The 54509-nt window shown below is 72.1% G+C and carries 56 protein-coding genes and 3 pseudogenes (1 of these 59 running past the window's edge); 38 read left to right on the forward strand and 21 right to left on the reverse strand.

From position 1 onward, the window contains the following. Positions 1-136: 136 nt before the first annotated feature. Both ACWG52_RS35075 and ACWG52_RS35080 read left to right on the forward strand, forming a co-directional pair. Positions 137-397: pseudogene (locus tag ACWG52_RS35075) on the forward strand (hypothetical protein); the annotation flags it as partial. 1371 nt (positions 398-1768) lie between these two features. Further along, positions 1769-2404, forward strand: a complete 636-nt coding sequence (locus tag ACWG52_RS35080; RefSeq protein WP_453126974.1) for an ABC transporter permease — start codon at positions 1769-1771, stop codon at positions 2402-2404. A 19-nt stretch (positions 2405-2423) separates the two neighbouring features. On the opposite strand, the gene ACWG52_RS35085 is transcribed toward ACWG52_RS35080, so the two are convergent. After that, a complete protein-coding gene (locus ACWG52_RS35085; RefSeq protein WP_390137195.1) occupies positions 2424-3029 on the reverse strand; it encodes a hypothetical protein in 606 nt (201 codons plus the stop codon). 554 nt (positions 3030-3583) lie between these two features. Here ACWG52_RS35085 and ACWG52_RS35090 point away from each other — a divergent pair. The 7 genes from ACWG52_RS35090 (at position 3584) to ACWG52_RS35120 (ending at position 8335) form a co-directional block, all read left to right on the forward strand. Further along, positions 3584-3874 carry a hypothetical protein gene (locus ACWG52_RS35090; RefSeq protein ID WP_389806876.1) on the forward strand — a complete coding sequence of 97 codons (291 nt, stop codon included), beginning with the start codon at positions 3584-3586 and terminating at the stop codon, positions 3872-3874. A gap of 61 nt (positions 3875-3935) precedes the next feature. Continuing rightward, complete coding sequence (locus ACWG52_RS35095; protein WP_453126978.1) at positions 3936-4163, forward strand: hypothetical protein; 228 nt, start codon at positions 3936-3938, stop codon at positions 4161-4163. A 400-nt stretch (positions 4164-4563) separates the two neighbouring features. Next, positions 4564-5112 (forward strand): hypothetical protein, encoded by a 549-nt coding sequence (locus tag ACWG52_RS35100; protein ID WP_390137201.1) that lies wholly within the window; start codon positions 4564-4566, stop codon positions 5110-5112. Between the two features lie 141 nt (positions 5113-5253). Continuing rightward, complete coding sequence (locus ACWG52_RS35105) at positions 5254-5559, forward strand: cupin domain-containing protein (RefSeq protein WP_389806873.1); 306 nt, start codon at positions 5254-5256, stop codon at positions 5557-5559. A 69-nt stretch (positions 5560-5628) separates the two neighbouring features. After that, positions 5629-6276, forward strand: a complete 648-nt coding sequence (locus ACWG52_RS35110) for a hypothetical protein (protein ID WP_389806872.1) — start codon at positions 5629-5631, stop codon at positions 6274-6276. A gap of 134 nt (positions 6277-6410) precedes the next feature. Then, positions 6411-6734, forward strand: a complete 324-nt coding sequence (locus ACWG52_RS35115; protein WP_389806871.1) for a hypothetical protein — start codon at positions 6411-6413, stop codon at positions 6732-6734. Positions 6735-7375: 641 nt separating this feature from the next. Further along, the gene (locus ACWG52_RS35120) at positions 7376-8335 is read left to right on the forward strand and encodes a nucleoside hydrolase (protein ID WP_389806868.1); all 960 of its coding nucleotides are present in this window, start codon (positions 7376-7378) and stop codon (positions 8333-8335) included. A gap of 180 nt (positions 8336-8515) precedes the next feature. On the opposite strand, the gene ACWG52_RS35125 is transcribed toward ACWG52_RS35120, so the two are convergent. Next, positions 8516-9463, reverse strand: coding sequence for a DUF2218 domain-containing protein (locus tag ACWG52_RS35125; RefSeq protein ID WP_389806867.1), 948 nt, complete (start codon positions 9461-9463; stop codon positions 8516-8518). A 120-nt stretch (positions 9464-9583) separates the two neighbouring features. On the opposite strand from ACWG52_RS35125, the gene ACWG52_RS35130 reads away from it, so the two are divergent. From ACWG52_RS35130 to ACWG52_RS35140, 3 genes are read left to right on the forward strand one after another with little or no spacing between them, the layout of a single operon-like run. Continuing rightward, a complete protein-coding gene (locus ACWG52_RS35130; RefSeq protein ID WP_389806866.1) occupies positions 9584-10195 on the forward strand; it encodes an ArsR/SmtB family transcription factor in 612 nt (203 codons plus the stop codon). A 56-nt stretch (positions 10196-10251) separates the two neighbouring features. Next, positions 10252-11025 (forward strand): SDR family NAD(P)-dependent oxidoreductase, encoded by a 774-nt coding sequence (locus tag ACWG52_RS35135; protein ID WP_390168101.1) that lies wholly within the window; start codon positions 10252-10254, stop codon positions 11023-11025. A 27-nt stretch (positions 11026-11052) separates the two neighbouring features. Further along, complete coding sequence (locus ACWG52_RS35140; protein WP_389806913.1) at positions 11053-11424, forward strand: MerR family transcriptional regulator; 372 nt, start codon at positions 11053-11055, stop codon at positions 11422-11424. Positions 11425-11538: 114 nt separating this feature from the next. Here ACWG52_RS35140 and ACWG52_RS35145 read toward each other — a convergent pair whose 3' ends face one another. Further along, positions 11539-12165: a hypothetical protein gene (locus ACWG52_RS35145; RefSeq protein ID WP_453126981.1), complete on the reverse strand. Its 627-nt coding sequence runs from the start codon at positions 12163-12165 to the stop codon at positions 11539-11541. A 317-nt stretch (positions 12166-12482) separates the two neighbouring features. Here ACWG52_RS35145 and ACWG52_RS35150 point away from each other — a divergent pair, with 317 nt between their 5' ends. Next, on the forward strand, positions 12483-12740 hold the full coding sequence (locus ACWG52_RS35150; protein WP_161296730.1) for a hypothetical protein: 258 nt from the start codon (positions 12483-12485) through the stop codon (positions 12738-12740). Between the two features lie 130 nt (positions 12741-12870). Continuing rightward, the gene (locus ACWG52_RS35155; protein ID WP_390168105.1) at positions 12871-14517 is read left to right on the forward strand and encodes a HEAT repeat domain-containing protein; all 1647 of its coding nucleotides are present in this window, start codon (positions 12871-12873) and stop codon (positions 14515-14517) included. Here ACWG52_RS35155 and ACWG52_RS35160 read toward each other — a convergent pair whose 3' ends face one another. Beyond that, positions 14518-14886, reverse strand: coding sequence for a hypothetical protein (locus ACWG52_RS35160; protein ID WP_390137214.1), 369 nt, complete (start codon positions 14884-14886; stop codon positions 14518-14520). Between the two features lie 225 nt (positions 14887-15111). On the opposite strand from ACWG52_RS35160, the gene ACWG52_RS35165 reads away from it, so the two are divergent. Beyond that, entirely contained in the window at positions 15112-15858 is a 747-nt protein-coding gene (locus ACWG52_RS35165; RefSeq protein WP_453126984.1) for a helix-turn-helix domain-containing protein, read from the forward strand. Here the strand turns inward: ACWG52_RS35165 and ACWG52_RS35170 are convergent. Together ACWG52_RS35170 and ACWG52_RS35175 are read right to left on the reverse strand one after the other, a co-directional pair. Then, entirely contained in the window at positions 15805-16545 is a 741-nt protein-coding gene (locus ACWG52_RS35170; protein ID WP_390137219.1) for a class I SAM-dependent methyltransferase, read from the reverse strand. The genes ACWG52_RS35165 and ACWG52_RS35170 overlap by 54 nt on opposite strands. A 129-nt stretch (positions 16546-16674) precedes the next feature. Further along, positions 16675-17340, reverse strand: a complete 666-nt coding sequence (locus tag ACWG52_RS35175; RefSeq protein WP_033221277.1) for a deoxynucleoside kinase — start codon at positions 17338-17340, stop codon at positions 16675-16677. Positions 17341-17753: 413 nt separating this feature from the next. Here ACWG52_RS35175 and ACWG52_RS35180 point away from each other — a divergent pair, with 413 nt between their 5' ends. Both ACWG52_RS35180 and ACWG52_RS35185 read left to right on the forward strand, forming a co-directional pair. Beyond that, a complete protein-coding gene (locus ACWG52_RS35180; protein ID WP_453126986.1) occupies positions 17754-19040 on the forward strand; it encodes a UDP-glucose dehydrogenase family protein in 1287 nt (428 codons plus the stop codon). A gap of 149 nt (positions 19041-19189) precedes the next feature. After that, entirely contained in the window at positions 19190-19831 is a 642-nt protein-coding gene (locus ACWG52_RS35185; RefSeq protein ID WP_389806859.1) for a GNAT family N-acetyltransferase, read from the forward strand. Between the two features lie 21 nt (positions 19832-19852). Here the strand turns inward: ACWG52_RS35185 and ACWG52_RS35190 are convergent, their stop codons facing one another. From ACWG52_RS35190 to ACWG52_RS35210, 5 genes are all read right to left on the reverse strand, one after another. After that, complete coding sequence (locus ACWG52_RS35190; protein ID WP_453126988.1) at positions 19853-20770, reverse strand: immunity 49 family protein; 918 nt, start codon at positions 20768-20770, stop codon at positions 19853-19855. 114 nt (positions 20771-20884) lie between these two features. Then, on the reverse strand, positions 20885-22738 hold the full coding sequence (locus ACWG52_RS35195) for a serine/threonine-protein kinase (RefSeq protein WP_389806857.1): 1854 nt from the start codon (positions 22736-22738) through the stop codon (positions 20885-20887). Between the two features lie 164 nt (positions 22739-22902). After that, a complete protein-coding gene (locus ACWG52_RS35200) occupies positions 22903-23154 on the reverse strand; it encodes an EF-hand domain-containing protein (protein ID WP_030764319.1) in 252 nt (83 codons plus the stop codon). Positions 23155-23275: 121 nt separating this feature from the next. After that, positions 23276-23827, reverse strand: coding sequence for a rhodanese-like domain-containing protein (locus tag ACWG52_RS35205; protein WP_389806856.1), 552 nt, complete (start codon positions 23825-23827; stop codon positions 23276-23278). 206 nt (positions 23828-24033) lie between these two features. After that, positions 24034-25260, reverse strand: a complete 1227-nt coding sequence (locus ACWG52_RS35210; RefSeq protein WP_389806855.1) for a cytochrome P450 — start codon at positions 25258-25260, stop codon at positions 24034-24036. 313 nt (positions 25261-25573) lie between these two features. Between ACWG52_RS35210 and gdhA the strand changes: the two genes are divergently transcribed. Then, the gene (gene gdhA, locus ACWG52_RS35215; RefSeq protein ID WP_453126990.1) at positions 25574-26977 is read left to right on the forward strand and encodes an NADP-specific glutamate dehydrogenase; all 1404 of its coding nucleotides are present in this window, start codon (positions 25574-25576) and stop codon (positions 26975-26977) included. A 104-nt stretch (positions 26978-27081) separates the two neighbouring features. Here the strand turns inward: gdhA and ACWG52_RS35220 are convergent, their stop codons facing one another. Continuing rightward, complete coding sequence (locus ACWG52_RS35220) at positions 27082-27468, reverse strand: hypothetical protein (protein WP_389806853.1); 387 nt, start codon at positions 27466-27468, stop codon at positions 27082-27084. Between the two features lie 377 nt (positions 27469-27845). Here ACWG52_RS35220 and ACWG52_RS35225 point away from each other — a divergent pair, with 377 nt between their 5' ends. From ACWG52_RS35225 to ACWG52_RS35245, 5 genes and pseudogenes are all read left to right on the forward strand, one after another. Then, complete coding sequence (locus ACWG52_RS35225) at positions 27846-28724, forward strand: MetQ/NlpA family ABC transporter substrate-binding protein (RefSeq protein ID WP_390168113.1); 879 nt, start codon at positions 27846-27848, stop codon at positions 28722-28724. Beyond that, positions 28721-29737 carry a methionine ABC transporter ATP-binding protein gene (locus ACWG52_RS35230; protein WP_389806911.1) on the forward strand — a complete coding sequence of 339 codons (1017 nt, stop codon included), beginning with the start codon at positions 28721-28723 and terminating at the stop codon, positions 29735-29737. The genes ACWG52_RS35225 and ACWG52_RS35230 overlap by 4 nt, the downstream gene beginning before the upstream one ends. Beyond that, entirely contained in the window at positions 29734-30396 is a 663-nt protein-coding gene (locus tag ACWG52_RS35235; RefSeq protein ID WP_390137233.1) for a methionine ABC transporter permease, read from the forward strand. The genes ACWG52_RS35230 and ACWG52_RS35235 overlap by 4 nt, the downstream gene beginning before the upstream one ends. 138 nt (positions 30397-30534) lie before the next feature. Further along, on the forward strand, positions 30535-30831 hold the full coding sequence (locus ACWG52_RS35240; protein ID WP_033221258.1) for a hypothetical protein: 297 nt from the start codon (positions 30535-30537) through the stop codon (positions 30829-30831). Between the two features lie 25 nt (positions 30832-30856). After that, positions 30857-31447 (forward strand): annotated as a pseudogene (locus ACWG52_RS35245) (alpha/beta fold hydrolase); the annotation flags it as partial. A gap of 18 nt (positions 31448-31465) precedes the next feature. Here ACWG52_RS35245 and ACWG52_RS35250 read toward each other — a convergent pair. Next, positions 31466-31702 carry a hypothetical protein gene (locus ACWG52_RS35250; RefSeq protein WP_389806850.1) on the reverse strand — a complete coding sequence of 79 codons (237 nt, stop codon included), beginning with the start codon at positions 31700-31702 and terminating at the stop codon, positions 31466-31468. A 129-nt stretch (positions 31703-31831) separates the two neighbouring features. Here ACWG52_RS35250 and ACWG52_RS35255 point away from each other — a divergent pair, with 129 nt between their 5' ends. The 8 genes from ACWG52_RS35255 (at position 31832) to ACWG52_RS35290 (ending at position 38996) form a co-directional block, all read left to right on the forward strand. Beyond that, entirely contained in the window at positions 31832-32302 is a 471-nt protein-coding gene (locus tag ACWG52_RS35255) for a Dps family protein (protein WP_030728194.1), read from the forward strand. A gap of 303 nt (positions 32303-32605) precedes the next feature. Further along, positions 32606-33271, forward strand: coding sequence for a molybdopterin-dependent oxidoreductase (locus ACWG52_RS35260; RefSeq protein ID WP_390137788.1), 666 nt, complete (start codon positions 32606-32608; stop codon positions 33269-33271). Further along, positions 33213-33923 (forward strand): cytochrome b/b6 domain-containing protein, encoded by a 711-nt coding sequence (locus tag ACWG52_RS35265; RefSeq protein WP_453126993.1) that lies wholly within the window; start codon positions 33213-33215, stop codon positions 33921-33923. Before ACWG52_RS35260 ends, ACWG52_RS35265 begins: the two co-directional genes overlap by 59 nt. Before the next feature lie 107 nt (positions 33924-34030). Next, positions 34031-34420, forward strand: a complete 390-nt coding sequence (locus tag ACWG52_RS35270) for a GntR family transcriptional regulator (RefSeq protein WP_389806847.1) — start codon at positions 34031-34033, stop codon at positions 34418-34420. Then, positions 34417-35340: an ABC transporter ATP-binding protein gene (locus tag ACWG52_RS35275; protein ID WP_453126995.1), complete on the forward strand. Its 924-nt coding sequence runs from the start codon at positions 34417-34419 to the stop codon at positions 35338-35340. The genes ACWG52_RS35270 and ACWG52_RS35275 overlap by 4 nt, the downstream gene beginning before the upstream one ends. Next, positions 35337-36269, forward strand: a complete 933-nt coding sequence (locus ACWG52_RS35280) for an ABC transporter permease (protein ID WP_453126997.1) — start codon at positions 35337-35339, stop codon at positions 36267-36269. Before ACWG52_RS35275 ends, ACWG52_RS35280 begins: the two co-directional genes overlap by 4 nt. Positions 36270-36381: 112 nt before the next feature. After that, positions 36382-37704: an MFS transporter gene (locus ACWG52_RS35285; protein WP_453126999.1), complete on the forward strand. Its 1323-nt coding sequence runs from the start codon at positions 36382-36384 to the stop codon at positions 37702-37704. A 5-nt stretch (positions 37705-37709) separates the two neighbouring features. Further along, on the forward strand, positions 37710-38996 hold the full coding sequence (locus tag ACWG52_RS35290; protein ID WP_389806910.1) for an anhydro-N-acetylmuramic acid kinase: 1287 nt from the start codon (positions 37710-37712) through the stop codon (positions 38994-38996). A 49-nt stretch (positions 38997-39045) separates the two neighbouring features. Here ACWG52_RS35290 and ACWG52_RS35295 read toward each other — a convergent pair whose 3' ends face one another. The 3 genes from ACWG52_RS35295 to ACWG52_RS35305 all read right to left on the reverse strand — a co-directional run bounded on the left by ACWG52_RS35295 (position 39046) and on the right by ACWG52_RS35305 (position 41035). Further along, positions 39046-39600 (reverse strand): YceI family protein, encoded by a 555-nt coding sequence (locus tag ACWG52_RS35295; RefSeq protein WP_266446602.1) that lies wholly within the window; start codon positions 39598-39600, stop codon positions 39046-39048. Positions 39601-39816: 216 nt separating this feature from the next. After that, positions 39817-40506 (reverse strand): 2-phosphosulfolactate phosphatase, encoded by a 690-nt coding sequence (locus ACWG52_RS35300; RefSeq protein WP_389806843.1) that lies wholly within the window; start codon positions 40504-40506, stop codon positions 39817-39819. A gap of 160 nt (positions 40507-40666) precedes the next feature. Next, positions 40667-41035, reverse strand: coding sequence for a DUF1963 domain-containing protein (locus ACWG52_RS35305; RefSeq protein ID WP_389806842.1), 369 nt, complete (start codon positions 41033-41035; stop codon positions 40667-40669). Positions 41036-41330: 295 nt separating this feature from the next. On the opposite strand from ACWG52_RS35305, the gene ACWG52_RS35310 reads away from it, so the two are divergent. From ACWG52_RS35310 to ACWG52_RS35320, 3 genes are all read left to right on the forward strand, one after another. Next, on the forward strand, positions 41331-42536 hold the full coding sequence (locus ACWG52_RS35310) for a serine hydrolase domain-containing protein (RefSeq protein WP_389806841.1): 1206 nt from the start codon (positions 41331-41333) through the stop codon (positions 42534-42536). 117 nt (positions 42537-42653) lie between these two features. Next, complete coding sequence (locus ACWG52_RS35315) at positions 42654-43640, forward strand: MsnO8 family LLM class oxidoreductase (protein ID WP_453127002.1); 987 nt, start codon at positions 42654-42656, stop codon at positions 43638-43640. Positions 43641-43880: 240 nt separating this feature from the next. Beyond that, positions 43881-44729, forward strand: a complete 849-nt coding sequence (locus tag ACWG52_RS35320; RefSeq protein ID WP_389806839.1) for a polysaccharide deacetylase family protein — start codon at positions 43881-43883, stop codon at positions 44727-44729. A gap of 16 nt (positions 44730-44745) precedes the next feature. Here the strand turns inward: ACWG52_RS35320 and ACWG52_RS35325 are convergent, their stop codons facing one another. Next, positions 44746-45951 (reverse strand): FAD-dependent oxidoreductase, encoded by a 1206-nt coding sequence (locus tag ACWG52_RS35325; RefSeq protein ID WP_390137244.1) that lies wholly within the window; start codon positions 45949-45951, stop codon positions 44746-44748. A gap of 77 nt (positions 45952-46028) precedes the next feature. Beyond that, positions 46029-46994: an EamA family transporter gene (locus ACWG52_RS35330; RefSeq protein ID WP_389806837.1), complete on the reverse strand. Its 966-nt coding sequence runs from the start codon at positions 46992-46994 to the stop codon at positions 46029-46031. A gap of 19 nt (positions 46995-47013) precedes the next feature. On the opposite strand from ACWG52_RS35330, the gene ACWG52_RS35335 reads away from it, so the two are divergent. The 3 genes from ACWG52_RS35335 (at position 47014) to ACWG52_RS35345 (ending at position 49569) form a co-directional block, all read left to right on the forward strand. After that, positions 47014-47547, forward strand: a complete 534-nt coding sequence (locus ACWG52_RS35335) for a MarR family winged helix-turn-helix transcriptional regulator (RefSeq protein ID WP_389806836.1) — start codon at positions 47014-47016, stop codon at positions 47545-47547. A gap of 85 nt (positions 47548-47632) precedes the next feature. Continuing rightward, the gene (locus ACWG52_RS35340; protein WP_389806835.1) at positions 47633-48424 is read left to right on the forward strand and encodes a rhomboid-like protein; all 792 of its coding nucleotides are present in this window, start codon (positions 47633-47635) and stop codon (positions 48422-48424) included. Positions 48425-48690: 266 nt separating this feature from the next. After that, positions 48691-49569 (forward strand): GNAT family N-acetyltransferase, encoded by an 879-nt coding sequence (locus tag ACWG52_RS35345; protein WP_390137252.1) that lies wholly within the window; start codon positions 48691-48693, stop codon positions 49567-49569. An 82-nt stretch (positions 49570-49651) separates the two neighbouring features. Here ACWG52_RS35345 and ACWG52_RS35350 read toward each other — a convergent pair whose 3' ends face one another. Both ACWG52_RS35350 and rph read right to left on the reverse strand, forming a co-directional pair. After that, positions 49652-50713, reverse strand: a complete 1062-nt coding sequence (locus ACWG52_RS35350; protein WP_390168118.1) for a hypothetical protein — start codon at positions 50711-50713, stop codon at positions 49652-49654. Between the two features lie 140 nt (positions 50714-50853). Then, a complete protein-coding gene (gene rph / locus ACWG52_RS35355) occupies positions 50854-53463 on the reverse strand; it encodes a rifamycin-inactivating phosphotransferase (protein WP_453127005.1) in 2610 nt (869 codons plus the stop codon). Positions 53464-53823: 360 nt separating this feature from the next. Between rph and ACWG52_RS35360 the strand changes: the two are divergent. After that, a pseudogene (locus ACWG52_RS35360) lies at positions 53824-54175 on the forward strand (iron-containing redox enzyme family protein); the annotation flags it as partial. A gap of 83 nt (positions 54176-54258) precedes the next feature. Here ACWG52_RS35360 and ACWG52_RS35365 read toward each other — a convergent pair. Then, positions 54259-54509, reverse strand: the 3' portion of a protein-coding gene (locus ACWG52_RS35365) for a hypothetical protein (RefSeq protein WP_389806831.1). It continues 106 nt past the right edge of the window; 251 of the gene's 357 nt are visible here — the last part of the coding sequence; its start codon lies off the right edge, out of view — the gene reads right to left on this strand; the stop codon is at positions 54259-54261.

Genomic DNA, 54509 nt, shown 5'->3' on the forward strand with positions numbered 1-54509 from the left:
TCAGGGGGGCAACGTCCATCGGATCGAGGAGTGTCGAGTGTCCAGAAAACGGACCATGAGTCTCAAGAAGAAGTTCGTGCTCTCTGCCGTCGCGGGAGCCCTGGTGATCGGCGGGGTCGCTGCCACGGTGGCGATCGGCAATGCGGCAGAACCCGACGTCGTGTGTCAGGGGTCGACGGTGACGTTGTCGGGTGAGGCGGGTGCGCCGGCTGCGTCGAGTGGCACGTTCCCGGTGGGGACGAAGTTGAAGGTGACGAACCTGGACAACGGCCAGGCGACGACGGTGACGGTGAACGGCCCGTCGGGTAGTTGTGTCCTGCTGAACAATGCGGCGTTCGAGAAGGTGCGGGAGCCGGGGAAGAATCTGATTCGGCGGGCGCGTATCGAGCGGGTGGGTGGTGGCGGTGACGCTGCGGCTCCCGCGGCGCCTGCGGCGGGTGCGTCAGGTGCGGCGGGTGCGACGGGTGGGGCGGCTGTGCAGGTGCCGCCGGCCACCGGTGAGGTGGTGTGTCAGGGGTCGACGGTGACGTTGTCGGGTGAGGCGGGTGCGCCGGCCGCGTCGAGCGGGACGTTCCCGGTGGGGACGAAGTTGAAGGTGACGAACCTGGACAACGGCCAGGCGACGACGGTGACGGTGAACGGCCCGTCGGGTAGTTGTGTCCTGCTGAACAATGCGGCGTTCGAGAAGGTGCGGGAGCCGGGGAAGAATCTGATTCGGCGGGCGCGTATCGAGCGGGTGGGTGGTGGCGGTGACGCTGCGGCTCCCGCGGCGCCTGCGGCGGGTGCGTCAGGTGCGGCGGGTGCGACGGGTGGAGCGGCTGTGCAGGTGCCGCCGGCCACCGGTGAGGTGGTGTGTCAGGGGTCGACGGTGACGTTGTCGGGTGAGGCGGGTGCGCCGGCCGCGTCGAGCGGGACGTTCCCGGTGGGGACGAAGCTGAAGGTGACGAACCTGGACAACGGCCAGGCGACGACGGTGACGGTGAACGGCCCGTCGGGCAGTTGTGTCCTGCTGAACAACGCCGCCTTCGACACGGTGCGCGAGCCGGGCAAGAACCTGATCCGGCGGGCACGCATCGAACGCGTGGGCTGAGCGACCGGCGTGACGGCGGGGACGGCACGGAGCGTGCCGTCCCCGCCGTCACGCCGTCCCCGCCCCGTGACACGGGGCCGAGTGGACAGGGACGGACAGGACTGGACGGTCATCGCCTCTTCAGGGCATGGATAGTGGACACCGCCCACGCCGAGGCTGTGCGCCATGAACCTCGGACGCACGAAGGGCGGGCCCGCCGCCGCACCTAGGCCGTCTCTTTCGGATCTTGCCGGGCCCGGCCCGCCCGGCACGGCACCTCATCCCCCAGACTCCGTCCGGGGGGACCCCCAGGTTGTCGGGGCACACGAGTACGTCCGGTACACGAGCGCCCCTCCGCCTTGCGAGGCACCGCACCGGACGACCCGGGCTCGACCGACAAGATCCGAAAGAGACGACCTGGCCCGGGTCCGCACGCGCGGCCCCGGTCGCCGCGCGGCCCCCCGCGACGCCGGCCACCTCGCTCGTGAACGCGGCGCTGCCGCAGATCCGTTCCGGAGCGGGCCTGTCGGACGGCGGCACCACCTGGGTGGTCAACGCCTACGGCCCGGCTCGACCGTCGCAAGGCGCCTGCTGAGCAGCCGCTCCGAGGCCCCGGTGGGCGTTCGTCGGCCATCGCCGTGCGGCGCGCTCCACCCCCGTCACCCCGTCACCCTGCCGTCCTCCATGGAGGTCTCCACCGTGTCCAGCTCCGCAACCATGTCGCCGTCCGTCGTCCGTGCCCGCCCCGGCAGACGTCCGCATGAGGTCGACAACCGCGCGGCCTACCTCAGCTTCGGGCTCGCCTACGTACTCGGCCACGGCACCGCCGCGGCTTCCCAGGGCGCCGACCCCTTGCTCCCCCTGCCCGACTGGCTGCCCACGACGCTCCTCGGCGGCGGGCTCGTGGTCGGCATCGTGCTGGCCACCCTGGCCGGCCTGCGGGCCCAGGTCGGAGCCACGGCACAGGAGATCCTGTCCGGCCGGCTGCTCGGCGCAGCCTGGATCGCCGCTTTCACCGCCCTGTTCCTCGCCATCACCGGCCTCACCTCCGTACTGGAACAGCCGGAACTCCAGAACGTCCTCTGGCCCGCCGGCTCCGGTCTGATCGTCGGCCTGCTCTACCTCGCGGAAGGCGCCGTCCGCCGCGACCTGCTGCACTACGGCCTCGGCGTCTGGCTCGCCCTGACCTCCACCGCGGCACTCTGGTTCGCCGCTCCCGGCCTGTACTGGGTCCTCGCTGTCGCGGGTGGCGGCGCCTACGTCCTCGCCGCGGCCCTCGGGCACCGCCGCCTCCACCTCCACCTCCTCTCCCGCACGGAACGCCCCTGCGACTGACGGCCGGCCCCTCCGCCCGTCAGGGCCGCAGGCCGGCCCGCCTGAGCGCGATCTCCGAGAGATCGGCGATGACCCGCTGGTCCCCGCGCCGCCAGGCGTCGGCGAGACCGCCCTCGGGCGTGGGGAGTGCGGCGAGATCGCTGAGCCGGCCGGTGAGGGCGCGCAGGGCGAGCAGGTCCGCGCCTCCGGGCGCATCGAGGAGGCGCCGCATGATCACGCTGCGCCGGATCCAGCGCAGCCGGGCAGGGAGCCACAGCAACAGGACGACGGCCACCGGGACGACGATCAGCGCCAGTGTGGTCAGGGTGGCCACCTGGCTCACGGCGTCCTGGAGCGACTGTCCGGCGTTGGCGATCCCGGTACTGGCGTCGGCAGCGGACTGCAGCGGCTTCTGCAGGAGATCGCCGACGAACGGTACGTTCGAGGCCGCGTCGCCGGCGTTGCCGAGCTCGGTGGCGAGGCTGTCGCCCGAACTTTCGACCCTCCGGCCCGGCTCGGCCAGCAGCATGATGGCGTCGTGGACGGTCAGGGCGAACCACACGGCGGCGGCCATGAGGCCCACGGCGATCAGGTCCGCGAGGATCTGGCGGTTCCGACGTGCTGGAGTCTGTGCGTAGAGGCGCATCGGCGGGCTCCCGTTCGGGTCGGACGTGGAGGAGGACCGGCCCCGCCGGGTGAGGCTCGGCCGGTCGTTCGACCGTACGCCTGACTCCCCCTCCGCACCGGGTTCGGTGGACGAACGTCCGCGCCACGACGCCTGGTCGGCGCACCGGAAGCCTGGAGGATGCCGCCCGGAGCCTTCGCGGGCCCGGGCGGTCCGGACGTAGCCTCGGGCAGCCCGGCGGGGGGACAAGCTCACGCGTCCGGAGGCCGTACCCAGGGGGCGAGACCAGCTCCGGACCATGGTGGTGCGTCAGATCATGGCCTGCGGCCAGGCGGAGCTGGGGCGAGCACGTCCCGGTCCCACCAGGACCCCTCGGGTAGCCGGATCGCGGCATACCGTCGTGCGGCGTCCACCCTCAGCCCCTCGTCGGTCGAACAGACGGCCGGGCCATCCGGCGGTCGACGGCGGGGACCGCCGCGTACCGGTTCCGGAGCCGAAGGCGCCGATCCGGCCCGGGCGGTCGACCGTGAGGGCGCCGGCAGGGCAGACTCTGAGCAGAAGGAAAGGGGCGGGCGATGACCGCACAGCCGATTCGCCGGCACGAGCCGGAGCGCGTGCCGCGCAACGCGAAGGGCATCGCCGACGCGCTGACGCCGGAGGTGGCGAAGGAGTTCTACGCCGAGCTCCTGGCCGCCCGGCCGGAGGAGGCCAAGGGCGTCCTGTTGCGCTGGTGGGGCCGGGCGATGCTCGAATCCGATCCGGGCCGGCAGCGCCGGGTCGCGTCCGCGCTCACGGGCACGATGCCGACGATCGCCGTCCAGGACATGCTCGAGCGGCGGCGGGCCGCGGGACTGCCCGTTGAATGAGCGCTTCGACGACGGTTCCGAGGGCTTGCCGTGTGTGCTGTCGGAGGACGTCACCGCCTTCATGACCGACCCTGCGCTGCCCCCGTGGGCGATGGGCTCGGTCGTCGCCGCGATGGTGGAGATCGGCGAGACCCGAGGGCTCGTCGCAGGAAGCACGGTGGCGGAGGACTGGCCGGAATGCCGGCTCCTGCCGCTCGGTGAGGACGGGGCGCTGGGCATCATCGAGTACGTCATCGCCAAGGACGCCGCCCCGCCGCAGGTGATCGTGACCCGCGTCCTGCTGTACTGAACACCCGCACGGCGCGGGCGGAAAAGCTCCGGTTCAGCGGTCCGGACGGGACACGCCGAGAACCGCGTTCATGGATGTCGCCGTACGTGCGCTACGTGCGCCGGCGGAACGGCAACGGCTGAGGTCCCACGCCCCACCACCAGGTGCGGCACGTCCCTGAACTTTGACGGCTAACACCGTTAGCCATACCGTGACGGCCCGGCCCGGCCCGCGTCGTCCGCCTCCTCGGTCGGTCACGACGTGAGATGAGAGGGGTGCGGTGAACACCGCGACAACCGGCACCGCGTGCGTGCGGACGGCCCGTCATGGCTGACCGAGCGCGGCAGATCATGGCCGCAGCCAGTTCTACGACCATGCCCGTACCGCCGCGGATGACGCGCGCCGGCTCCCGCTCGCCCGCATGACCGGGTGGGACATCAGCCCGTTCGAGCCGGACGGACTGCGCGTCGCGCCGCTGCGTCCACCGGTTCTGCCCGAGCCGCCGCGACACGGCGAGGACCCCGCCGACTGCGGGGCGTGCCGCGCCCGCGACGAAGGCATCTGGTTCAACGACGGTTGGCGGCTCTCCCGGATCGCGGGAGTCGGCGTGCCGCTGGCGCTCATGCTGCATCCGCGTGAGCACCATGACATGGCCGACCTGCCCGATGAACTGGCGGCCGAGTTGGGGGTCCTGTCCACGCACATCGTCCGCCACGTACAGGCTCTGCCCCACATCTCGCGAGCCCACGTCTACCGCATCGGGGACGGTGGCGCACACCTGCACATCTGGTTCTTCGCCCGGCCCGAAGGGCAGAGCCAGCTGTACGGATCCTGGCTGCCCGTCTGGGACGATCTGCTGCCCGAATACCCCGCGGAGGTCGCGGAGGCGGACGCGGCGATCGTGGCGGACGCGCTGGTCGCCTCCCTCGGAGGTCGCCGCTCGGCTGCCGACGAATCGCCGACCGACTGACCTGCGAGCCGCGGCGGGCGCCAGGTTTTACCCAACGGTCAGCCGACGATCGTCCCAGCTCGGATAGCTTTTCGGCATCCGTCGAAAGTGATGCACGGGCTGCTTGCGCCACGGCGCAGGCAGCCCGACAGGAGGCATGCGATGAGTTCGATCAACGTCCTGGAAGCGGCCGCCGCGCTGCCCGGCGCCTGGAGTTCCTCCTCCCTGGGAGAGGTGGGGACGGCCTGCGTGAAAGTCCTACGGATGGACGGCAGTCCCGTCCCGGAAGAGACGCACAAAGCCGTCGAGATACTGCTGGTGCTCGACGGGCGGATGGAACTGCTGGTGGAGGGTGTCGAGGTCCCGGTGGAGGCGGGCGAGATGTACCGGGTGCCGGCGGGCGCCCGACACGCTGTCGGCCCCGGTAGCCACGGCACGTTGGTGATCGTGGAGGAGCCCACGGCGTGAACGCGTTCCACCGCGACCGGTGGCTTATCGCCCGGCGCGGACCTGCCCGGGCTGTGTAGCGTCCACCCGGTGAATGACTACCTCACTCCTGCGCCGGAGGAGCTCTCCGAGCGGGCTCAGTCCTTCGTCAGGACCCACGGGCTACGACTCGAAGGCCTGGGAGCCGCACAGTACCGGGCTCGCTGGCTGGAGCGCGGGATCCCCGAAGCGGTGCTCGACAGGGTCGAGGCCTTCGACGAGCAGTGGGGTGGACTGGTCCTGCCGCCGGTTCCGACGTACGAGGGCGGTCCGAAGCGGTTCTGCCCCGACGTGCCGGAGGCGACGCTGTCGGACGGTTGGTGGTTCTGGGCGGGAGACCAGCGGACGTCGGTCTCCTACGGCTTCATGATCGGTCCCCGAGGCGAGTTCGGTCTCGGCACAGCGGCGTGGGTGCCCCTGCACGCGAGCGTCGGCGGATGGGTCGAGTCGGTCGCGCTCACGTATCACGCCACCATGTGGGCGAAGCAGATCACCAAGGTCACCGGCGGTGACGTCGATGCCCTCGACCTCGGGTCCTACGAGCCGGTCCCGGAAGTGGAAGGGCTGGCCGACACCTGGTGGCGAGGCACGGACTCGCTGATCGCGATCCAGACCGGCCAGGCCGAGTTCTACTCCCGCCCCGACTACCGGACCGCTGTCATCTACTCCGGCCTCGACCGCTGGGGCCTGTACGGCTGAGCGGCCCGGGCGTCCCCCGGTCGGCTGCGCCGTACGGATGGACTCGGGCCGTACGGCGCCGGGTTCGGGGTCTTGTGGCGCGAGGCGGCCTACCTTCGCACTGCTCGACCACCCCTCCACGAAAGGCAGTACTCGTGCGATCGATCCGTTGCGCCCTGACCGCTCTCGCCGCTGGTGGCATCCTCCTGGCGGGTGCGTCCGCCGCCTCCGCCGACGACGCCTTCACCATCTACGCACCGGTCAGCAACACGTACTCCATCGTCTTCGGTGACCTGAGCCAGGTGGCCGGTGACGACGTCTTCAACGCGGGCCACGACAACACGGTGGGCTCCCACAACGGTGCGGCGCCGGCCGGCGACATCGGCATGGCGGCCATGCCCGGCACCCAGATCCTGAGCAACGACGCCCTCATGCAGCGTGCCGCCGGCCAGTGGACCGGCAGCATCATCGGCAAGTAGTTCCCGCCGGCTCCCGGTCCCGACGGTCCGGCGGCGGCATACGCGAGGGCCGCTGCCCCGGAGGGGTGGCGGCCCTTCCCCGACGACCTCGCACCACGCGACTCCAGGGCCTGGCTGCCACCCTGCCCGACTGTTGCCTTGCGCGACGTACAGCGGGGCATCCCGGCCACTTCTCTGCTCCGGAGTTGGCGGCATCTCGCGCCGCTGACCGCCCGGTTGGTCGGCAGTGGCGAGTGAGCGGTCCTGGCGAGCCTCGGCGTGGGCGCGTGCGGCCTGCTCCTGCTCGGCGCCACCGCGGGCTCCACGGGAGCGTGCGCCTTGGTCCTCACGGCCGTCGGCTACGGCCTGGTCCACCTCGGACTCGGGGCGGCTGGACCGAACGAGAGTGACATCCTGCACCGCCGTGTCGCCCGTACGAGCCATCGCCGAACCCACCCATGGCGTGCCCCTCCCCGGCAGCGGGATCCGCCGTCTCCACGCGTTGACCCCACGGCGCGCCAGGGACCGGATCGTTCCACCGGTCCACCGTTTTCGCGTCGCCCGTTCGGCGCGCCGTCCTGGTGGTCCGGGCGAGGCGGTGTGGTCAGGGCACCGGCCCGGCGGCACACTGGAGTTCCACGCCCCGCAGCGCCAGGAGTGACGTGCCCGTCCCGATCATCGTCGACTGCGATCCCGGACACGACGACGCCCTCGCCATCATGTTGGCCGCCGCGGACCCGGCGGTGGACCTGCTCGCCATCACCACGGTCGCGGGGAACCAGACCCTCGACAAGACCACGCTCAACGCCCGCCGGGTCTGTACGGTCGCCGGCATCACGGACGTTCCCATCGCCGCGGGTTGCGACCGGCCGCTCGTCCAGCCGCTCGGTGTGGCCGCCGATGTGCACGGGGTCAGCGGACTGGACGGGCCGATGTTCCCGGTCCCGACGGTGGATGTCGTTCCTGAGCATGCCGTGGACCTCATCCACCGGCTGCTGGCCGAGCACCCCGAGCCGGTCACCCTGGTCCCGACCGCCCCGCTGACCAACATCGCCCTGCTGCTGAGGCGGTACCCGCAGGACGCCTCCCGCATCCGCGAGATCGTCCTGATGGGCGGTTCGACGGAGCGGGGAAACCGGACCCCGGCCGCCGAGTTCAACATCGTCACCGATCCGGAGGCCGCCGACATCGTCTTCCGCTCGGGGGTGCCGGTCACCATGTGCGGGCTCAACGTCACGCACCAGGCACTGGCCACGCCCGAAGTGGTGGCCCGCTTCGTGGCCCTGGGCACGCCCCTCGGGCAGATCTGCGCCGACCTGCTGACCTATTTCGGTTCCACCTACCGCGAGTTGTGGGGGTTCGCCAGTCCGCCGCTGCACGACCCCGTGGCGGTGGCCCGGGTCATCGATCCCGGGCTGGTGCACTGCGTGGACGCCCAGGTCGCCGTGGAGTTGAACGGCCGGTACACGCGCGGAGCCACCGTCGTGGACCTGCACCGTTCCACGGGCCGCCCGGTCAACGCGCGCGTGGCCGTGACCTTGGAGACCGACGCGTTCTGGGACCGCATGGTCGGCGCCGTCGCGACTCTCGGCGCGCGCGTCCACGGGCCGACACCTGACTGAACAGGATCCGCCCGGCGTCCCCGGCGGTCGGGTCCAGCAGGCGCAGCAGGACGTCGGCCGGGGGCTCCGGAGGCAGCCGTCGTCGGGCGGTGGCCCCGCCGGCCGTATCGCGGGGCGCACCCGCGTCCGGGGGATCGGCCCGGTCGAGCCCGCCCGGTATACGGGCGGGCGGCCGCCAGGTCAGCGGCGCCGGGCGATGGTGATCCCGTCGCGCACCGGGAGCATCACCGACTCCACCCGCTCGTCTACCGCCATCAGGTCGTTCAGGTGACGCATCGCCAGGTGGCGCTCCTCCTGGTAGGCGGGGTCGAGGACGCTGCCGCCGAGGAAGACGTTGTCCAGCACCACCAGCCCGCCCGGTCGCAGTCGGCGCACGATCTCCTCGTAGTACAGGGGGTAGTTGTGCTTGTCGGCATCGATGAACGCGATGTCGATGACCGGCTCCGCGTCGAGCGCGCGCAGCGTCTCCAGCGCGGGGGCGATGCGCAGGTCGATCCGGTCCGCCACGCCCGCACGCTCCCAGTAGGGCCGTCCGACCGCCGTCCACTCCTCGCTGACGTCGCAGGCGAGCAGGCGGCCGCCGTCGGCCAGGCCGCGGGCGATGCAGAGGGCCGAGTAGCCGGTGAAGACACCGACCTCGACCGCGAAGCGGGCGCCGGTGAGCCGGGTGAGCATCGTGAGCAGCGCACCCTCGTCGGAGGAGATCTGCATGTACGCGGCGCCGGCGGTGGCCTCGCGGGTGGCCATGGCCAGCTCGCCGAGGATGTCGTCGGCCGGGGTGTGGTGGCTGAGCAGGTACTCGCCGATCACGGGCTGCGTGGGCTCCAGATCGTCCCCGTCGATCGCGGAGCTCCACTCGACGGCGAGTTCCTCCTGCGTGGCGAAGCGCACCAGATGGCGGGTGATGACGTCCTGGACCTGGGCCAGCGACTCGGCGTCGACCGCGGTGGCGGTCAGCACCAGCTGATCCGGGGTGGGGGTGAGGCTGCAGGCCCCGGCGGTCAACGTGATCACGCCGCGACCGTCGGGAGTGAGGCTGGTGGTGACCTTGTGGCCCATGTGCGAGACGAGCTGCTTGACATAGCGCGCGGGCCGGGTGGTGGCGACATGAGCGGTGGCGAGGGGCATCTGACTCCTGAGGTAACTCCGTTAAGTGGCGAGAATCCTCGCCACTTCTTTGATGGGGGGATTCTGGGGCCGGTGAGACGAAGTTGTCAAAAGTGTTTAGGTTCGTGGACACTTTTACTCATGGCAGAACAGCAGCCACCCGCACCCACGCCCGCTCACGGGAGTGACCCGGACCAGGGCCAGGGCCAGGACGAGCGACCTCGCGACGAGCAGGGCCACCTCGTGCTGCGCTCGCCGGAGCAGTTCAAGGCCCTGGGGCACCCGCTGCGTCACCGCATGGTCAACGTGCTGCGCCAGCGCCCCGCGACGCTGCGCCAGCTCGCCCAGGCGCTGGAGATGAGCAAGGGCACCATCGGCTACCACGTGCGCGTGCTGCGCGAGGCGGGACTGGTCCGGCTGACCGAGACCCGCCGGGTACGCGGCGGCACCGAGCAGTACTTCGCGCTGGCCGCCCCTGCCTTCAAGCTGCACCAGGACGCGGAGGTCGGTCCGGAGTTCCTGATCAACGCCGCGCTCGGCGAGATGCTGCCGCGTCAGCCCGGCCAGGCCTCGCACACCATGCTGCGCCACCTGTGGCTCACCGACACCGAGGCGCACGCGCTGGAGGCCCGACTGCGCGAGATGGCCACCGAGCCGTATCCGACGGACCTCGCGCAAGGCCGGCCGTACGGGCTGCTGGTCAGCCTCTTCCGCGCCGATGTGCCCAACCTGCCACCGGACGAAGCCCCCTGAACCTCCCGCCGCTACCGGAGGCCGTTTGACCTTGCCCTTGGCGGCAAGGTTGAACGATGACCGGCATGGACAACAACGCCGAACGGCAGAGCAACAGGATCGTCGTCGTCACCGGGGCCGGTACCGGGATCGGCCGGGCCACCGCCCGCGCCTTCGCGGCCGAGGGCGCCCACGTGATCGCGGTCGGCCGTCGGGCCGAACCGCTCGACGGGACCGCCGCGGCCGACCCGGCCCGCATCACCCCACTGGCCGCGGACATCACCGCCGAGGGTGAGCCCGAGCGGATCGTCCGGCGGGTGCTGGAGATCCACGGCCGGTTGGACGTACTGGTCAACAACGCGGGCATCGTACGCGGCGGAGCCCTCGGCGCACTCACGCCCGAGACGATCGCTCCCCAGATCGCCACCAACCTCGTCGCACCCGTCCTGCTGGCCCAAGCGGCGCTGCCCGCCCTGGAGGGGACGGCCGGCCTCATCGTCAACGTCAGCACCTCGGTGGGCCAACGGGCCTGGCCGGGCAACTCGGTCTACGCCGCCACCAAGAGCGCTCTGGAGCTGTTGACCCGGAGCTGGGCGGTGGAACTGGCTCCCCGGGGCATCCGGGTCGTGGCCGTCGCACCCGGCGCGGTCGACACCCCGATCGGCGAACACCAGGGCCTGGCGCCGGCCCGGATCGCGGCGGTACGCGCCTGGCAGCTCGCGCACACCCCGATGGGCCGGATCGGCCGACCGGAGGAGGTCGCCTGGGCGATCACCCAACTCGCCTCGCCCGGAGCGTCCTTCGTCACCGGCGTGGTCCTCCCGGTCGACGGCGGGGCTGTCGTGGCGTGATAGGAGTGGCCACCGGAGGTGGCAGAGGTGCTGATAGGCGAGTTGGCGAAGCTGACCAGGACGACGGCGCGGGCGTTGCGGCACTACGAGGAGGCGGGACTGATCTCATCGGAGCGGGCACCCAACGGCTACCGGATCTACGACGAAAGGACGTCTGTCCGCGTCCGCAACATCCGCTACCTGCTGGCCGCCGGGCTCACGCTGGATGACGTACGGGTCTTCGCGCCCTGCCTGGACGGAAACGTGGCGGCCGCGGCGCCCTCGGCCACAGGGCTGCGCGTCGCGACGGAGCGGCTCGCGGTGCTCGACGAACGCATCGCCGCCCAGACCGAGGCCCGCGACCGACTGGCCGCAGCACTACGGCAGGCGACGGGCGACCTCGTCAGGCCGCTGACCTGAGGGATGGTGGGTATCGCAGGCTCTGAATGGTCGACCGCCTCACGGCTGTGCCCCGGGCCGCCGCCGAGCCCGCCGTACGGCTCGACGGACGACGCCCAGGAGGTGCCTCACCCGTCACGGTCCCGCCGCCATCGGGGAACGCCCCTGGTCAGAAGAGAGGTTGTCATTCACCCCAGTGCGTCGCGTGGCCGGGCGGGGGCCTGGATGTCGGTCCACCCGCCGAAGGCCACAGGCGTCCCACCCATTCGCACTCCGGGATCGCGCCTTCCCAGTCGCGGTGCACCGGTCGGCCCGGGCCCGGCCCACCACGACCGGCCGCGTCACCACCCGCTCGGCGACCTCCTGCAGCCGCACCACCAACCCGAGCCCGTCGACCCCGGGGTTCCCCCGCGGACCGTAGGACACATCGACCACCTCACAGATGTGCGCGTGCCCCAGGAACCGTTCCAGGTCGGCCGGGACGCAGCCCGTCAACCGGCGCCCCCAGAGCGTGACCTGGGGCCCGCGGGCCGCATCGGCCGCGACGCAGAACAGCCGGCCGTCGACGACGTACGCACGGACGGCAGGCTCAGCAGGACCCGACGCGAACTCCACGCCGAGCGTCTCGCGGGAGGCGGGGTCGGCCTGGAAGCGGCGCAGCGCGGTCAAGTCCGGCAGGGCCGCGACGACTTCCGCGAGACGCATGCCGAACCGCAGCGGTCCGACGCCTTCCAGGGGCATCAGCTCCCACTCCGGCCGCATCGGCCGGCTCCGGCATCACCTCGGGCATCGCGGCGAGAAGCCGACTCTCCGGCTCTCCGACTCTCCGACGCTCTCGGCCCAGGTCCCGGGAGCCGAGGAGTGCTCCTCATGATCATGACTCGCCAGGCTACTCGGCCCACACCGGCCCCCGGTTCCGGGGGAGCGCGCCTCCACCGCTCGGGGCGTCGCCCACCTGGGCCGGTGAGGTGAACCTGTACGTCGGATGGCGGCGGGGCGGGTGGCAGCGGTGGCAGTCCACCCCGGCGGGCCCGAGGCTCGTCTCCGCAGCCGAGCACCCGAGGAAAGGCCAGCAGCCCATGCCGCACGCCAACGAGGAGGGCGTCGCCACGCGCCCGATCGCTCCGGACGATCAGCATCGCAGCCGAGCCGCTCACCTGCGGACCGCTATCAGGCGGACCAATCTGGTCCCCGCGTTCTTGGTTCTCACGATCATGATGGTGGCCCTGTGGCTGATGGGGATGCCGTTCCTCCAAGCCCTGACGATTTCCACCGCGGTGAAGATCTCGGTGGCCCTGCTCGAACTCCGCCGGCTGCCCGACCCCGTCGACGACTGACACGGACCCGCCCACAGCCCGAGCCGTCCCGACCGACAAGACCCCCGCCGGGAAATGCCGCGCCCCGCCCGCTCCCGCACTGGCACGATGCCCGTACGGGGAACGGATGTGCGGGAGTGAGGCGGGGGACATGGGAGACATGTGGGAGGCGCTCGACGCGGTGGACTGGCAGGCGCTGGGGGAGGCGGGGCCGGACCGTCCGGCCACCGACGTGCCGAAGGTGCTGCGCCGGATCGCCCGGGCGGACTCCACCACCCGCACGGAGGCCGTCGAGCGGGCGTGCGGCGAACTGCAGGACCTCGTCCTCGGGAGCACGGCGGTCGGCACGGCCGCGCTGCCGTTCGTGGTGGATCTGGCTCTGGACCCGAAATCGGTCCAACGGCCTTACCTGGTCGACCTGCTGATGTCCTTGGCCGGAGACGGTGAGGAGGTCGACCCCGAACGGGCGGCGGTGTGGTGGCAGCAGTGGCCCCGTATCCGAAGGCTGCTCGACGACGCGGACCCCGAGGTGCGCCGGGAGGCGCTGTTGCTGATCAGCGACCGGACCACACCCCTGCTCGAACGGTGGTACGTGGAGACGGACCCCTCCGTCCAGGTGGCCCTGCTGGTGGCGCTGGGCCGGGCCGCGGCCGACGAGGACCTCACCGACTCGACGGACGCCGAGGTACGCGCCGTCCTGGACGGGCTCCTCCACCAGGAGAACCCGGTGCTGCGCGTGGCGGCCGTGGTCGCCTCGTCCCCGCTCGATCCGCAGGCGGTGCCGCGCGCCGTTCCCGAGCTGCTGGAGATCCTGACCGACCCCGTGGTCGCCCCGAGGTTCGGGGAGGTCTGGTACGCCCTGGAATGCGAGTACCCGTACGACCGCAACGACGTCGCGGAGTGGGTCGGCAGCCTGCTGGAGCCGGACCCGACGGCGGCCACCTCGTTCGTGGCCGCGCTGGCCGAGGCCGGGACCCGGATCGGCGACGCGGAGCTACGCCGCTGCGCGGTGGACCAGGCATGGCGGCTGCTGTCGCGCCGGCCCTCCGTGGCATCGGCCGTGCTGCCGCTCGCGGCCGGACTGCTGGCCGACCCGGACGACGACGTGCGCTACAAGGCCGCGCACCTGCTGGCGATCCTCGGCCGGGCAGCGGCCCCGCACGCCGACCGGCTCGCCGCCCTCCTCGACGACACCGGCGAATCACGGTACTTCGACGGCACCGTCGGTGACCACGCGCGGTGGGCCCTGACCCGGATCGGGGACCCCCGCGCCCTGCCCGATCTCGTCGAGCGGCTCGTGGCGCCCTACCGGGACATGCAAGGCCGGGGCTATGCCCTCAGCGATCCGCGGCAGCCGGACGTCGCCGACGTCCTGCGACCGCTGCGCGCACACGCCCGCGTGCTGCTGCCCGCGGTACGCGAAGCCCTCCGGGACGAGGTCTCCCGCGCGGGGTGGCTGGTCCGGCAACTTCGAGACGTGCTGAACGCGTGGGGCGAGAACCCGCTGCTCCCCGGTGAACTCACGCCGTACTGGCAGCCCTCGAAAGCACCGTTGCCGGAACCCGCACAGGCAGTGGAGGCCGTGCTGACCTATGCCGCCGACGGGCAGTGGCACGGGATGTTCGCCACCGCCCTCGACGCGCTCACCCGCCACGGCCACCTCACCCCGCCGGTCCGGGAAGCCCTCACGGCACTGAAGGCCGCGGACCGCCGGTTCTCGGAGTACGGCGACTACCGGGCGGTCCTCCAGGACGAGGAGATCCGCGCCCGGATGGACAGGGCGCTCGCGCTGCCGTAGCTAGGCCGACCTGCGACGCAGAGCCCGGCGGACCAGGTACAGGGCGACGAACAGCACGACGAGGACGAGCAGGACGATCAAGAGAGTCTTGAACAGGCCGCCCTTCTTCTTCTTGCTCTTCTTGCCCTTCTTGGTCCCGGTGGTGGCCCGGACCTGGGACGACATCGGTGCCTGGAGGCCGGTTACCACGCCGGCGCCGGCGAGGACCCCGCCCTGCGGGAGCGCCGCGGCGGCGGGAGCCTGCCGGGCGGCCGGAGCGGCTGCCGAGGCGGTGGCCGCAGGGCCCAGGAGCAGCCCGGCGATCACGAAGAGCGGAATGAGTGCTGCCGCGACCGTCGGACGCCTCTTCGAAATGCTGTGTGTTGTCACTGTTTCCCCTGTTCTCCCCTGCCCCGGCCGGGCCCGATGGGATCCGGAAGGCCGTGGCTAGGAAGCATCGTCGACGAGTTCGACCGCCCCGGCAAGCACGTGGCGGTGGCGGGCTCGCGCTCATCCGGTACCTTGCCGGCCCGGGTTCGCGCGCTCTGGCAGTCTGGGCGCATGGGGACGGGCGGCGGTCGGATGCGGGACGAACGGCGGAGCGCAGGACCGGGCGTGGGGAGGGAGTTGGAGCCGCGGTTCGGGGTGGAGCAGGGGTACGCGTGGTACCGGGGGGAGTCGCACGCAGGGTCCGTGCACCGGCACGCCGCCTTCCAGCTCGTCCTGGCACCCCGGGGCGAAGCGGCCCTCGCCGGGGCGGACGGCACGGTCGTCAGAGGAACGGCGTTGCTCGTGCCGCCCATGACCGCGCACCGGATGGTGGCGGCGGGGGAGCTGCTCACGCTCTTCGTGGAGCCCCATTCGGTCCTGGCGGACCGGTTGCGCGGCCGGTGCGGTTCCGGTTCCGGCATCCTGGCGGTGCCCGAGCTGGGCCTGCTCGACGAGGCCGAGCTCGGTCGGGCGGCGGCCCTGCCCTCGGCAGGGCTGGACCCGAGACTGCTCGCCGCGGCGGCCCTGCTGGAGGGCCTGGAGGAGCCGGTCCCGATGGACGTGGTCGCGGCCCGGGTGGGTCTGTCACCGCAGCGGCTGCGGGCCCTGGCCCGGCAGCAGTTGGGCATGCCGCTGGCCCGTCGGCGCATCTGGTCGAAGCTGCGCCGGAGCGCCCAGGCCCTGGAGGAGGGGCGCAGCCCGGCCGAGGCGGCGGCCGCCGGCGGCTTCGCCGATCAGGCCCACCTGACCCACCGGATGCGGGAAATGATCGGGATGACTCCGGCGGCCGTCCTGCGGGTGCTGCGGGAGCCGTCGCGGTCAGCCGCCGGCGCGTCGGGCCACGTACACGGAGATGGAGCCGGTGACGGTTGAGACGACCTCCACCTCACGGACCTGGTCGAAGCCGGCCTCGGTCATGAGGGAGGGCAGGATGCCGTCGGCGTTGGGCTGTGTGTCGGCCCGGCCGTCGGCGAGCTGGACGACGCGGAACGCGGTGCGCATCAGACGGGTGCGCTGGAGTCCGTAGTCGGCCAGGACCAGTCGGCCGCCGGGCCGCAGCACGGTGTGCAGGGAGGCCAGGATCGCCCGCTTCATCGGGAGGGGGCACTGGTGGAGTACGAGGCTGGAGACGGCGCGGTCCGCGCTGCCCGCCCCGAGCACGTCCACCAGCTCGTCGCCCATGCCCTGGCGCCAGTCGACGGCGGCGCCCGCGACCCGGGCCTTGCGTCGGGCGACGGTCAGGACGCGGTGGTCCGGATCGATTCCGATGACGCGGGCGGCCGGTTCGACGCGGTGCAGCAGCAGGGCCTGGGAGCCGGTGCCGCAGCCGACGTCGACGATCACCTCCGCCGGCCGCGGAGCCACGTGCATGGCCAGCAGGCCGCGCCAGAGCCGCTCCCGGATCAGGGCGGCCACGGGGTCGTAGAGGCCGGTGGGGGCGAACCGGCCCGCGGCGGGCGTGAACGGTCGGGAGGTGCGCGCGGTGTCGCGCGGCCGGGACCGCGACCGGGAGTCGGAGGGCTGGGGGCGGGTGCCGGGTGTTTCGCTGGACGGGGTCATGACGGCAGTGTCCGGCGCCCCGGCGGCACCGGTCTTGTACGAACCGCTCGCCGCGGGGTCGGCCCGGGCCGGCGCGGGGCGCGCACCACACGAGCCCCGCTCACGGCGGACCGAACGAGCGCGGCGGGCTCAGATCCGCCGGTGCGCGACCGCCGCCAGGGTGTCCTTGACCTCCTGGACCACGCGGGCCGCGTCCTCGGGGTTGTTCACCACATCCGTGTGGTTCATGTCGATGACGAGGACCTCGCTGGCCGAGTAGTGCTTGTGCACCCAGTCGTCGTAGCCGGACCACAGCGTCCGGTAGTACTCGACGAGGCTCTCGTCCTGTTCGAATCCGCGGCCCCGCAGCCCGATCCGGTGCAGCACCGTCTCGAAGTCCGCCTTCAGGTAGACCATGAGATCGGGCGCCTTGCGGTACGGCAGACCGTCGATCTCGCGCATCATCTCGTTGAGCAGCCCCTCGTACACCTGCATCTCGAGGGTGCTGATCCGGCCCAGGTCGTGATTGACCTTGGCGAAGTACCAGTCCTCGTAGATGGACCGGTCCAGGACGTTGTCGCCCTGCTTGTACGCCTCCTTGATCGAGGCGAACCGGGTCTGCAGGAAGTAGAGCTGCAGCAGGAAGGGGTAGCGCTTCGCCTGGATCTCTTCGGGGCTCGCCGTGTAGAAGAGCGGAAGGATCGGATTGTCGTCCACGCTCTCGTAGAAGACCTCGCTGCCGAGCTCCTTGGCGAGCAGCTCGGCCACGCTCGTCTTGCCGATCCCGATCATGCCTCCGACGCAGATCACTGGCATACCTCACTTCTCCCTGGGGGTCTTCTGTTCGTGGGCGGGTGGGCTGTGGGCCCCACACCACTGAGACGCACGCCGGCTGTCACACGATTCCCCGGGATCTTCATGATCAGCGTCAGATGGTCGCCATCCGGACCGAGGCGCTGCCCTGCTCGGGCCGCGCTCCTGGACCGGTCGGCCCGACCGTTCCGCAGTCGCCGCGTACAGCGACGAGCCGCAGCCCGGCGGCCGCCTTGAATCTTAAGTGATGATCAGCCTCCCGCCGTCCGGAGCGCCGCCGCCGGCCACGGCCCGCGCTTCGAAGGACGCCGTCCTGGACGCCGAGGCGGCGCGAGTAGGGTGTCGCCCATGATCAGGGCCTCTTCCGGGCCCGTCGGAACCACCGCCTGACCGACCGCGAAGAGAATGGGCAGACCATGGCAGAGCGACGCATCGCGGTGTTCGGCGCCGGATACATCGGCCTGGTGACCGGCGCGTGCCTCGCCGAGTTGGGTCACCACGTGACGGTCCGGGACATCGACCCCGAACGCGTCCGCATCCTCCTCGCCGGTGACGTTCCCATCCACGAACCCGGGCTCGGCGACATGATCGCCCGGAACAAGGAACGTCTCACCTTCACCCAGGACCTCGACCGGACGCTCACCGGCGCCGAGATCGCCTACGTCTGCGTGGACACCCCGCCCTCGGCCTCCGGCGACGCCGACCTCACCCGCGTATGGTCCGTCATCCGCTCCCTGGCCGAGGCCCACGACCTGCGTGCCGTCGCCATGAAGTCCACGGTCCCCGTCGGTACCGGTGCGCGCGCCCGCGTCCTGCTGGACGCGATCGGGCTCTCCCACGTCGGCTACGTCTCCAACCCCGAGTTCACCGCCGAAGGCCGAGCCATCCCCGACTTCATGGCTCCGGACCGCATCGTGATCGGACAGGACGACGACACGGCCGGCGCCCTCGTCGCCGCCCTGCACACCGGCATCGACGCCCCCGTGGCCACGATGGACGTCAAGTCCGCCGAGATGGTCAAACTCGCCTCCAACGCGCTCCTCGCCACGAAGATCAGCTTCGCCAACGAGATCGCGACCCTGTGCGAGAACACCGGCGCGAACGTCACCGAGGTCCTCGGAGCCGTCGGCATGGACCACCGCCTCGGCGCCCACTTCCTGCGCCCGGGCATCGGCTGGGGCGGCTCCTGCTTCCCCAAGGACAGTGAAGCCCTGCGCCAGATGGCCTCCAACACCGGCTTCCACCCCCAGCTCCTCACCGCCGTGATCAACGTCAACAACATCCAGAAGCGCCGTGCCATCCAACACCTCAAGGACGAACTGGGTGACCTCGCCGGTCGGCACGTCGCCCTCCTGGGCATGGCGTTCAAGCCCGGCACCGACGACATGCGCGAGGCGCCGTCCACCGTGCTCGCCGGACGACTGCTCGCCGAAGGCGCGCACGTACGTGCCTGGGACCCCCTGGCCCGCCCGGCCGCCGGGGAGCCGTGGGACTCCGTGGACCGCTTCCCGACCCCGCGGCAGGCACTCGCCGGCGCGGACGCGGCCGTGATCGTGACGGAGTGGCCCGAACTCGCCGAGATCGACTGGACCGAGGCGTGCGGCGTCATGCGCACACCGGTCCTCTTCGACGGCCGCAACCTCCTCGACCCCACGCGCCTGCGCGAGATCGGATTCCGCTACACCTCCGTCGGACGCCCCTGACCCGTGGATGCCTCACGCGCTCGGTGGGCCGCGCGTGAGCTCGTTCTAGGCGCGCCTATAGTTAGGGCACCCTAAGCAAGGAGGCGTGCGCGTGCTCGCGCGCGCCCGCCGGTCCTTGCCGCACGAGCAGAAGCAGAAACGGAACCTGTATGAGACCCGAGTCCACCCCCCTCGTCTCCCCGCGCGCGGACGTCCTGACCGAGACCGTCGAAGGCTTCGGCACGGTCCGGTTCACCCCGGTCGACCCCGCCGCGGACTCCGCCGTGCTGCACTCCTGGGTCGTCGAGGAGCGCGCGCAGTTCTGGGGCATGAACGGCGCCAGCCGGGAACTGGTCCAGGAGATCTACGAGGACGTGGACCGCCGCGACACGCACCACGCGTTCATGGTCCGACTCGACGACGAGCCCGTGGCGCTCTTCCAGACGTACGAGCCCACCGAGGACCGGGTCAGCGAGTGCTACGAGGTCCGGGAGGGCGACCTCGGCGTCCATCTGATGCTGGCCCCGGTGACCGGCCGGCCCCGGCCCGGATTCAGCCGGACCCTGATCGGCTCGCTCATCCGGTTCACCTTCCGCGACCCGGCCGTGCTGCGCGCGGTGGCCGAGCCCGACGCCTCCAACGCCAAGGCGGTGGCCCTGATGAACCGCCTCGGCTTCGTCGGCCAGGGCGAGATCACCCTCCCGGAGATCGACCTGCCCGAGGTGTACCTCCCGGAGAAGCGGGCCGTGCTCGCCTTCCTCGACCGCCCCGCCGTACTCCCGACCGCGGCGGCCGTCGTACTCCCTTCCTAGGGGGGTCCGCGGTGCGCGCCCCTACTCGCTCGGGGCGCGCAGCAGGCTCGCCGGGAGGTAGCCGGAGCGCACGTTCAGCTCCCAGCCGTGTGCGTGCACGGCGAGGGCGGCCAGAGCGACGACCGCGACCGGCAGCAGCGTCCTCGGCTCGGCGTCCGCACCGGCACTGTCGCGGTGTTCCAGGAGCCGGTCGGTCAGGGCCCGCTCGAACGCGGCCTGGTCGTCGTCGAGGAGTACGCGCAACAGTCGCTGGTCGGGGGTCTGCGGGCCCGCCGCGTCGAGGCGCGCGGCGGCCGCGGCGCGCTCCGCGGCCTCCGGCTTGCGCAGGGGCGTCACCCCGGACGCGATCCACGGCGAGCGCGGCGTCTCCACCAGGTGGAGGTAGTCGCACAGTGCGTCCATCTCGGCGAGTTCGGCCGGGTCGGACACCGAGCTCAAGGACGAGTGCGGCAGCCCCGCGTGGAACATGGGAGCGTAGTCCTTCCCCAGCAGCGGACCGATCACCCGGGCCCGCTCCCACAGCAGCCCGGTGATCACGCTCAGCGCGAAGGCGTCCACCCAGACCCGCGCCGTGGGCGCCTGGTCGACCGCGTCGCCGAAGGCGAAGTCCTCGCTGCTGAGTTCCTCGTCGACGAGGGGGAAGAAAACCTCGAAGTCCCCGTCGGGGCAGGTGCCGAGCGTCAGAACGCCGAGCGCGCACTCCGCCGCCGTCCGCAGCGCCAACCGGCCCGACTCGCCGACCAGTTGCGGATCCTGAAGGGTGAGGGCGCCGACGTGGTCCAGCAGTTCGTCGCCCGTCTCCTGAATCCCCTTGATGGACAGGCTGCCGTAGCGCAGTCCGTGCCAGCGGCCGAAGGTCCGCCCCCGGATGTCCTCCAGGGCTCGACCCGTCCGCTCCTCGCCGACCTCGTGACGCGTCACTTCCTGCACGGTGGCCATCCTCCCCGTAGGACGAGGCCTGCGGTGCTCCCGCCGCCCTCGTCGTCGATCTTCGAGGACCCATCCTCTCCGATCCCACCGACAAGCCACTCCCCAGGCGCTGGCTGCCGGCGTCTAGTCCTTCGCGGCGGGCTCGGCGTTGCGCCAGACCGTCACGTCGACGGTGATGAAACCGGTCTCGTTCTTCCCGCCCGACCTGCCGCGGTAGGTCGCCAGCGCGATGTGGCCGGCTTTGCTCAGCACGCAGACCTGTGACCCGTCCGTGAGCTGGTCGAGGCCGACCTTCTCGGTGAAACGGGTCACGGCGCGGCAGGTCTCCAGGGAGCCCTTCTCGGAGTTGTTCAGCAGGACGATCTTGCCGTTCGTGGTACCGAACTTCTCGTCCCCGAAGAGGGTGTCGCGGTAGTAGAAGAGGTCCGCGTGCCCGTAGAGCACCCCCGCACCGGTCGGTTCCTCCGCCGGCCGCGGCGGGTTGTCGGCGAGCATCAGCTGGTGGTTCTGCGGCACTTCGATGCGCTGGTACGCCACCGGCTGGGGGTCGGGCTGCTTCTGCGAGGCCCCCGACGAGGCGCCGCCCTTCGAGGCCTTGTCGCCGCCGCCCTTGGTGGAGCCGTCCGGCAGCAGGGACCCGATGACCACGAGCCCGATGACCGCCGCCGCGACCGACCCGACGACGATCAGTGCCGTCCGCTTGGGGCGCGGCGGAGCGGGCGGGCCGGGGACGAAGCCCTGGGGGTGGAAGGGCGGCGGCGTGCCGTGCCCGGGGGCGTACGAGGGCTGCGTGTACTGGGGGTGGCTGTACTGGGGCCGGTGCTGCGGCTGCGGGTACGAAGGCTGCGCGTACGGGGGCGGCGTCGGGTAACCCGGCGGCACGGCCCCCGGAGTCCCCCGCGCCGGAGCCGTCTGCGTCGGCGCGGCGGCGGCCGGGCCGGTCGGTGTGTACCCGGGAGCGGCGGGCACCACCGGCGCACCCGGAGCCGGCGCCGCACCCGGGGCCTGCGGCGAGACCTCGGTCGGCGTCGGCGTCGGGGCGGCCGTCGGCGGCGGGGTGGGGACCGGCGCGGGCAGCTGCAGCCGTTCGGTGAGGGAACCGGCGACGGCCCGCGGCAGCCAGTCCTCGCCCTGGCGCAGCGGCACGTCCGAGGCCGCGTTGCACAGCTCGATGACCTCGGCCAGGGTCGGCCGGTCGGCCGGGTCCCGGCTGAGACATCGGGAGACCACCGGCCGCAACTCCTCCGGCAGGGCGCTGAGGTCGGGATCCTCGTGCACGATCCGGTAGAGCACCGCGTGCGAGGGCCCGTCGCCGAAGACGGACGCCCCGATCGCGCTGAAGGCGGCGATCTGCCCGAGGGCGAAGACATCGGTCGCCGGGGTGACCGTGCCGAGCGAGGCCTGTTCCGGCGCCATGAACGCCGGGGTCCCGACGCTGACCCCGGTACTGGTCAGGGCGGTGGAGTCGGCGGCCCGGGCGATGCCGAAGTCGATGACGCGCGGGCCGTCGGAGGCGAGCAGCACGTTGGCGGGCTTCAGGTCCCGGTGGACGATGCCCGCGCCGTGGATGACGTGCAGGGCCTCGGCGACCCCGACGGTCAGCAGCAGCACGCTGCGCACCGGCAGTGCGCCGTGCCGGGCCACGGCGTGGGCGAGCGAGGGGCCGGGTACGTAGGCCGTGGCCAGCCACGGCTGGGCGCCTTCGGTGTCCGAGTCGATGACGGGTGCGGTGTAGAGCCCCTGGACCCGCTCCGCGGACCGCACCTCCTGCTGGAAGCGTCGCCGGAATTCGGGGTCCTCGCTGAACTCGGGCCGGATCACCTTGATGGCGATGGGCCGGCCGCCCGGAGTGTAGGAGAGATAGACCTTGCCCATGCCTCCCGCGCCCAGCACGGCCGCCAGGCGGTAGCCGCCCACGACGGCCGGGTCGTCCGCCTTGAGCGGCTGGAAGAAGTCGGCGGACGGTGCACTACCCATGGGGACCCATCTCTGATTGCGGCGATCCAGCACCTGCCGGCGCCCCGAAGCCAACCGAGAGCGTACCCAATGCCCGGACGTCCCCGGCCCGGACCGTCGGACCGCCGCGCCGTCCCCGGGAGTTGGCGGCTCGGACGGCCCCGTTGGGCGGGGTGGCCGCGCCGCTACCAGCCGAAGCGGCGGTTGACCACGGCCGCGAACTCCTCGAACGTCAGCACGCGGTCGCCGTTCTGGTCGGCCGCGTCGAACAGCGCGGAGGAGTCGTCGGTGCCCCCGACGCCCCAGAACGGGATCGCACCCTGCGCCGCGAGGGTCGGGCCCTTGGAGCGCAGGGCGCCGATGACCTCGGCACGGGTCAGCGTGCCGTCCTGGTCGAGGTCGAGGGCGTCGAACAGGCGCCGGGCCTTCTCGCTCATCACGTGGTCCTCTCAGCGGTCCACGCACCGCTTCCTGGGCGGCGCGTCCTGCACGGGAGGACGTCGTGGGGCCCGGCGGGGTTGCCCTCGCAGGAGGTCGGATTCGCAGGGCCGGGTGCGCTCACGCCCGGCCCCCGGCCCCCTGGCGGTTGAAGGGCAGCCTGCCGAGGACGACCGCCATCCCGCAGCTCTTCGTGAGCGCGGAGAAGACCAGGCCGCCCCCGATCGCGGCGGACAGCAGCGCGAGGGAGGGGTGCAGGAGCAGCCCGAGGGCCAGGCCGAGCAGCACGGTGACGCCCGCGGTGAAGCGGACCTGGCGTTCCATGGCCCACACGGCCCGCTTCCGGGAGCCGTCGGGGTACTGCAGGCCGTGGCCTTCCGCGGCCCAGGCCTGGGTGCCACCCGTCAGGCTCGACGCGGCGATGCCCTGGGCGGTCAGGGTCGCGACGGCGTTCTCGGAGCGGGCACCGGAGGCGCACACCACCAGCAGGGGCCTGCGTTCGGCGGCCCGCCGCAGCTCCGGCAGGCTCCGTACGAGCCGGTCGAGGGGGACGTTGACGGCGTCCGGCAGGTGGCCGGACGCGAACTCGCCCGGGGTGCGGACGTCGACGACGGTCAGCTCGCGCAGCCGCGGATGGGCTTGGCCGACGTCGAGGGGGGTGGGAACGCTCATGGCGGACCTGGTCCTTGGCAGAGGGGGAGGGGAGGAGGGGCGCGGCGGGGCGCGGGCACGGGGTCCGTGGCGACGTGCGCCGCCGCCGCCATGCCGGGGATGTTAGGCATGGGGGGACGGCCCGGCCAGGGATCGCCGCACGCCGCCACGGGACTGCCACACCCCCGCAACAACCAGTGGCCCGAACGAGTGAAACCGCCCCCGAGTCACCAGGTGACGTACAGGTCCTGCGGTGAGCGGTGGATCAGCGTGGGCCGCATCCGCGGCCGTGGACGGTCGGCGTCCAGCCGAAGATCGGGCATGCGTCGGACGAACAGGTCGAGCGTCAGCCTGAGTTGCTCGCGCGCCAGTTGGGAACCCGGGCAGCCGTGGGTGCCGTACCCGAAGGCGAGGTGCTGTCGGTTCCCGGGCCGGGTGATGTCGAACTCCCCGGGCCGCTCGTACCGTTCCTCGTCGCGGTTGCCCGAGCCGTACGCCACCAGCAGGGCGGCCCCGGCGGGCAGTTCCGTCCCGGCGAGCGTCACCGGACGGGTGGTGATCCGCCGGAAGGCCTGGATGGCGGTGTCGTGGCGGACGGCCTCCTCCACCGCCGCCGGGGCCAGGGACGGATCGGCGCGGAGCGACCGCCACTGCCGCCGGTCGGCGAGCAGGTGCAGCAGCATGGTGGCGATCAGCGCGCTCGTGGTGAGGAATCCGGCGATCAGCAGATTCTGCAGGCTCGTCACCAGTTCGTGGCGCTGTTCGAGGGTGAGTTCGTCGGCACCGGGGGCCAGGGCGGCCACCATGGCCGAGCACATGTCGTCCCGGGGATGGGCGCGCCGGTCGCGGACGTACCCGTCCAGCAGGTGTTGGAGCGCGACCACGTCCTCGGCGGCCGCCACCTGACCCTCCGGAGACATCGGGCGGAACAGCAGCTCCTCGGCGCGGTAGCCGCCGTGCACGGCCGCGGGCACGTCGGCAGGGTCCAGCCCGATCAGCCGGCCGACCACCATCCCGGGCAGTTGCCGGGCGTACGCCGAGACCAGCTCCGCCGACCCGTCCGCCGCGAAGCGGTCCACCAACTCGTTCGCGCACGTGCGGGCGTACGGGATCAGGGCCGCCACCCGGCCGGCGGACAGCCCCCGGTTCAGGGGGGCCCGGTGCCGACGGTGGGCCGCCCCGTCGCTGGACACCACGGTGGGCCGCGGCCCGAACCCCCGAGGCAGGACGCCGAGTGCCGCCTCCGAGAGCGGGACGTCCGGCAGCAGGGCGTTGGCCGAGGAGAAGTCCTCCGCGCGCAGCAGCACCTCCCGTACGTCCCGGTCACGCGCCACCAGCCACGCGTCGAACTCGGGTACGTACGTCAGCCCTTCCGCCCGGCGCGCGCGGTCGTAGAGCGGATAGGGGTCGCGGTACAGCTCGTCACGCCGCGCCTGGTCGTCGTGCCACGTCACTGGTGCCTCCGGATCACGGTCGGGACCGGGCGGGGGTGCGCCGCCGCGGGTGACCTCCGGTGCGCCGGGTCATCCTGCCCGAAACCCGCAGGCCCCGGTAGGGCGCGTGCCGGGCGGAAGGGGCCGGGCGGAAGTGGGCACGCCTCGACGCGCCGGACGCGTTTTTGTCCGCAGGGCAGAAGCCTTGCCCAGATCAGCGCCGTGCGCGGTAGCCTCCACAGAGGGGCCAGGCTCCGGAAAAACTTTTCCGAAAGCGTGCGTTCGGAGCGCGTCGCGCGCGGAATCGACCGGTACGCACGGCCCCGCGGACACCATGGACCTGCCGTCGTCTGCGCACCGCGCACTCCCTGGAGGGACACACGTGAAGGACTCGAAGGACAGGCTGGAAGCACTGCGGGCCGAGATCGAGCGCCGCAACCCCGCGCAGCCGGAGTTCCACCAGGCGGTACGGGAGGTCCTGGAGACCCTGGCCCCCGTCTTCACCGCCCGGCCCGAGTACGCCGACCCGGCCGTGGCCCTCGTGGAGCGGCTCACCGAGCCCGAGCGGCAGATCCTCTTCCGCGTCCCGTGGCAGGACGACCGGGGTCGGGTCCAGGTCAACCGCGGCTACCGCGTCGAGTTCAACAGCGCGCTCGGCCCGTACAAGGGCGGCCTGCGCTTCCACCCGTCGGTGGACATCGGCGTGGTGAAGTTCCTCGGATTCGAGCAGATCTTCAAGAACGCCCTGACCGGCCTCGGGATCGGCGGTGGCAAGGGAGGCAGCGACTTCGACCCGCACGGCCGCTCCGACGCCGAGGTCATGCGGTTCTGCCAGTCCTTCATGACCGAGCTGCACCGGCACATCGGCGAGCACACCGACGTGCCCGCCGGGGACATCGGTGTCGGCGGCCGCGAGATCGGCTACCTCTTCGGCCAGTACCGGCGCATCACCAACCGCTGGGAGGCCGGGGTCCTGACCGGCAAGGGGCAGGGTTGGGGCGGCTCCGCGATCCGGCCGCAGGCGACCGGCTACGGCAGTGTGCTGTTCGCCGCCGAGATGCTCGCGGTCCGCGGTGAGTCGTTGGACGGGCTGACCGCGGTGGTCTCCGGCTCCGGCAACGTCGCGCTGTACACGATCGAGAAGCTGCAGCAGCTCGGTGCGAACCCGCTGACCTGCTCGGACTCCCAGGGTTACGTCGTCGACGACAAGGGCATCGACCTCGCGCTGCTCAAGCAGGTCAAGGAGGTCGACCGGGGCCGCGTGAGCGAGTACGTGTCGCGGCGCGGATCCTCGGCGCGGTTCGTGCCCGGTGGGCGGGTCTGGGAGGTGCCGGCGGACGTCGCCTTCCCCTCCGCGACGCAGAACGAGCTGGACGAGCGGGACGCCCGCACGCTCGTCGCGAACGGGGTCAAGGCGGTCTCCGAGGGGGCCAACATGCCGACCACCCCCGAGGCCGTACGGATCCTGCGGGAGGCCGGGGTCGCGTTCGGGCCCGGCAAGGCCGCCAACGCGGGTGGGGTGGCGGTCAGCGCCCTGGAGATGAGTCAGAACGCCGGCCGGGTGGCCTGGAGCGCGCAGCGGGTCGAGGACGAGCTGGCGGGCATCATGCGCTCGATCCACGCCGTCGCGTACGAGACCGCCGAGCGGTACGGGGCCCCGGGCGACTACGTCACCGGCGCGAACATCGCCGGCTTCGAGCGGGTCGCGGACGCCATGCTGGCGCAGGGCGTCATCTGATCCGACGGTCGCGGACCGGTCGGGGGGCCGGTCCGCGGGCCGTCACGCGCGGGCGGCGCCGGCCCCGGAGGCGGGACCGGCACCCGGGAAGGGTCGACGCCGGGTCAGAACACGATGACCGTGAACGGGTTGTCGGCGTAATTGCCCCGGAGGTCGTAGGTGTTGACCGTGACGGCGTCCGGGCCGCAGACGCGGTTGGGGGTGGTGCTGAAGCTACGTCGGTTGGAATTGGGCAGCTCGACGGAGACGACGCTGAAAGCCAGGTTGACCTCCTCGCTGACATTCACGCAGTACCGGCCGGTGTTGACGTGACGTACCCAGTCGATGTTCTTCGACCGCCTGAGCGCGCCGGAGGCCGTGACATCCGCGGCAGCCTGGACGTAGGGGGAGGTGATCGGCCTCGGGTCGGCCGCGGGGGCGGCGGCCGAGGGGGCGGCGAGGGCCCCGGTCAGGGCGAGGGCGGCTGGCAGTACGGGGACGAAACGATGCATGACTGATACTCCCGGCGGAGGCGTCCTACAGCGAGTTGCGGACGATCCGCCCACATTCGACCGGCGCGCACCGTGACGCGGTCGCCACGCCGGTCCGGCATGGGCCAACCGGTGCCGAAGGTCACCCGGGTGGCCCGGACGGTTCGGCCGTCGGAGGGCATCGCGCCACCCGCGCGGGGTCCGGCATCCCGGGCGTCCGCGGTGGCGTCCGCGGGCTCTACGGAGTCCGGTCGCGGAGGCCGCACCGTAGGACCGGAGATTCTTTCATTCGTTTCAGATTCACGAAGAGAACCTTTCTTTCCAAGGTCCAATGGCGATTTCGATCTACGGTTCGCTCATCCCTTTGGTTCGGTCTCCCTCTGCACATGGATCACACAATGATTTCTGCACCGCCGCGTCGACGTACCCTGCTCGCCGCGTCCACCGCCGTCGCCCTCGCCCTGCTCGTCTCCGGCTGCGGCGCCGGAGGCACGGACGCCCACCGCATCAGGGTCGGCGTCTCCGGCGACTCCCCGGAATGGGACGTCCTCGCCAAGGAGGCCAAGAAGCAGGGCCTGACCGTCGAACCGGTCGTCTTCGACGACTACTCGCTCCCCAACAAGGCCCTCAGCGCCGGCGACATCGAGCTCAACGCCTTCCAGCACCTGGTCTTCCTGGCCCAGTCGAACACCGAGAACAAGACCGACATCGTGCCCATCGCGGCGACCACCGTGGTCCCTCTCGGCCTCTACTCCCGCAAGCACGAGCAGCTCGCGGATCTCCCGGACCGGGCCGAGATCACCCTCCCCAACGACCCCGCCAACCAGGGCCGCGCACTGCGCGTACTGGAACAGGCCAAGCTGATCGAGCTCCGCAAGGAGGCCGGACTCTTCGCCACCCCCGACGACATCACCGCCGACCCCAAGCACCTCAAGCTCACCCCGGTCAACGCCCAGCAGACCCCCCGTACCCTCCAGGACGCGGACGCCGCGGTCATCAACGACGGCGTCGCCGAACTCGCCGGCATCAAGGCCGACACCGCGCTGTTCAAGGACGACCCCGCCGCCCCGCAGTCCGTCCCCTACCTCAATGTCATCGCCGCCCGCGCGGACCGCAAGGACGACGCCGACCACCGCAAGGTCGTCGAGCTGTACGCCTCCCAGGCCGTGCAGGACGAGGTCCGCCGCACCAGCAACGGCACCGCGCACCACATCGAGCTGCCCGCCGCAGACCTCCGGGCCGAGGTCGCACGCATCCAGAAGCAGCTGGGACGATGACCGCGGCCGTGGAACTGCGCGACGTCGCCAAGGAGTTCCCGGGCGGATCGCGCGCCGTCGACGGCGTCAGTCTCTCCGTCGACGCGGGCACCGTCTTCGGGGTCGTCGGTCACAGCGGCGCGGGCAAGTCCACCCTCCTACGCCTGGCCAACGGCCTGGAGGAGCCGACCTCGGGCAGCGTCCTGCTGGACGGTCAGGACCTCTCGTCCCTCGGCGAGCGTCGCCTGCGCACCGTCCGGCGGGAGATCGGCATGATCTTCCAGCAGTTCAACCTCTTCCGCTCGCGCACCGTCCTGGGCAACGTGCTCTACCCGTTGCGCCTCGCCGGTACGGACCGCGCGACAGCTCGCGCCCGCGCCGAGGAGACGCTGGACTTCGTAGGCCTGGCGGGCCACGGCAAGCGCTATCCCGAGCAGCTCTCGGGCGGCCGGCGCCAACGCGTCGGCATCGCCCGCGCGCTCGCCACCCGCCCCAAGGTGCTCCTGTGCGACGAGGCGACCTCCGCCCTCGACCCGCAGACCACCGGCGAGGTGCTCGCCCTGCTCCGTCGGGTCAACAGCGAGCTGGGCGTGACGATCCTGCTCATCACGCACGAGATGGACGTCGTGCGGACCCTGTGCGACCGCGTCGCGGTGATGGAGAACGGCAAGGTGGTCGAGAGCGGCGAGGTGTACGAGGTCTTCGCCCGGCCCCGCCACGCGACCACCGCCGCCTTCGTCCGTTCCGCGCGGCACGGCGAGCCGGATGCCGCGCTCCTGGAACGACTCCGCGCCCGCCACCCGGGCCGTCTGATCACCCTGCCCGTGGCCGACGGCCGCCCCGGACCGGACGGTCTCTCGAAGCTCCTGCACGCCCACGGTGTCGACTTCACACTCGTCCACGGAGGCGTGGGCGAGGTACGGGGACGCCCCCTCGGCAGCGTGACCCTGGAGCTGCGCGGCGCGACCGACGCCGTCGACGCCGTGGTCGCCGGACTCACCGTCGCCGACCGCGTGGAAGCGGGTACCCGATGAAGGCGGACTGGAGCACGTTCTGGCCGAAGGTCCTCGATGCCACCGGTGAGACCGTCTACATGGTGCTCATCACCCTCGCGCTGTCGACGGCCGGAGGGCTGGCGGCGGGCCTCACCCTCTACGCGACCCGCAAGGGCGGCGTCCTGCCGAACCGGGTCGTCCACGCGGTCCTGGGCTCGCTCATCAACATCATCAGGCCCGTCCCGTTCATCATCGCGATCGTCGCGCTGGCACCGGTCACGCGCGAGGTGGTCGGCACGATGATCGGCACGAACGCGGCGATCTTCCCCATGACGGTCGTCGCGACGTTCGGGGTCGCCCGCATCGTCGAGTCGAACCTGCTCTCCGTCGAACCCGGCGTGATCGAAGCCGCCCGTTCCATGGGCGCGAGCCCGCTGCGGATCCTGCTCACGGTGCTGGTCCCGGAAGCCCTGGGGCCCTTGGTCCTCGGCCTGACGTTCATGCTGGTCGCACTGATCGACTTCTCGGCGGTGGCCGGCACGGTCGGTGGGGGAGGTGTCGGCAACCTGGCGATGACCTACGGCTACCTGCGCTTCGACACCTCGGTGATGGTGGTGACGGTCCTCGTCCTGATCGCCCTGGTGCAGTCGGCACAGCTGCTCGGCAACCTGGTCTCCCGCAAGGTGCTCCGCCGCTGACGCGAGTACGACGGGCGACGGTCGACGAATGACGGGCGTGTGATCCGGGCCGGTGGCACTCCCGAGGTGTTTGCTTGGGCGAGGGGGAGAGAAGAACCGCGCCCGCGGGGACCGCCGTACGCCAGGAGGAACCGAACAATGAAGTTCGCCCAGATCGTCGACTTCGAGACGGAGCGCATCGACGAGGTGCGCGACCTGCTGCGCGCCTACGAGGAGCAGGCCCGCGCGCAGGCCCGCGCCGGCGCCCCGACCACCCGCACCCTGCTCCAGGACCGGGCCAACCCCCGCCGCTATCTGGCCGTCGTCGAGTTCGCGTCGTACGAGGAGGCCATGGCCAACAGCGACGCACCGGAAACCGGCGAACTGGCCGCGCGGCTGTCGACACTGATGACGAGGCCCACCGTCTACACCGACTGCGACGTACACGAGGAGTGAACTCCGGTGATCCGGGCGCCCAGGCCCGCCCGGGCGCCCCTTCGACGACGTCGAGGACCTGCGTGCCGTTCTCGACCACTTCGGCCTGGATCGCCCGGCGCTGGTCGGACTGAGCATGGGCGGGGAAACGGCGCTGGACTTCGCGCTCGTCCACCCCGGCCGGGTCGCCTCGTTGGCCCTGGTCGGGGCGTCGGTCAGCGGACACGTCTGGCCCCAGGACCCGGCGGCCGAGGCCTACGCCACCGCCCGCCGGCAGCGGGACGCGGAGGCCTTGGCCGCGCTGGAACTGTCGATCTGGGCCTCGCTGGTTCGCACCGCCCCCGGCGGGGAACTCATCGAAACGATGGTGGCGGAGAACGCCGTACGCCGTATCGCCGCCGAATCCCTGCTCGCGCACTTCCCGGACCGCGACGCCGCGTCACGGCTGCGTGAGATCGCCGTGCCGGTCCTGGTCGTCCACGGTGACCAGGACCACCCGGAGATCGCGGCGATCGCCGACCGGCTCGTCGCCGACCTGCCCGACGCCCACGGCGTGGTCGTCCCGGCCGCCGACCACTATCTGCCCCTCCGCAGCCCGGAACGCCTCGTCGACCTGTTGCTCGGGCACCTGGCGTGACCCGGCCGAGGGCCTGGGTCAGCGGCGGCCGCGACGGTTGAGTTCGTTCGGGGGGATGTAGAACCTGCGCGCCGGCGACAGCTTGTCGAAGCGGGCCTCCTGCCGAGCCTTGTCCTCCATCTGCAACCCGTCGAGGTTCCTGGTGCGAGTGGCTCGATCGGTCCAGAGCAGGTACGCGACCAAGGCGGCTATGGGTAGTCCCGCGCACGCATAGAAAACGATCAAGTTCTTCAGCCCCCCGGTGAAGATCAGCAAGTGTGTCGAGTCTCCGGTGGGGCGGGGTGGGAGTCAAGATCGGAGCGTTGGCGGCCGAACTGTTTTGTGTCGCTCCTGGCGGGTAGCCGCGGTTCTGTCGATACCTGTTCCGATATGAATGGAGACGTTGTGTCCGTCGTCAAGAACGCCCTCCCGGAAGCGGACCTGAAGGTCGTCGGTGAAGCGCTGCAGGGCGCTCTGGTGGACCTGGTGGACCTCTCGCTCGTGTCCAAGCAGGTGCACTGGAACGTGGTGGGCCCCCGCTTCCGGTCCGTGCACCTCCAGCTGGACGAGGTCGTCACCACGGCGCGTACCCACTCGGACGTGGTCGCCGAGCGTGCCTCCGCCCTCGGGATCACCCCGGACGGCCGGGCCGCGACGGTGGCGTCGTCCACCGCGATCACCGGCGTGCCGGAGGGCTGGATCAAGGACGTGGACGCCGTCCGCATCCTCGTCGACGCCCTGAGCACGGTGATCGCCCGCATGCGCGACCGCATCCGGGCCACGGACGACCCCGACCCGGTCACCCAGGACCTCCTGATCGCCCTGACCGGAGACCTCGAAAAGCATCATTGGATGTTCGCCGCCGAGAGTGCCTGAGCGGGTCGGGGCGAACGCGGATCGACCCGCGGTACGAGAGTGCCCCCTCCCGACCCCCGAGGGTCGGGAGGGGGCATCGTGCCGGATCCATGGGCGGTGGCGGTTACCCGTCGCGTTCGTGCAGGTGGCGGCCGCCTCGGCAACCAGGGCGCGGGACCGCGTGGCCGGCGGCACGTGTGACGGAAGTCTGACGTCGCGGCGGTCCTTCTGGTGTCCCGTACCCCGGGGTGTTGGAATCGAGGGGTGACGACAGACCATTCCGACTTCGAGGGAACCCCCGTCGGTCGCCGTCTGGTGCTCGGCATGGTCGGGCTCGGCGCCGGGGGCCTCGTGGCCGCACCGTACGTACAGCGCGGGATCGAAGCCTTCCTCGGGGCCGCCTCGGACAAGGACCCGACCGGGCTCACCGGGCTGCTGCCCAACGGAGGCGGCTTCCGCTACTACTCCGTCGCCACCTCCGTGCCGCGCAAGAACGAGCAGAACTACCGGCTCACCGTCGACGGCCTGGTCCGGCGCCCCGCGACGTACACCCTCGACGCCCTGCGCGCGCTGCCGCAGACCCGTGTCGTCAGGGACGTGCAGTGCGTCACCGGTTGGCGGGTCCCCGAGACCGCCTTCACCGGCGTCACCGTGTCCCGCCTCCTGGACGCCGCCGGTGTCGATCCCGAGGCCAAGGCGATCCGCTTCACCTGCTTCGACGGCACGTACAGCGAGAGCCTCACGCTCCCGCAGGCCCGACGCGACGACGTGCTGGTCTGTCTGCGGATGCGGGACGAGCCCGTCAGTCATGCGCACGGCGGCCCGGTCCGGCTGTACGTCGCGCCGATGTACTTCTACAAGTCGGCGAAATGGCTCTCCGGGATCACCGTCACCTCCGAGGTGCGCCCCGGCTACTGGGAGGAGCGGGGCTATGACGTCGATGCCTGGGTCGGCGGGTCCAACGGGCGCAGTGACACCCCCACCGTCTGAACCGGCCCGACGGGTCGCCAGGTTCACCCGTGCCGAGCGTTGGGTCCACCGCGCGACCGCCGCGCTGACGCTGCTGTGCGTGGCGACCGCGGCCGCGCTGTACGTCCCGCAGCTCGCCGAACTGGTCGGCCGGAGAGATCTCGTGGTGACGGTCCACGAATGGGCCGGCATCCTGCTGCCCGCGCCGTTCCTGCTGGGTCTGGCATCCCCCGCCTTCCGGGCCGACCTGCGCAGGTTGAACCGCTTCGGGCCGCACGACAGGAAGTGGCTGCGCGCGGTGCGTCGACGCGACCGCCGGCGCGGATCCCGGCCCGCGGGGAAGTTCAACGCCGGCCAGAAGCTCTACGCCTCGTGGATCGCGGGCGCCGTCCTCGTGATGCTGGCGACCGGCCTGCTGATGTGGTTCACGCATCTGACACCCCTGGTGTGGCGCACCAGCGCCACCTTCGTGCACGACTGGCTGGCCTTGGGCATCGGGCTGGTGCTGGCGGGGCACATCAGGATGGCCCTCGCCGACCCGGAAGCGCGCAGGGGCATGCGTACCGGGTCCGTCGAGCGCCCCTGGGCGGAGCGGGAGCACCCGCTGTGGCTCGGCGACGAGCCGAAGGGCGGACGCGCGGATCGGTCGGAGGGCGGCCCGGACGCCGGATGAGTCGATGACCGCCCCGGCGTCATCCCTCCTGATTCCGCTGTGAGTTGACAGAAGTCGCACCCGTGCACCACCCTTTCACTACTTACCTAGTGAAAGGGTGGTGTTGAGTGCTGGAATACCGCATCGACCGGCGCAGCGGCATCGCCACCTACCTGCAGATCGTCCAGCAGACCAAACAGGCCCTACGCCTGGGCCTGCTGGAGCCCGGCGACAAACTGCCGGCGGCGCGCGAGGTGGTGGAGGCCACCGCCATCAACCCGAACACCGTCCTCAAGGCCTACCGCGAACTGGAACGCGAGGGCCTCGTCGAGGCGAAACGGGGGCTCGGCACCTTCATCCGGAAGTCCTTGGGCAGCGCCCCGGCCGATTCTCCACTGCACGACGAACTCGCCGATTGGGCCCGGCGGGCCCGGGAGGCAGGCCTGGAGCGCGACGACGTGGCCGCGCTCTTCACATCGGTACTGGAACAGCACTTCGAGGGGGACGGCGAAGCATGACGGAAACCGTGATCGAGGCGAAAAACCTCGGACTGCGCTACGGACGTCGGGGAGGCTGGGCGCTGCGTGACTGCTCCTTCCGCCTCCCCGAAGGCCGGGTGTGCGCGCTCGTCGGGCCCAACGGGGCGGGGAAGTCCTCCCTGTTGACCCTCGCCGCAGGCCTCGCGCTCCCCACGGAAGGCACCCTGCGTACGGTGCCGCGCGAGGCGCTCGCGTACGTCGGGCAGGACAAGCCCCTCTATCCGCAGTTCACCATCGGCGAGACCCTGCGGATGGGCCGCGAGCTCAACCCGGGACGCTGGGACGCGGCGACCGCGCAGCGGATCGTCGATGCCGGGGAACTCGACCCGCGCACCGGGGTCCGCACGCTCTCCGGCGGGCAGCGCACCCGCCTCGCCCTGGCCCTGGCCCTCGGCAAGCGCCCCGACCTGCTGCTCCTCGACGAGCCGATGGCGGACCTCGACCCGCTCGCCCGGCGCGAGCTCATGGGCACCCTGATGGTCGACGCCGCCGACAACGGCACGTCCGTGGTGATGTCCTCGCACATCCTCACCGAGCTGGAGGGCGCCTGCGACCACCTCCTGCTGGTCGACCGCGGCCGGATCCGCCTGTGCGGCCCGATCGACGAGATCGGCGCGGCCCACCTGCTGCTCACCGGTCCCGCCTCCGCCGCCGACCGACTCGCCTCCCACACCGTCGTCGAGTCCCGTACGACGGGCCGCCAGCTCACCGCCCTCGTGCGGCCGCGGGGGCCCGTCGACCACCGGGTCTGGCGGACGGCGCTGCCGACCTTGGAAGAGCTCCTGCTCGCCCATCTGCGTTCCCCCGACGGCCCGTCCTTCAGTGCCGAGGACTCCGCCGCGGGTTCCACCGGTGGCTCCACCGAGGACTCCCTCACCACGACGGAGGTGCGGGTATGAGCGGCCTGACGCTGAAGGGCCCGTACTGGGTCGCCGCCCGCCGGCACCGACGCGCGCTGTGGGCCGTGCCCGCGGTCGTGGCCGCCTGTCTCGTCGCCGTGATCGCCCTGCGCATCGGGGCCGGCGACACGGACACGGGCGGGGCGGGCGTGGCGTGGACGAACGACGCTTACCTCCTGCTGCGGATCTGCATGGAGAAGGCCGCCACAGGACTGCTGTTCCTGCCGTTGCTGGTGGGAGCCTTCGTGGCCGGCCCGATGACCGCCCGTGAGCTGGAGAGCGGCACGTGGCGGCTCGCCCTCACCCAGTCGAGCACCCCGAAGGCCTGGCTCGGCTCGAAGGTCGTGGTCGCGGCGATCGTGTCGCTGCTCGGCTCGGCCGCCTTCGTCGCGGTCTACCGCATCGGCTGGGCACGGGTGACCGGCACCTACCGGTTCCACTGGGCGGACCGTGGGACGTACGAGGCCACCGGCCCGGTGCTCATGGCCTACTGCCTGCTCGGCGTGGCACTCGGCGTGCTCATCGGCCAACTGGTCCGGCGGACACTGGCCGCGATGGCACTCACCGGGATCCTCACCGGACTGGTGATGCCGGCCCTCGGCGCGCTGCGGTGGTCGATCCTCCCCGTGGAGACGGGCACGGTGCCGTTGTCGGGGCACGCCTCGCAGGCGATGCCCTACTCCGCCCTGATGATGGACACGGGGCTGGTCACCTCCACGGGTGAGCACCTGCCCGAATACGTCTGTTCCGAGCGGTTCCAGGACGTGGTCAGCTGCCCGGCGGGCATCGATGTCACCGGCCGGTACGCGGAGTTCCACCCGGTCTCGCACTACTGGCCGACGCAGCTCATCGAGAGCTCGCTGGTCCTGGCCCTCGCCGGCGTCGCCCTGTTCGTCGCCCTCCGCCTCGTGGCCGCCCGGCGCGCCTGAGCCGCGCACCGGACGCGGTCCGTGCACCTGCGGGGTGCACGGACCGCATCCGGTGTAGGGCAGATGGCGGACGGCGCTTGTGGAGCCGCCCCGCGGTCAGCACGCTTGATCCATGAGCACACCCGTCCCCGGTCCGGTGCGGCCTGATGCGACGGCCCGGCCGGACGACGTCCGCCGGGCGCTGGTGGCGGGATCCGTCGGCAACTTCATCGAGTGGTACGAGTTCGGGATCTACGGCTACTTCGCCACCGTCATCGCGGCGCAGTTCTTCACCCCGGTGGGTGGCAGCGAGGTGGAGGGGCTCGTCAAGGCGTACGCGTCGTTCGCCCTGGCGTTCTTCTTCCGGCCGGTCGGTGCCGCGGTGTTCGGGCGGTTCGGCGACCGGGTGGGCCGGCGGCCCGCGCTCGTCCTGGTCGTCTGTCTGATGACCGGTGCCACGGCGACGATCGGCCTGCTGCCGACGTACGCGTCGATCGGCGCGGCCGCACCGTGGCTCCTGACACTGCTGCGGATCCTGCAAGGGCTCTCGGCGGGCGGGGAGTTCGGCGGGGCGGTCTCCGTCATGACGGAATGCGCGCCACCGGGCCGCCGGGGCCTGTACGGGGCCTGGCAGTCGTTCACCGTCGCGCTCGGCCTGCTCGCCGGCGCCGCGGTGGCGGTGGTCCTGGCGAGCGTACTGACCTCGGCGCAGCTGCACGGATGGGGCTGGCGGGTGCCGTTCCTGCTCACCTTGCCGCTGGGTCTCCTCGCGCTGCGGCTACGGTTGCGGCTTCCCGCCGAGGAACCGCCCGCCCGCGTACGGACCGGGCCGCCCGCCCCCGGACCGCCCCGGCCGCGCCCCCGGAAGACGGTCCGGGCCGTGGCGCTGGGCGTCGGGCGGGTGATGGGCTGGTCGGCGGCCGGCTACACCTTCCTGGTGGTCCTGCCCTCCTACCTGCAGGGCACGCTCGGCACCAGCTTCCAGCGGGCACTGCTGGGCACCGTCCTGGCGAACCTGGGATTCGCCGCCTCGATCCTCCCCGCCGGCTGGCTGAGCGACCGGATCGGGCGGCGCACGGTGATGGTGGCGGGGGCCCTGCTGACGGCCGCGCTCGCGCTCCCGCTCCTGCACCTGGTGCAGGACCCCGACGGGCCGGCGTACGTGAAGGGGGCGGCGCTGTTCGCCGCGGGCGCCGGTGTCGGCCTGATGGCGGGTCCGGGCCCCGCGATGCTGGCCGAGATGTTCCCGGCCCGTGTGCGCTGCACCGGGCTCGGGCTGGCGTACGCGCTGTCCAACGCCGTGTTCTCGGGCTGCGCCGGACTGATCATCACGAAGGTGGTCGAGCGCACCGGGAACGTGGACGTCCCCGGGTACTACGCCGCGACGACCTGCGCGGTGAGCGCCGTCGCGCTACTGACGCTGCGCGGCGACGACCACGAGCGGGCGCTGCGGTGAGCGCGCTGCGGGTGATCGGGCTGATGTCGGGCACCTCGTACGACGCGATCGACGCGGCGGCCGCCGACCTCTCCCTCCACGGCGACACGCTGGTGCTCACGCCCCTGGGCATGATCAGCACGGCGTACGACGACGAGCTGCGGGCGGACCTGGCCGGGGCCCTGCCGCCCGCCCGGGTGGACCTGGCCACGGTGTGCCGGCTCGACACCCGCATCGGACAGGCCTTCGCCGCGGCGGCGGTGCGGGCCGACGCGGAGCTGTGCGGCGGACGGGCCGACCTGGTGGCGTCGCACGGGCAGACCGTCTTCCACTGGACCGAGGACGGCCGGGTGCACGGCACCCTCCAGATCGGCGAGGCGGCCTGGATCGCCGAGGCGACGGGCCGGCCCGTGGTCTCCGGCTTCCGCACGCGCGACGTGGCAGCCGGGGGGCAGGGTGCGCCGCTGGTCAGCATCGTCGACGTGATGTGGCTGCGGGGACGCCCCGGGGTACCGGTCGCACTCAATCTGGGCGGGATCGGGAACGTCACGGTCGTGCCGGGCGGGGTGGCGGGCACCGGAGGTGAACCGCTGGCCTTCGACACCGGCCCCGCCAACGCGCTGATCGACGCGGCCGTGACCGCTCTGGCGGGGCGCGACACCCCGCGCGACACCCCCGGCGACGTGCCCACGATGGATGTGGACGGGGCCTTCGCCGCGCGGGGCACGGTCCACCCGCCGCTGCTGCGACGGTTGCTCGCCGACCCGTACTACGCCCGGCCCGCGCCGAAGACGACGGGTAAGGAGCGCTTCCACCTGCCCTATCTGCGCGCGGCGCTGGACGCGTGCGAGCCGCTGTCCGTCGAGGACGTCGTCGCCACGCTGACCCGGCTCACGGCCCGGACGGTCGCCGACGCGATCCGGCCCTTCGGGGCGACCGAGGTGATCGCGTCCGGAGGCGGGATCCGCAACCCGGTGCTGATGGACCGGCTCCGGCAGGAACTGGGCGCAGGTCGGGCCGACGGGGTCGACGGTCGCGGTGGGCGCGGTGGGTGCGTGGTGCGGTCCTCGGACGAACTCGGGCTGCCCGCGGGGGCGAAGGAGGCGTACGCCTTCGCCGTACTGGGCTGGCTCACCGCGCACGGCCTGCCGGGCACCGTTCCGGCCTGCACCGGCGCCCGGCGCGCGAGCGTCCTCGGTTCGATCACGCCCGGCGGCCCGGGCCTGCGCCTGCCGCGGCCCCCGGCGACGGCACCGGTCCGGCTGACGGTCGACGGCGGGCCCGGCCCGGTCCGGCCGGACCACCTGCGGTGATCCGGCCGGACCGGCGTCGCCGGCCGGATCCCTGTCAGCGCTCCGCCCGCTACTGACCCTGCTTGATCGCGGAGATGTCGAACTCCAGCACGATCTTGTCGCCGACCAGCACCCCGCCGCCCTCCAGGGCCGCGTTCCAGGTCACGCCGAACTCCTTGCGGGAGATGGTCACCGCCCCCTCCAGACCGACCCGCAGGTTGCCGTAGGGGTCGACGGCATTGCCGGTGTACTCGAAGTCGATGGTGACCGGGCGGGTGGTGTCCTTGACGGTCAGATCGCCGGTGACGCGGTATTCGGAGTCGGAGCGCGGCTCGACCGAGGTGGTGCGGAACGTGATGTCGGGGAAGTGGGGAGCGTCCAGGAAGTCGTTGGTACGCAGGTGCTGGTCGCGCTGCTCGACGCCGGTGTCGATGCTCTCGGTCTTGACCACCACCTGGGCGGTGGAGCGGGCCGGATCGCCACCGTCCAGATGGGCGGTGCCCTCGAACTGGTGGAAGGCGCCGCGGACCTTGGTCACCATGGCGTGGCGGGCGACGAAGCCGATCCGGGTGTGGGCGGGGTCGAGGACGTAGTCCCCGGTGAGCTCCTGGATGGTGGCGGTCATGGGTGACGTTCCTCCGTAGGGCGGGATCCCGGCGGCGGTACGCCCGGAATCTTCCCGACCCACGCTAGGGCGCGAACCGGTCCCGGCCCGGTCGGACGCACGGGGCGACGCCGCAGTGCACTCCGGCCGGCGCCCCCGCCTCACCCGTGGAGAGCAGCGGCCGACCCCCGGCGGCCGGTTGCCGGCGATCAGATCGAGGCTTCGTCGGTCAGTCGGTCAGTCGGTCAGTGGAGGCAGGGCGTACGGACGGAGAACCATGAGCGAGCCTTCCAGGGCCGCCACCATGGCGAAGGGGAAGCGGTCGAGTTCGAGGCAGAGGGCGACGTCATCGGGATGGACTCCTCGACGCACGCCCTCCCGCAGCTCGGCGGCGGCGCGTGACTCGCCGGCCCGGCGGAGGAACACGGCGGCGTCCGTCTCGGCCTCGGTGGCCCTGCCGGCGATGTACTGAGCACACGCCAGATCTTCTTCGGCCCGCCCGTCCTCGCCGGTGACCACGAAAGTGACGCTGTCGCACCCTCGCGTCCGCAGGACCCGAGCCGTTGCCTCCGCGACCACGAAGCCGGCGCACAGCACCAGCGACGCCTCCTTGACCGCGAGCGCGCCGACCGTCCCCGCCGTGGTCTTCTGCACCACGGTCCGTCCGCCGAGGTCCATGGACCGCAGCATGCCGGGCGAGTTGACGGTGTCGAACCCGGGCGCGGGCGGACCGTCCTTGAGCGCCACCCATGCGGGGTGGCGCGCTTTGAGGGCGAGGGCCTCGGCCGGCGACTCCGCGAGAACGATCTTTTCCGCGCCCCGGGCGAAGGCCCAGGCAGCCACCGTGAAAGCACGCATGACGTCGACCACCACCGCCACGCGCGGGGTTTCGACCAGCTCGGCGATACCAAGAAATCCAGCGTCCATCCGATCATGATCGGGCATGCCCGGCCCGATGCCCCCGGAGAGTGGCGCGGCCCACAGCGAGGCCGTCACGACACGGGCGAACGGACGTGTCACGTGGCGCGGTCGGTCGTGAACTGCCGCTGCGGCGCGGCCCCCAGGACGAGGGTGGGGGGCCGCGCCGTCATGTGATCAGGGGGACCCGGGCGGCGGCGTGGCACCGGGGACCGGGGCGACGAAGGCCGGGTTGTTCGAAGTGGAAGAAGAGCAGGGTTCCGGAGTCGGGCAGGGCGAGTCCGCAGTCGCCGGCCGCCGCGAGGGCCGCGCAGTCGAGCGAGGCGATGTGGGACAACGGGCCGTGTCCCTCCCACGTGGGCCACGGCAGGTCGAGCGGCAGTTCCGGAAGCCCACCGAGCCGCCCGGCCGGCGGTCCGTCGCCCGCGTGGGCCAGGCGCAGGCCCGGCGTGAGCAGGCCGATCCACCGCGCGGCGTCGTCGGGCGGCAGGTGGCGGTGGGCGAGGTCGTGCAGCGCCTCGGCGGGAGCGAGCGTCATGGGACGAGCATGCACGAGACCACTGACAGCGAGTACCGACAGCGAGTACTGACAGCGAGTACCGACAGCGGCTACTGACAGACCGACAGGACGGGCGGAACCGAGTCGGCGCCTCGCGCGCCGAGCCTCGGGGCGGCCGAAGCGAACTGTCGGACGAGCCGCGGCGACTTGCACGGCCAACCGGGGGGTCGCGGCGCGCGCCGTGCCCCCGGAGCGCCGCTCGGGCTGCTACTGCTGGGCCGGGCCGGGCAGCGCCCGCCCCGACCGTCCCCGCGCACACCCAGGAGCCACGTACATGCCGACCCGTGCCCGCGCCCGCCGGAGCCGCCGCCTCCGCACCGGACTGTCCGTCACCGTCCTGACCGCCGCCGTGCTCGGAGGGCTGCTGCAGCCCGCGCAGGCGGCCGGTGACCCCGGCCCGGGCGACGGGCCGGGGCGCCACGACAAGGGCCTCCAGCGGCAGCTCGACGGGCTGGTCGCCCAGGAGGACGGCCCACCCGGGGTGATCGCCCTGCTCACCCGGGGCAACCGTACGGAGGTGTACACGGCCGGAGTCGGCGACATCGCGACCGGTCGCCCACCGCACCCCGACGACCACATGCGCATCGCCAGCATCGCCAAGGCCTTCAGCGGGGCCGTAGCCCTCCAGCTCGTCGACCAAGGCCTGCTCTCCCTCGACGACACCATCGGCGAGCGCCTGCCCGACCAGCCCGAGGCCTGGCACGCGGTGACGCTGCGCCAGCTCCTCCAGCACACGAGCGGTCTCCCGGACTTCTCGACCGCCCCCCGGTTCCTGGAGATCCTCAACGCCGACCCGCGCCACGTGTTCGACCCGCGCACCCTCCTCGACTTCGTGGCCGACAAGCCGCTGCTCTTCGTCCCCGGCTCCCTGTACGAGTACTCCAACTCGGACAACATCGCCGTCGCGCTGATGGCCGAGGCCGTCACCGACCGCCGCTACGAGGACCTCCTCAAGGAGCTCGTGTACCGCCCGCTGGGGCTGCGCCGCACGAGCCTGCCCCTGGGATACCGGCTCCCGCGTCCGTACCTGCACGGTTACGACGTCCAGCCGCCGGCCGAACCGGAGGACATCAGCGAGGCCCTGGGCGCGTCCGGTGTCTGGGCCTCCGGTGGGATCGTCTCCACCCCGAAGGAACTGGGTGCCTTCATCCGCGCCTACGGCGGCCCCTCGATGCTGTCGGCGCCGACGCGCAAGGAGCAGCTGACCTTCCGACCCGGCGACTCCTCGGAGCCCGCAGGTCCCGGTACCAACGCCGCCGGGCTGGCGATCTTCCAGTACACCACCCGCTGCGGGGTGCTCTACGGACACACCGGGAACTTCCCCGGGTACACCCAGCTCGCCGCCACCACCCCCGACGGCACCCGGTCGCTGACCTTCTCGATCAACACCCAGACCAGTAAGAGCAACAAGCCGGCGCTACTGGCCCGACTGCGCACCGTGCAGGAGGACTTCGTCTGCGCCCTGCTCAAGGGGCACTGAGCCGAAGCGACTCGGCGGTGAGGCGCGTGCGGCGCGGCGATGCGCCGCGTGCGGCGGTGTGGCGCGAAAACGATCACGCTCGCCCGCGCCGCCGCCCGCGATCCCTATGCTGACGCCATGCTCGACATACCCCTTTCAGCGCTGGAAGTCGCGATGGTGCAAACGGGCACCCGAGCCGTCGACACCCTGCGGGACACCACGGCCTTCGCCCAAGGACTGGAGGACCTCGGCTACCACCGCCTCTGGTACGCGGAGCATCATCACTCTCCCGCGATCGGCGCGTTCCCACCGGTCGTCCTGACGGCGCACGCGGCCGCGTTGACCTCCGCCATCCGGCTCGGTTCGGGTGGAGTGCTGGCGCCCAACCACGCCCCCCTCGCGCTGGCGGAGCAGTTCGGCACGCTGGCCGCCCTGCACGAGGACCGTATCGACCTGGGCATCGGCCGTGGGCCCGGCACCTTCGACGACGCCACCGCGCGGTCGCTGCGTCGCGGCGCCGGCCCGGCGACGGATGCCGAGTACCGGGACGACGTGGCCGCCATCCTGTCGTTCCTGGTGGACGAGGTGGCGCTGGGCCCGCTGCCGGAACCGTGGCTGCTCGCCTCCAGCCCCGCGGGGGCCGCGCTCGCCGCGGAACTCGGCCTGCCGGTCGCGGTCGCCCACCACATCCGGCCGGACAACACCACCGAGGTCCTGGAGCGCTATCGGTCGGCCTTCTCCCCGTCCCGCTGGTGCGAGCGGCCCCGCGTGCTGCTGTGCGTGGAGGCGGTGTGCGCGGAGACGGAGGAGGAGGCCGTACGACGTGCGGGACCGATGAACGTCGTGAAGGCCGGCCTCCTGAAGGGGGAGAGCCGGCTGCCCTTCCCCACCCCCGAGCAGGCGGCCGACCACCCCTTCACGGAGCAGGAACGGCACGCCCTCGCCGGCTTCCGCGCCCAGCAGGCCGTCGGCGCGCCGGAGACCGTCGTGAAGCGGCTCGCGCACCTGGCCAGCGAGACGGGGGCGGACGAGCTGATGCTGGCCACGCCCGTGTACGACCTCGCCGACCGCATCGCCTCGTACGCGCTCATCGGAAAGCACGGGCAAGCGGCGACGGCACGGTAGGGGTGCGCCACCGGCGCCACCGCCGCGGCGAGTGCCCGTGACACTGCTCACAGGCGACCCGGCACCACGGAGGGGGCCACAGCCGTTGGCGCTCCGAGGTTGTCGCCCTCCCGCGGAGGAGCCCGTGTGCACTGAGCCACACAAAAAGGGTGATTCGGTCGAAGGGTTGCTCCGAACGGATGACCTAGCCTGGACCGACCAGTGTGATCCGGGGGCTGAGGGCAAAGGAAGAGCACGTCCATGCGCATCACCACCACTTCCGCACGTCGTCGTCGGCGGGCGGGGTACGGGGCCGCGGCCGCCCTTCTCGGCCTCCTGGCGGCAGCCGGCACTCCCGCTCACGCTGCTACGGACGGCTCGGTGGACCGCGCACCGGACGGACCCCCCGTCGGCAACTCCGCACCGGCCGGTCCGGCGGGCGCCGCCCGGGGAGCCGCTCAGGAAGCCGCCCGGAGCGCCACCCACGGCGGCGCCGGGGTCCCGTCGGCGATATCCAGGCTGGCGCAGGGCAGCGGCCGCCAGGTCGCGATCACCATCGACGACGGCCCGGACCCCCGCTGGACGCCCCAGGTCCTGGAGACGCTGCGCAAGCACCACGTCAAGGCGACCTTCTGCATGATCGGTACCAAGGCGCAGAAGTACCCGGAGCTGGTGCGTGCGGTCGCCGCCGACGGACACCAGCTGTGTGATCACTCCGTCGACCACGACGTCACGATGGACCACAAGCCCGTCGCCTACCAGCGGCAGCAGATCCTCGACGGCAAGGCCATGATCGAGAAGGCCGTGCCCGGGGTCCCCGTCACGTACTACCGCGCGCCGGGCGGAGCCTTCACCCCCGACAGCCGCGCGATCGCCGCCGCGAGCGGGATGCGGCCGCTGGGCTGGAGCGTCGACCCCAAGGACTGGAGCCGGCCGGGCCTGAAGGCCATCCTCTCCACCGTGGAGGGCAAGCTCCCGCAGCAGCCGACGGTCCTCTTCCACGACGGGGGCGGCGACCGCAGCGAGACCGTGGCCGCGCTGAAGGAGTACCTGCCCTGGCTCACCGAGCAGGGCTACAGCTTCTCCTTCCCGGCCCGCACCGCCCCGTAGACCGGTTTCCTCACCGCTACGCGGGGAGGCGGAATCCGTTGAAGAGATCGTCCATGCCGCGCAGGGCCAGCCGGTCCGGGGTGGCACGGACCACGAGATCGCGGACAGCCGCCGCGACCGGATTGCGGAGGACTCCCAGGCGTCCGATGCGGCGGGCACGCAGGCGCACGGTGTCGGTGCGGGCGTGGCGAGCGGCGGTGTACGCGGCGAGGGCCGCCGGAACGGCCGAATCGGAGCCGTCCCCGCCGCCCCCGCCGGCTCCGCGTTCTCCGGTCGGCAGCAGCTGGGCGAGGACCACCGCGTCCTCGATGGCCTGGCAACCGCCCTGGCCGAGGTTGGGTGCCATGGCGTGGGCCGCGTCGCCCAGCCAGGCGATCCGGCCGTGGTGCAGGCGCGGGAGCGGGGCGGCCAGATCGTAGAGATCGTTCCGCAGGACATCGGCAGGGTCGAGCCGCCCGACGCGGTCCAGCAGGGCCGGAATGGGCGCGTGCCATGAACCGAAGCGCTGCCGCAGTTCGGTGCGCGGGTCGGCGAAGCGGGTGTCCGGCGGGACGATCGCGGTGGCGTAGAGGTAGGAGCGGCCGTCCACGAGCGGGGTCACCCCGAACCGTTTCCCCCGCCCCCATGTCTCGCTCATGGCCCGTATGCGCAGGTCCGGCGCCTCCACGATGGTCCGCCAGGCGGTCTCGCCGATGTAATGCAGGCCGGGGTGCGCGGGAAAGCGCGCGCGGCGCAACGGACTGTGGATGCCGTCGGCGGCGACGACCAGATCGGCGGGAAGGTCGGGGCCCGTGGCCGTGCGAACGGTCGGGCGGCGGCCCTCGGCATCGTCGACGCCGGTCACCTCGGTGCCGTGACGAAGGGCCGAGGGCGGCAGTGCCGCGGAGAGCGTGGCGGTGAGCGCCGGGCGCGCGACGGCGAGGGGTGCCATTCCGTATCGGGCCGTCATGTCGGCGGTGCCCGTACGGGTGAGCCACCGGCCGTCCGGGCGGCGCACACCCATCGTCTCGGGTACGGTGCCGCCGATCGCCCGGGAGACGTCGACGCCGATCGAGCCGAGCGCGCGCAGGGCGTTGGGGGCGAGGCCGATGCCGGCGCCGGTGACGGGGGGTTCGGGGGCGCGTTCGCAGACGGTGACGTCCCAGCCCCGGCGGTGCAGCGCGACGGCGATCGTGAGGCCGCCGATCCCGGCTCCGACCACCACCGCGTGACGGTTCGTCATGGCCAACCTCTTCGTTCGGGGCCCCCACCATAGAACGGCCGCGTCGGGCGCCGGACGCCTGTCCCGTCATACGGCCGTCAGGAGCGTGAGGGCCGTGAGGGCCGTGAGGAGGGTCCGGCCGTTCGCCGGGGGAGGTCGGCGTCGGCGTGGCCGGAGGTCGGCCCGTCCGCGGAGGCCTCATGACGGACCTCGGCCGAGGGCCGGCCCAGGGCGACTCCGCCCAATGCCAGGGCCAGGCCGCACAGCTGCCGGCCCGTCAGCACCTCCCCGGCGATCGCCGTCCCGAGCAGCACACCCGTGACCGGGTTGAGCAGCCCCAGCAGGCCCACCGTCCCGGCGGGCAGGCGGCGAAGACCTGCGAACCAGGCGACGAAGGCCAGTGCGGTGGCGACCAGGCCGACGTAGCAGAACGCGAGGAAGGCCGAGGGGGACATCGGCGGCGGCGCGCCCTCGACGGCCACCGCGACCGGCAGCAGGAGCAGGCCCCCGGCGGTGAGCTGCCAAGCCGTCGAGGCGAGCACACCGGCATCGGCGGTACGGGTGTTCCACCGCTTGGCCAGGACGTGGCCGAAGGACGACACCAGGACCGCCGCGGCGGAGGCCAGGACGCCCGGCACGCTGATCCCGCCCGCGCCGCCGAGCAGCATGAGGCTCACCCCGCCCAGCCCGATCGCGGCGCCCGCCAGATGGGCGGCGCCGGGCCGTTCGGCCACCAGGGCCCAGGCGGCGAGCATCATGATCAAGGGGGAGACGGCCATGACGGTCGAGGCCACGCTCGTCGGCAGCAGCTGGGAGGCGACGAAGACGAGGACGAAGAACACGCTCACATTGAGCAACCCGAGGACGGCGGACCGCCCCCACCACACGCCGCGCGGCCGCCGGCGGCACAACGCCAGCAGGACCAGGCCGGCCGGCAGTGCGCGTAGGGCGGCCCCGTACAGCGGGTGGTCCGCCGGCAGGAACGCGTGGGTGACGAAGTAGTTGGCCCCCCAGGCGATCGGCGCCACAGCGGTCAGTGCCACCCAGCGCATGTTTGCTTCCATGGAAGGTATTGTAGCTTCCATGGAAGCGAATGATGCGGCGGGAGGCCACGGAGCACCGCGGGACCGCGTGGACCGGGTGGCCCGGATCCAGGCCGACTGGCGCCGCGAAAGACCTGACCTGGATCTCGACCCGCAGGGCGTGATCGGCCGACTGCACCGCCTCGCCGACCGGCTCGGTGCGGAACTCCGCCTCGTCTACGACCGCTACGGCCTCGGTGAAGGCGAGTTCGACGTGCTGTGCGCACTGCGCAGGGCGGGCGAGCCCTTCGAGCGGGCGCCGGGCGAGCTCGCCGCGCACACCATGGTCACCACCGGTGCGATGACGAAGCGGATCGACCGCCTGGAACGGTCCGGGCTCGTCACTCGGCGGCGCTCCGGGGACGACCAGCGCGGCCGGATCGTGGCCCTCACCTCCGCCGGGCGCGACCTCGTCGACCGGGCGTTCACCGACCACATGCGCAACGAACGCCGCCTGCTGGACCTCGTGACGCCGGAGGAGGCCGCGGCGCTGGAGAAGCTGCTCACCACCTGGCTCTCCCGCCTGGAGGACTGAGGCGGGGGAGCGACGCGGTCCCTGGCGGGACGCCTCCGGCACCCGCCGGGCTCGACCCTCGACCCGACCCGGAGAATGCCACGGTATGAACTCTCAGTCACCGTGGCGTCCTTCGGGTGGAGCGCTCCGCGCCGTGCGGGCGTACCCGCGCCGCGCGCCGTTGACCCTCGCCTATGTCTGCCTGCTCCTGGTCGGTCACGTCTGGGTCGAACAGTGGCTGTCCGTCGATCGGGCGGCCGACGTGCTGGGCCACCTCAGTACCAACCTGGACAACCTGCGGGACCACCCGGTGTCCGCACTGCTCGGCAGCGTGCTGTTCTTCGACGGCACCCTCACGGACGTCGCTTCGACCGACTTCGTGGGTACCTTCATCACCCTGGGCCTCGGCGTCTGCTGCTTCCTGGCCTGGGTGGAGCACCGATGGGGCAAGCGTCGCGCCATAGCCGTCTTCCTCGGGGGGCATGTCGTGGCCACCCTGCTCACCGCGGTCGTCATCGTCGTCGCGCTGCGGCAGGGTTGGTATCCGGCGGAGGTGCGGCAGTCGCTGGACTACGGGGTCAGCTACGGAGCCCAGACCGTACTGGCCATCGGTACGCTCGCCCTGCCGCGCCGTGGCCGCCTCCCTTGGGCCGTCTTCGTCCTCGCATGGCCGCTCGGCGGCGCCGACTGGTCCGCGCCGTTGCCGGACTTCACCACGATCGGCCATGTCGTGGCGGCGGTTCTCGGCTTCGGACTGTCGGCCGTCCCGGCCTTCCGGCGGCAACGGGTCCGTCCCACCGCCGCGTTGTCCACCGCGACGAGCGACGCCGGCCCGGACCGGGGCGCCGCCGGAGCGGTCGAAGGGGGATCTTCGGATGGAGCCGCCCGGCGGCGTTGAGGTCGAAGCCGGACGGCGGACGGCGGCCGGCCTTCGACAGGGCCGGCACCCGCGAGAGGCATGCGGTGAGTGGCTGTGCTCCCGCGGCCGAAGCGGCGTTCGGCTAATCCTTTGCCCAGGAGCCGATGGACCGGCTACGTTCTCCCCGCCGTCCGTGTCGATCCGGACCGGCACCGTCGACGAGGAGGTGTGGAGCACATGCGCAGGAGTGCACAGCAGTTGAGCCCGCGTACTGACCTTTGCCACCCCCTCATGACGGAGACACCTTGTCGTTCCGCATCACCCCACTGACCGACCCGGCTCATGGGGCGCACAGCCGACGCCTTGCATGGCTGGCGTCCGACACCGATGACAACCCGGTCGGGACGGCCTTCCTGCGCCTGTTCGACGGCGGACAAGCGCACCTGGCCGACCTGACCCTCCACGTTCATCCCGTGGAGCGCCGCAAGGGCGTCGGCTCCCGGCTGCTGGACACGGCCGTGGCCGCAGCCCGGGACAACAACCGGCGCTGCGTCGTGGCGCAGGCCGGGGCCGGATCGCCCGGCGACCGCTTCCTGCCGGCCCGCGGCTTCCGCAGGGTCCTCACCCTGAGGTACTCCCGCCTGGCCCTGGCCGAGGTGGACATCCCCTCCCTGGCAGAGATCATCGAGCGTCCGCACACCGGCTACCGGCTGGCGTCCTGGCAGGGAACCGTCCCCGACGATCTCGCCCGGACCTTCGCCGACTCACGCCGCGCCATGGACGACATGCCCATGGAGGACAGCGACCACGGCACCACCCTCTGGGACGTGGACCGGGTCCGGGCCGCGGCGAAAGCCGTCGAACAGCGCGGCGACCACCTGCACACCGTCGTCGCCATCGACACCTCCAACGGCTCGATCGCCGGGTTCACCGAACTCGTCGTGCCCGGCGGCGGTACAGGTGATGCCCAGCACTACGGCACCGGCGTGCTGCCCGAGCACCGCGGACACGGCCTCGGCCGCTGGATGAAGGCCGAGTCGATCCGCCGAGCCCACGGGCACTATCCGGACCTCGACGGTCTCCTGACCGACACCGCCGACAGCAACACGCACATGAGACACATCAGCGACAGCCTCGGCTACCTGCCCACACACACGACACGGCAGTATCAGCTCGACCTGTAGGGGCGAGTGGACGGGCCGGACCGGGGCATCACCTCGTCCGGCCCGTCGGCGCCTTCACCACACGGTCCAGGCGGACACGCCCCTAGGAGCGGATGGCCCGCCCGCACTCGTCCTCGGCGGGGCCGCCCTGCGCGACCGGTGCGGTGCGGTCGTACGGGTCGACCTCCTTGCCGGCCTCGTCCGCCCGACGCTCCCTGCCGAAGGGCGGCGTGAGGTAGCCCGTGGGGGCGCCGCAACCGCCGTTGGTCATGTCGTACTTGTACGAGACGATCGAGAACGTGCCCGGCTCCGTCGTCACCTTGTCGGGGTCGTCCCAGCTCAGGACCAACTCGCGCCGGACGATCGTGCGGACGATCTCGTCGTCGTCGCCGCCTCCGTCCGCGCGGGTGACCGGATAGACGAAGGTGACGTCGGCGGTCACCTGGAGCGCGCCGCGCTCGCCCTCCCGGTAGGTGAGTCCGCCCCGGGTCTTCACGACGTCGCCGACCAACTGGGTGCGGGCGGGCTGGAAGCGGCTGAAGAGGAGAAGCGGGTCGTTCTTCTCGCCCGGGGTCTGGAAAGCCGTCTTCAGGAGGTCCTGGACGTCCTTCTGGTGCGGGTTGATCAGCGCGATCGCCTTCTCCGGGCGCTCACCCCGCAACACCCCGCGGTCCAGGCCGGACGTGACGACGAAGTCCCGGCTGCGGGCGAGGGCTTGCTCGACCTGGGCCGCGCTCATCCAGCCGACCGCCTCGGCCGCCGGCACGCTGATCCCCTCCGCCCCGTTCGCCCAGTTCGCCGCAGGCGAGCCGCGGAACGGCTCGTCCATGGTGGGGCGTCGGCCCGCGGCCGCCGGTGCTTCGTGGTCGTCGCCGGCGAACAGGTCCACGACCCGCCCCGGCACGAACGCCACCACCAGCAGCGCCAACGAGGCCAGCAGCCCGACCAGATACCACCCCGTGCGCCGCTTGGGCCGCGCCGGTGCGTAGCTGCGCCAGCCCTCCGGACTGCCGCCGGGCTGCGTACGCAGCCGCCGTGCCACGTCGCGGGCACGTGCCGAGGGCTCCTTGGGGGCGTCGGCGGCACCCGCCGCCGACTCGCGCAGAAACCGCTCCCACTCCTCGTCGGACCTGGACGAACCGTCCGGCTCCGTACCCGCTCCCATCCCCAACCCCCTGGCACATCAATCGAACGCGCGCCCACCTCCTGGCCGCGCGTTCGTATGATGACACAGGGCACTGACGGTCGATCGGATCGGGCCGACGGTGTGGGCGTGTCGCCGCCCTTCCCGGCCGGCCGGCCGGGTCAGGACAGGATCTCGACGTACCCGTCGGTTCCGTGCACACGGATCCGCTGCCCGTCCCGGATCAGCGAGGTGGCCCGCTCCACGCCCACCACGGCCGGCAGGCCGTACTCCCGGGCGATCACCGCGCCATGGGTCATCAGGCCGCCCACCTCCGTCACCAGACCGGCGATCCCGACGAACAGCGGTGACCAGCTGGGGTCGGTGAACGTCGTGACCAGGATGTCTCCCGCTTCGAGATCGGCCTCCGCCATGTCGAGGACGACACGAGCCCTCCCCTCCACGGTCCCGGCGGAGACCGGCAGGCCGACCAGGGCCCCGGCCGGCGCGTCCTCGCGCCGGTACGCCCCGCTCAGGGCCTCACCGTCCGAGGTGAGCACCCGGGGCGGGGTGAGCTCGTGGTAGGAGCGGAACGCCTCCTTGCGCCGCTGGATCAGCCCGTCGTCCACCCGGTGCGACCGTACGACGTCACGGAATTCCTGGAACGTCAGGTAGAAGCAGTCCTCCCGCTCGGGCAGCACACCCGCCCGCACGAGACGTTCGGCTTCCTTCAACAGGGCCTGCTTGTAGACGAAGTAGCGGCCGATGATGCCGTACTTCGGGTACTCCCGGTATCCGATGAAGGTTCTGACCCGCTCGATCATCCGCCGGGTCTCGTCGGCCTTCCGATCCCCGTCCGGCAGGGCGCGCAGGCGCGACAGTACGTCCTGCTCCTTCTGCTGCGCCTTCAGCCGTCCTTCCTCGAAGCGCCGCTCGGCGGCGCCCGGTTCGAAGATCCTGACGTGGTCCAGGAGTACGGGCACCAGCGTGGCGGGGCGTTCGCGCCAACGCGGCCTCGTGATGTCGATCTCCCCGACGCAGCGCATGCCGTACCGGTCGAGGTAGGCCTCGATGGCGTCGCGCGCCTCGCTGCCGCCCGCGACCTTCGCCAACTCCTCCAGGAAGTCCTCGCCTTGGACCTCCCGCAGGAACGCCAGCACCTCCGGTAGCGGGCGGACGACGTCCGCGACGTCGAGCAGCGCCAGCCCCATCTCCGACGTGACGTTGTCGGGAGCGGACAGAGTCAGCGTGTCAGCCGCGTTCTTCTCGCCCAGCCACTCCTGCAACGTGTCGTTGAGCCACCAGGTGGCCTCCATGCCCGCCATGATCGCCTGCATGCTCAGCGGATCGCCGAGCACCCGCTTGTGCTCCTCGAAGGCCTCCAGCAGGAAGTCGAACAGCTCCGGTCCGGTCTTCGTCCGGATGTCGCGCTCCAGAGCGGCGACGGACGCCCGGCTGCGCTCGATCAGTTCGGTGACGATGGCCGGATCGGTCGCGATCGGGGTGGGCGCGCCGCCGGCCGGCGTCCCCGCCGGCGGTCCGGCGGGACCGGCGTCCGGGAGCGAGGGGACGAAGTCCTCTCGCTTTAGGACGGTCTCCAGAGCGTCCCTGACCAACGGATCGCCCTTCCCCAGGGCGTCGAGGAGACCGGCGCGGCTCGCGGGCGAGGCCAGGCGCCGGGTGACGTCGACGAACAGCCTCCCGCCGGCCTCGTGCATCGGCACCATGGCCGTCAGCTGCCACATGGAGTACCCCAAGGGCTTCATGGGGTCGGTCATCATCTGCCCGTGGCCGACGGAGACGTAGACGTGGTTCTCCTCGTCGCCCACCTCCGGGATGGGGAACAGCGTCGTGATCGGCCGGCTCTGAACGATCCGGAAGTCGCCGTCGACCAGGCACCATTCGATGTCCTGCGGGCGGCCGAAGTGCGCTTCGATCCGCCGCCCCAGCGCTGCGAGGCTCACGGCCTGAGCATCAGTCAGCGCGGGCCGCTCCTGCTGCCGGGCGTCGACCGCCACCTCCCGCGTACCTCCGGCCGGTACAGCGTGCACGGCACGCTCCTTGGCGGCGATCGTCCTGGCGACGACCTCGCCGTCGCGCACCCGGAACACGTCCGGGTTCACCAGGCCGGAGACCAGGGCCTCGCCGAGGCCGAAGCCCGCGTCCACGGTGGCGACCTTGCGGTCGCCCGTGACGGGGTCGGCCGTGAACAGGATGCCGGACGCCTGCGGGAAGACCATCCGCTGCACGACCACGGCCATGAGGACCGTACGGTGGTCGATGCCACCGCGTCGGCGGTAGGTCACGGCCCGCTCGGTGAACAGCGAGGCCCAACACCGGCTGATGTGCCGGAGGATCGCCGCCGGCCCCACGACGTTCAGGTAGGTGTCCTGCTGGCCGGCGAAGGAGGCCGTCGGCAGGTCCTCCGCCGTCGCGCTGGACCGGACGGCGTAGGCGGCCTGCTCCCCGAACCGGGCGAGCGCGCCGATGATCGCGGAGACGACATCGTCCGGGACGACGACCTCCTCGATGGTCCGGCGGATCCGCTCGCTGAGCGTCCGGACCGCGACCCGGTCGTCGGGGTCCACGCGCGACAACTGATCGAGCTGGTCGTCGATCGACGGCGCCCCCGCCATGATCCGGCGGAAGGCGTCCGTCGTCACGCAAAAGCCGTCCGGTACGTGGACGCCGTCGATCCGCGACAGTGCGCCGAGGTGCGCGCCCTTGCCGCCGACGACCGCGACCCGTGTCGGGTCGACCTGTCGCAGGTCCCTCACGTACTGCTCGATCACTGCGATACCTCCGTGGTGGCGGTGTTCCGTCGTCCTGTGGCGACCGATCGCACCACCGGCCCCTCCCGTTCTGTCGAAGCTCTTGTCGAGCACGTATTCATCCTTGGTTCGACGTCACCGCGTCCCTCACGCGTCGACAGCGACACACGCACGTCGTAGCCCCATTTCCGCAGGTTGTGGCCTCGGTCGAGGATTCTCCGCCGTGCCCCGGGTCTTGTGGCAAGCCCCCCCATGCGCTATAGCTTGAGAGTGGCGGGAGGTGGTAACTCCTGCCCTGGCGACGGACCTCGCCGGCCCGGTTCACCGGAGCCCTCCTCGGCCCGGCCCCTGCGGCCGTCCGCACCCGCCCCGCCACGCGCGGTCTTCGCGGACCTCATGGCCCACCTCGGCCTGAATCCCACCTACGGACGCTACCTGGACCGAGCGCCGGCGCCGCTGCTCGCGACCGTGGACCAGATGTCGCTCTTCGGCCTGCACCGGGCGTTGCGCGGGGCCCTCGTCGGCCACTTCTTGTGTGTGGAGGTCACGTCCTCACCCGGGTCCCGGCGCATGGCCGAGGCCGTGCGGCGCTGCGAGGCCGGACCTGGAGGCGGAGGTCGCCTTCGGATGCTCGGCGACCGTCCTCCTGGAGGACCGCCTCGCACACCACGTCCGCGAGAACTGGGACCACGGCCGCAGCGCGCTGCGCGGCCCGTTGCCGCCGCAGGCGTGACGGGAGGCTCCTCGGGGAGCCCGCCCATGGGCGGAGTCGGTGACGGACCGACCCACGCCGACGCGGACCTCCGGGACCGCCCGCTACGCCACCGAACCGACCGTGGCGGCGAGGGCGGCGACGGCCAGGGGAACGGTGGCGTGGACGTCCGGCGCGGGCGCTCCGGCATCCGTCCCGAGGGTGCGACGGGCTTGCGCGCAGGAGGTGACCACGGCAGCCGCCGTGCCTGCCTCGCGGCACATGCGGTCCGCCCTGACGACGATGCTCATGGCCGCCGGACTCAGTGCGGCGTCGGACAGTTCGAGCACCACGGGCGTGGACCGGTGGGCTGTCA

It is taken from the genome of Streptomyces sp. CLCI03, assembly GCF_053615355.1.

What these genes read in the sequence shown, in the direction of transcription:
- ACWG52_RS35090 (WP_389806876.1), top strand. Translation starts at nt 3,584, where the DNA reads ATGACCGCACAGCCGATTCGCCGGCACGAGCCGGAGCGCGTGCCGCGC.
- ACWG52_RS35185 (WP_389806859.1), top strand. Translation starts at nt 19,190, where the DNA reads ATGAGACCCGAGTCCACCCCCCTCGTCTCCCCGCGCGCGGACGTCCTG.
- ACWG52_RS35220 (WP_389806853.1), bottom strand. Translation starts at nt 27,468, where the DNA reads ATGCATCGTTTCGTCCCCGTACTGCCAGCCGCCCTCGCCCTGACCGGG.
- ACWG52_RS35095 (WP_453126978.1), top strand. Translation starts at nt 3,936, where the DNA reads ATGACCGACCCTGCGCTGCCCCCGTGGGCGATGGGCTCGGTCGTCGCC.
- ACWG52_RS35330 (WP_389806837.1), bottom strand. Translation starts at nt 46,994, where the DNA reads ATGGAAGCAAACATGCGCTGGGTGGCACTGACCGCTGTGGCGCCGATC.
- ACWG52_RS35350 (WP_390168118.1), bottom strand. Translation starts at nt 50,713, where the DNA reads ATGGGAGCGGGTACGGAGCCGGACGGTTCGTCCAGGTCCGACGAGGAG.
- ACWG52_RS35190 (WP_453126988.1), bottom strand. Translation starts at nt 20,770, where the DNA reads ATGGCCACCGTGCAGGAAGTGACGCGTCACGAGGTCGGCGAGGAGCGG.
- ACWG52_RS35200 (WP_030764319.1), bottom strand. Translation starts at nt 23,154, where the DNA reads ATGAGCGAGAAGGCCCGGCGCCTGTTCGACGCCCTCGACCTCGACCAG.
- ACWG52_RS35275 (WP_453126995.1), top strand. Translation starts at nt 34,417, where the DNA reads ATGACGGAAACCGTGATCGAGGCGAAAAACCTCGGACTGCGCTACGGA.
- gdhA (WP_453126990.1), top strand. Translation starts at nt 25,574, where the DNA reads ATGGACCTGCCGTCGTCTGCGCACCGCGCACTCCCTGGAGGGACACAC.
- ACWG52_RS35305 (WP_389806842.1), bottom strand. Translation starts at nt 41,035, where the DNA reads ATGACGCTCGCTCCCGCCGAGGCGCTGCACGACCTCGCCCACCGCCAC.
- ACWG52_RS35325 (WP_390137244.1), bottom strand. Translation starts at nt 45,951, where the DNA reads ATGACGAACCGTCACGCGGTGGTGGTCGGAGCCGGGATCGGCGGCCTC.
- ACWG52_RS35170 (WP_390137219.1), bottom strand. Translation starts at nt 16,545, where the DNA reads ATGACCCCGTCCAGCGAAACACCCGGCACCCGCCCCCAGCCCTCCGAC.
- ACWG52_RS35105 (WP_389806873.1), top strand. Translation starts at nt 5,254, where the DNA reads ATGAGTTCGATCAACGTCCTGGAAGCGGCCGCCGCGCTGCCCGGCGCC.
- ACWG52_RS35265 (WP_453126993.1), top strand. Translation starts at nt 33,213, where the DNA reads ATGACGTCGATGCCTGGGTCGGCGGGTCCAACGGGCGCAGTGACACCC.
- ACWG52_RS35150 (WP_161296730.1), top strand. Translation starts at nt 12,483, where the DNA reads ATGCCGCACGCCAACGAGGAGGGCGTCGCCACGCGCCCGATCGCTCCG.
- ACWG52_RS35175 (WP_033221277.1), bottom strand. Translation starts at nt 17,340, where the DNA reads ATGCCAGTGATCTGCGTCGGAGGCATGATCGGGATCGGCAAGACGAGC.
- ACWG52_RS35300 (WP_389806843.1), bottom strand. Translation starts at nt 40,506, where the DNA reads ATGGACGCTGGATTTCTTGGTATCGCCGAGCTGGTCGAAACCCCGCGC.
- ACWG52_RS35285 (WP_453126999.1), top strand. Translation starts at nt 36,382, where the DNA reads ATGAGCACACCCGTCCCCGGTCCGGTGCGGCCTGATGCGACGGCCCGG.
- ACWG52_RS35180 (WP_453126986.1), top strand. Translation starts at nt 17,754, where the DNA reads ATGGCAGAGCGACGCATCGCGGTGTTCGGCGCCGGATACATCGGCCTG.
- ACWG52_RS35295 (WP_266446602.1), bottom strand. Translation starts at nt 39,600, where the DNA reads ATGACCGCCACCATCCAGGAGCTCACCGGGGACTACGTCCTCGACCCC.
- ACWG52_RS35085 (WP_390137195.1), bottom strand. Translation starts at nt 3,029, where the DNA reads ATGCGCCTCTACGCACAGACTCCAGCACGTCGGAACCGCCAGATCCTC.
- ACWG52_RS35260 (WP_390137788.1), top strand. Translation starts at nt 32,606, where the DNA reads ATGGTCGGGCTCGGCGCCGGGGGCCTCGTGGCCGCACCGTACGTACAG.
- ACWG52_RS35335 (WP_389806836.1), top strand. Translation starts at nt 47,014, where the DNA reads ATGGAAGCGAATGATGCGGCGGGAGGCCACGGAGCACCGCGGGACCGC.
- ACWG52_RS35310 (WP_389806841.1), top strand. Translation starts at nt 41,331, where the DNA reads ATGCCGACCCGTGCCCGCGCCCGCCGGAGCCGCCGCCTCCGCACCGGA.
- ACWG52_RS35315 (WP_453127002.1), top strand. Translation starts at nt 42,654, where the DNA reads ATGCTCGACATACCCCTTTCAGCGCTGGAAGTCGCGATGGTGCAAACG.
- ACWG52_RS35155 (WP_390168105.1), top strand. Translation starts at nt 12,871, where the DNA reads ATGGGAGACATGTGGGAGGCGCTCGACGCGGTGGACTGGCAGGCGCTG.
- ACWG52_RS35225 (WP_390168113.1), top strand. Translation starts at nt 27,846, where the DNA reads ATGATTTCTGCACCGCCGCGTCGACGTACCCTGCTCGCCGCGTCCACC.
- ACWG52_RS35235 (WP_390137233.1), top strand. Translation starts at nt 29,734, where the DNA reads ATGAAGGCGGACTGGAGCACGTTCTGGCCGAAGGTCCTCGATGCCACC.
- ACWG52_RS35230 (WP_389806911.1), top strand. Translation starts at nt 28,721, where the DNA reads ATGACCGCGGCCGTGGAACTGCGCGACGTCGCCAAGGAGTTCCCGGGC.
- ACWG52_RS35135 (WP_390168101.1), top strand. Translation starts at nt 10,252, where the DNA reads ATGACCGGCATGGACAACAACGCCGAACGGCAGAGCAACAGGATCGTC.
- ACWG52_RS35195 (WP_389806857.1), bottom strand. Translation starts at nt 22,738, where the DNA reads ATGGGTAGTGCACCGTCCGCCGACTTCTTCCAGCCGCTCAAGGCGGAC.
- ACWG52_RS35340 (WP_389806835.1), top strand. Translation starts at nt 47,633, where the DNA reads ATGAACTCTCAGTCACCGTGGCGTCCTTCGGGTGGAGCGCTCCGCGCC.
- ACWG52_RS35280 (WP_453126997.1), top strand. Translation starts at nt 35,337, where the DNA reads ATGAGCGGCCTGACGCTGAAGGGCCCGTACTGGGTCGCCGCCCGCCGG.
- ACWG52_RS35205 (WP_389806856.1), bottom strand. Translation starts at nt 23,827, where the DNA reads ATGAGCGTTCCCACCCCCCTCGACGTCGGCCAAGCCCATCCGCGGCTG.
- ACWG52_RS35130 (WP_389806866.1), top strand. Translation starts at nt 9,584, where the DNA reads ATGGCAGAACAGCAGCCACCCGCACCCACGCCCGCTCACGGGAGTGAC.
- ACWG52_RS35145 (WP_453126981.1), bottom strand. Translation starts at nt 12,165, where the DNA reads ATGCGGCCGGAGTGGGAGCTGATGCCCCTGGAAGGCGTCGGACCGCTG.
- ACWG52_RS35240 (WP_033221258.1), top strand. Translation starts at nt 30,535, where the DNA reads ATGAAGTTCGCCCAGATCGTCGACTTCGAGACGGAGCGCATCGACGAG.
- ACWG52_RS35125 (WP_389806867.1), bottom strand. Translation starts at nt 9,463, where the DNA reads ATGCCCCTCGCCACCGCTCATGTCGCCACCACCCGGCCCGCGCGCTAT.
- ACWG52_RS35320 (WP_389806839.1), top strand. Translation starts at nt 43,881, where the DNA reads ATGCGCATCACCACCACTTCCGCACGTCGTCGTCGGCGGGCGGGGTAC.
- ACWG52_RS35100 (WP_390137201.1), top strand. Translation starts at nt 4,564, where the DNA reads ATGACCGGGTGGGACATCAGCCCGTTCGAGCCGGACGGACTGCGCGTC.